51 protein-coding genes and 1 rRNA gene (1 of these 52 running past the window's edge) are annotated in these 55,551 nt (G+C 45.3%); 22 read left to right on the forward strand and 30 right to left on the reverse strand.

Annotation, left to right across the window (positions count from 1 at the left end; all coding sequences use genetic code 11):
• The 3 genes from HF322_RS06035 to HF322_RS06045 form a co-directional block, all read right to left on the reverse strand.
• Positions 1 to 624: the 5' portion of an alpha/beta hydrolase gene (locus HF322_RS06035; RefSeq protein WP_169392503.1), read on the reverse strand. The gene continues 396 nt to the left of window position 1, outside the view; the window shows 624 of its 1,020 coding nt (coding positions 1-624); it begins with the start codon at positions 622 to 624; its stop codon lies beyond the left edge, outside the window.
• A 134-nt stretch (positions 625 to 758) separates the two neighbouring features.
• Positions 759 to 1,544, reverse strand: coding sequence for a BON domain-containing protein (locus HF322_RS06040; RefSeq protein WP_169392504.1), 786 nt, complete (start codon positions 1,542 to 1,544; stop codon positions 759 to 761).
• Positions 1,545 to 1,763: 219 nt separating this feature from the next.
• Complete coding sequence (locus tag HF322_RS06045) at positions 1,764 to 2,249, reverse strand: YraN family protein (RefSeq protein ID WP_223193192.1); 486 nt, start codon at positions 2,247 to 2,249, stop codon at positions 1,764 to 1,766.
• Positions 2,250 to 2,343: 94 nt separating this feature from the next.
• Here HF322_RS06045 and rsmI point away from each other — a divergent pair, with 94 nt between their 5' ends.
• Both rsmI and HF322_RS06055 read left to right on the forward strand, forming a co-directional pair.
• The gene (rsmI, locus tag HF322_RS06050) at positions 2,344 to 3,258 is read left to right on the forward strand and encodes a 16S rRNA (cytidine(1402)-2'-O)-methyltransferase (RefSeq protein ID WP_169392505.1); all 915 of its coding nucleotides are present in this window, start codon (positions 2,344 to 2,346) and stop codon (positions 3,256 to 3,258) included.
• A gap of 49 nt (positions 3,259 to 3,307) precedes the next feature.
• On the forward strand, positions 3,308 to 4,333 hold the full coding sequence (locus tag HF322_RS06055; protein WP_169392506.1) for an adenosine kinase: 1,026 nt from the start codon (positions 3,308 to 3,310) through the stop codon (positions 4,331 to 4,333).
• 105 nt (positions 4,334 to 4,438) lie between these two features.
• Here HF322_RS06055 and HF322_RS06060 read toward each other — a convergent pair whose 3' ends face one another.
• Positions 4,439 to 5,728 carry an O-acetylhomoserine aminocarboxypropyltransferase/cysteine synthase family protein gene (locus HF322_RS06060; protein WP_169392561.1) on the reverse strand — a complete coding sequence of 430 codons (1,290 nt, stop codon included), beginning with the start codon at positions 5,726 to 5,728 and terminating at the stop codon, positions 4,439 to 4,441.
• A gap of 195 nt (positions 5,729 to 5,923) precedes the next feature.
• A complete protein-coding gene (gene nfuA / locus HF322_RS06065; protein ID WP_169392507.1) occupies positions 5,924 to 6,586 on the reverse strand; it encodes a Fe-S biogenesis protein NfuA in 663 nt (220 codons plus the stop codon).
• Positions 6,587 to 6,864: 278 nt separating this feature from the next.
• Between nfuA and HF322_RS06070 the strand changes: the two genes are divergently transcribed.
• Entirely contained in the window at positions 6,865 to 7,914 is a 1,050-nt protein-coding gene (locus HF322_RS06070) for a bifunctional nicotinamide-nucleotide adenylyltransferase/Nudix hydroxylase (RefSeq protein WP_169392508.1), read from the forward strand.
• 2 nt (positions 7,915 to 7,916) lie between these two features.
• Positions 7,917 to 8,681 (forward strand): SGNH/GDSL hydrolase family protein, encoded by a 765-nt coding sequence (locus HF322_RS06075; protein ID WP_169392509.1) that lies wholly within the window; start codon positions 7,917 to 7,919, stop codon positions 8,679 to 8,681.
• A gap of 156 nt (positions 8,682 to 8,837) precedes the next feature.
• Here the strand turns inward: HF322_RS06075 and HF322_RS06080 are convergent, their stop codons facing one another.
• Together HF322_RS06080 and HF322_RS06085 are read right to left on the reverse strand one after the other, a co-directional pair.
• Positions 8,838 to 9,224 (reverse strand): hypothetical protein, encoded by a 387-nt coding sequence (locus tag HF322_RS06080; protein WP_169392510.1) that lies wholly within the window; start codon positions 9,222 to 9,224, stop codon positions 8,838 to 8,840.
• A 459-nt stretch (positions 9,225 to 9,683) separates the two neighbouring features.
• The gene (locus HF322_RS06085; protein WP_169392511.1) at positions 9,684 to 9,953 is read right to left on the reverse strand and encodes a type B 50S ribosomal protein L31; all 270 of its coding nucleotides are present in this window, start codon (positions 9,951 to 9,953) and stop codon (positions 9,684 to 9,686) included.
• Positions 9,954 to 10,339: 386 nt separating this feature from the next.
• Here HF322_RS06085 and HF322_RS06090 point away from each other — a divergent pair, with 386 nt between their 5' ends.
• Positions 10,340 to 10,939, forward strand: a complete 600-nt coding sequence (locus tag HF322_RS06090) for a YceI family protein (RefSeq protein ID WP_169392512.1) — start codon at positions 10,340 to 10,342, stop codon at positions 10,937 to 10,939.
• 107 nt (positions 10,940 to 11,046) lie between these two features.
• Here HF322_RS06090 and HF322_RS06095 read toward each other — a convergent pair whose 3' ends face one another.
• Positions 11,047 to 11,481 (reverse strand): hypothetical protein, encoded by a 435-nt coding sequence (locus tag HF322_RS06095; RefSeq protein ID WP_169392513.1) that lies wholly within the window; start codon positions 11,479 to 11,481, stop codon positions 11,047 to 11,049.
• A gap of 573 nt (positions 11,482 to 12,054) precedes the next feature.
• Between HF322_RS06095 and HF322_RS06100 the strand changes: the two genes are divergently transcribed.
• A complete protein-coding gene (locus HF322_RS06100; protein WP_219848181.1) occupies positions 12,055 to 13,647 on the forward strand; it encodes an FAD-dependent oxidoreductase in 1,593 nt (530 codons plus the stop codon).
• A 95-nt stretch (positions 13,648 to 13,742) separates the two neighbouring features.
• Here HF322_RS06100 and HF322_RS06105 read toward each other — a convergent pair whose 3' ends face one another.
• The 4 genes from HF322_RS06105 to dtd all read right to left on the reverse strand — a co-directional run bounded on the left by HF322_RS06105 (position 13,743) and on the right by dtd (position 17,390).
• On the reverse strand, positions 13,743 to 14,420 hold the full coding sequence (locus HF322_RS06105; RefSeq protein ID WP_169392514.1) for a TIGR00730 family Rossman fold protein: 678 nt from the start codon (positions 14,418 to 14,420) through the stop codon (positions 13,743 to 13,745).
• Between the two features lie 320 nt (positions 14,421 to 14,740).
• The gene (gene phoR / locus HF322_RS06110; RefSeq protein WP_223193194.1) at positions 14,741 to 16,141 is read right to left on the reverse strand and encodes a phosphate regulon sensor histidine kinase PhoR; all 1,401 of its coding nucleotides are present in this window, start codon (positions 16,139 to 16,141) and stop codon (positions 14,741 to 14,743) included.
• Between the two features lie 3 nt (positions 16,142 to 16,144).
• Positions 16,145 to 16,840, reverse strand: a complete 696-nt coding sequence (gene phoB / locus HF322_RS06115) for a phosphate regulon transcriptional regulator PhoB (protein ID WP_169392515.1) — start codon at positions 16,838 to 16,840, stop codon at positions 16,145 to 16,147.
• 94 nt (positions 16,841 to 16,934) lie between these two features.
• Positions 16,935 to 17,390, reverse strand: a complete 456-nt coding sequence (gene dtd, locus HF322_RS06120) for a D-aminoacyl-tRNA deacylase (RefSeq protein ID WP_169392516.1) — start codon at positions 17,388 to 17,390, stop codon at positions 16,935 to 16,937.
• A gap of 179 nt (positions 17,391 to 17,569) precedes the next feature.
• Between dtd and asd the strand changes: the two genes are divergently transcribed.
• Positions 17,570 to 18,406, forward strand: coding sequence for an archaetidylserine decarboxylase (asd, locus tag HF322_RS06125; RefSeq protein ID WP_169392517.1), 837 nt, complete (start codon positions 17,570 to 17,572; stop codon positions 18,404 to 18,406).
• Between the two features lie 92 nt (positions 18,407 to 18,498).
• On the opposite strand, the gene HF322_RS06130 is transcribed toward asd, so the two are convergent.
• The 3 genes from HF322_RS06130 to fadB form a co-directional block, all read right to left on the reverse strand.
• Positions 18,499 to 19,074, reverse strand: a complete 576-nt coding sequence (locus HF322_RS06130; protein WP_169392518.1) for an isochorismatase family protein — start codon at positions 19,072 to 19,074, stop codon at positions 18,499 to 18,501.
• Between the two features lie 260 nt (positions 19,075 to 19,334).
• On the reverse strand, positions 19,335 to 20,507 hold the full coding sequence (fadA, locus tag HF322_RS06135) for an acetyl-CoA C-acyltransferase FadA (protein WP_169392519.1): 1,173 nt from the start codon (positions 20,505 to 20,507) through the stop codon (positions 19,335 to 19,337).
• Positions 20,508 to 20,632: 125 nt separating this feature from the next.
• Positions 20,633 to 22,792, reverse strand: a complete 2,160-nt coding sequence (gene fadB / locus HF322_RS06140; protein WP_169392520.1) for a fatty acid oxidation complex subunit alpha FadB — start codon at positions 22,790 to 22,792, stop codon at positions 20,633 to 20,635.
• 428 nt (positions 22,793 to 23,220) lie between these two features.
• Here fadB and HF322_RS06145 point away from each other — a divergent pair, with 428 nt between their 5' ends.
• From HF322_RS06145 to HF322_RS06155, 3 genes are all read left to right on the forward strand, one after another.
• Positions 23,221 to 24,261, forward strand: coding sequence for a polyprenyl synthetase family protein (locus tag HF322_RS06145; protein WP_169392521.1), 1,041 nt, complete (start codon positions 23,221 to 23,223; stop codon positions 24,259 to 24,261).
• A gap of 93 nt (positions 24,262 to 24,354) precedes the next feature.
• Complete coding sequence (locus HF322_RS06150; protein WP_169392522.1) at positions 24,355 to 25,173, forward strand: DUF72 domain-containing protein; 819 nt, start codon at positions 24,355 to 24,357, stop codon at positions 25,171 to 25,173.
• 47 nt (positions 25,174 to 25,220) lie between these two features.
• Entirely contained in the window at positions 25,221 to 26,258 is a 1,038-nt protein-coding gene (locus HF322_RS06155) for a DUF2971 domain-containing protein (protein WP_169392523.1), read from the forward strand.
• A 117-nt stretch (positions 26,259 to 26,375) separates the two neighbouring features.
• Here HF322_RS06155 and HF322_RS06160 read toward each other — a convergent pair whose 3' ends face one another.
• Positions 26,376 to 27,005, reverse strand: coding sequence for a superoxide dismutase (locus HF322_RS06160; RefSeq protein ID WP_169392524.1), 630 nt, complete (start codon positions 27,003 to 27,005; stop codon positions 26,376 to 26,378).
• A 344-nt stretch (positions 27,006 to 27,349) separates the two neighbouring features.
• Here HF322_RS06160 and rdgB point away from each other — a divergent pair, with 344 nt between their 5' ends.
• The 5 genes from rdgB to HF322_RS06185 all read left to right on the forward strand — a co-directional run bounded on the left by rdgB (position 27,350) and on the right by HF322_RS06185 (position 33,358).
• On the forward strand, positions 27,350 to 28,012 hold the full coding sequence (gene rdgB / locus HF322_RS06165) for an RdgB/HAM1 family non-canonical purine NTP pyrophosphatase (RefSeq protein ID WP_169392525.1): 663 nt from the start codon (positions 27,350 to 27,352) through the stop codon (positions 28,010 to 28,012).
• A gap of 186 nt (positions 28,013 to 28,198) precedes the next feature.
• Entirely contained in the window at positions 28,199 to 29,533 is a 1,335-nt protein-coding gene (gene tig, locus HF322_RS06170) for a trigger factor (RefSeq protein WP_169392526.1), read from the forward strand.
• Positions 29,534 to 29,776: 243 nt separating this feature from the next.
• Positions 29,777 to 30,439 (forward strand): ATP-dependent Clp endopeptidase proteolytic subunit ClpP, encoded by a 663-nt coding sequence (clpP, locus tag HF322_RS06175; protein WP_169392527.1) that lies wholly within the window; start codon positions 29,777 to 29,779, stop codon positions 30,437 to 30,439.
• Positions 30,440 to 30,583: 144 nt separating this feature from the next.
• On the forward strand, positions 30,584 to 31,861 hold the full coding sequence (clpX, locus tag HF322_RS06180) for an ATP-dependent protease ATP-binding subunit ClpX (RefSeq protein ID WP_169392528.1): 1,278 nt from the start codon (positions 30,584 to 30,586) through the stop codon (positions 31,859 to 31,861).
• 513 nt (positions 31,862 to 32,374) lie between these two features.
• Positions 32,375 to 33,358, forward strand: coding sequence for a c-type cytochrome (locus HF322_RS06185; protein ID WP_169392529.1), 984 nt, complete (start codon positions 32,375 to 32,377; stop codon positions 33,356 to 33,358).
• 77 nt (positions 33,359 to 33,435) lie between these two features.
• On the opposite strand, the gene HF322_RS06190 is transcribed toward HF322_RS06185, so the two are convergent.
• The 3 genes from HF322_RS06190 to argS form a co-directional block, all read right to left on the reverse strand.
• Positions 33,436 to 34,527, reverse strand: a complete 1,092-nt coding sequence (locus HF322_RS06190) for a PTS transporter subunit IIC (RefSeq protein ID WP_169392530.1) — start codon at positions 34,525 to 34,527, stop codon at positions 33,436 to 33,438.
• Positions 34,528 to 34,666: 139 nt separating this feature from the next.
• A complete protein-coding gene (locus HF322_RS06195) occupies positions 34,667 to 35,485 on the reverse strand; it encodes an SPOR domain-containing protein (RefSeq protein ID WP_169392531.1) in 819 nt (272 codons plus the stop codon).
• A gap of 170 nt (positions 35,486 to 35,655) precedes the next feature.
• A complete protein-coding gene (argS, locus tag HF322_RS06200) occupies positions 35,656 to 37,485 on the reverse strand; it encodes an arginine--tRNA ligase (RefSeq protein WP_169392532.1) in 1,830 nt (609 codons plus the stop codon).
• A 278-nt stretch (positions 37,486 to 37,763) separates the two neighbouring features.
• On the opposite strand from argS, the gene HF322_RS06205 reads away from it, so the two are divergent.
• Positions 37,764 to 37,982: a DUF2788 domain-containing protein gene (locus HF322_RS06205; protein ID WP_169392533.1), complete on the forward strand. Its 219-nt coding sequence runs from the start codon at positions 37,764 to 37,766 to the stop codon at positions 37,980 to 37,982.
• Positions 37,983 to 38,082: 100 nt separating this feature from the next.
• Here the strand turns inward: HF322_RS06205 and cmoB are convergent, their stop codons facing one another.
• Entirely contained in the window at positions 38,083 to 39,102 is a 1,020-nt protein-coding gene (cmoB, locus tag HF322_RS06210) for a tRNA 5-methoxyuridine(34)/uridine 5-oxyacetic acid(34) synthase CmoB (protein WP_169392534.1), read from the reverse strand.
• 58 nt (positions 39,103 to 39,160) lie between these two features.
• The gene (cmoA, locus tag HF322_RS06215; protein WP_169392535.1) at positions 39,161 to 39,934 is read right to left on the reverse strand and encodes a carboxy-S-adenosyl-L-methionine synthase CmoA; all 774 of its coding nucleotides are present in this window, start codon (positions 39,932 to 39,934) and stop codon (positions 39,161 to 39,163) included.
• Positions 39,935 to 40,127: 193 nt separating this feature from the next.
• Here cmoA and msrA point away from each other — a divergent pair, with 193 nt between their 5' ends.
• The 3 genes from msrA (at position 40,128) to HF322_RS06230 (ending at position 43,208) form a co-directional block, all read left to right on the forward strand.
• Entirely contained in the window at positions 40,128 to 40,649 is a 522-nt protein-coding gene (gene msrA / locus HF322_RS06220) for a peptide-methionine (S)-S-oxide reductase MsrA (protein WP_169392536.1), read from the forward strand.
• Between the two features lie 246 nt (positions 40,650 to 40,895).
• Positions 40,896 to 41,564, forward strand: a complete 669-nt coding sequence (tmpT, locus tag HF322_RS06225; protein WP_169392537.1) for a thiopurine S-methyltransferase — start codon at positions 40,896 to 40,898, stop codon at positions 41,562 to 41,564.
• Positions 41,565 to 41,777: 213 nt separating this feature from the next.
• Complete coding sequence (locus HF322_RS06230; RefSeq protein ID WP_169392564.1) at positions 41,778 to 43,208, forward strand: lytic murein transglycosylase; 1,431 nt, start codon at positions 41,778 to 41,780, stop codon at positions 43,206 to 43,208.
• A gap of 83 nt (positions 43,209 to 43,291) precedes the next feature.
• Here the strand turns inward: HF322_RS06230 and HF322_RS06235 are convergent, their stop codons facing one another.
• The 5 genes from HF322_RS06235 to HF322_RS11670 form a co-directional block, all read right to left on the reverse strand.
• A complete protein-coding gene (locus HF322_RS06235) occupies positions 43,292 to 43,588 on the reverse strand; it encodes a hypothetical protein (protein ID WP_169392538.1) in 297 nt (98 codons plus the stop codon).
• A 200-nt stretch (positions 43,589 to 43,788) separates the two neighbouring features.
• On the reverse strand, positions 43,789 to 44,850 hold the full coding sequence (locus HF322_RS06240; RefSeq protein ID WP_169392539.1) for a DUF4062 domain-containing protein: 1,062 nt from the start codon (positions 44,848 to 44,850) through the stop codon (positions 43,789 to 43,791).
• A gap of 227 nt (positions 44,851 to 45,077) precedes the next feature.
• Positions 45,078 to 45,998 carry a glutamate racemase gene (gene murI, locus HF322_RS06245; RefSeq protein WP_223193195.1) on the reverse strand — a complete coding sequence of 307 codons (921 nt, stop codon included), beginning with the start codon at positions 45,996 to 45,998 and terminating at the stop codon, positions 45,078 to 45,080.
• Between the two features lie 45 nt (positions 45,999 to 46,043).
• A complete protein-coding gene (locus HF322_RS06250) occupies positions 46,044 to 46,790 on the reverse strand; it encodes a DUF1285 domain-containing protein (protein WP_223193196.1) in 747 nt (248 codons plus the stop codon).
• Between the two features lie 260 nt (positions 46,791 to 47,050).
• Positions 47,051 to 47,173, reverse strand: a complete 123-nt coding sequence (locus HF322_RS11670; RefSeq protein WP_258192793.1) for a hypothetical protein — start codon at positions 47,171 to 47,173, stop codon at positions 47,051 to 47,053.
• A gap of 359 nt (positions 47,174 to 47,532) precedes the next feature.
• On the opposite strand from HF322_RS11670, the gene HF322_RS06255 reads away from it, so the two are divergent.
• Positions 47,533 to 49,170: an electron transfer flavoprotein-ubiquinone oxidoreductase gene (locus HF322_RS06255; protein WP_169392567.1), complete on the forward strand. Its 1,638-nt coding sequence runs from the start codon at positions 47,533 to 47,535 to the stop codon at positions 49,168 to 49,170.
• Between the two features lie 64 nt (positions 49,171 to 49,234).
• Here the strand turns inward: HF322_RS06255 and HF322_RS06260 are convergent, their stop codons facing one another.
• Positions 49,235 to 50,713: an alanine/glycine:cation symporter family protein gene (locus HF322_RS06260; protein ID WP_375138531.1), complete on the reverse strand. Its 1,479-nt coding sequence runs from the start codon at positions 50,711 to 50,713 to the stop codon at positions 49,235 to 49,237.
• A gap of 740 nt (positions 50,714 to 51,453) precedes the next feature.
• Here HF322_RS06260 and HF322_RS06265 point away from each other — a divergent pair.
• Entirely contained in the window at positions 51,454 to 51,786 is a 333-nt protein-coding gene (locus HF322_RS06265; protein ID WP_169392541.1) for a DUF485 domain-containing protein, read from the forward strand.
• 1 nt (position 51,787) lies between these two features.
• On the forward strand, positions 51,788 to 53,503 hold the full coding sequence (locus HF322_RS06270) for a cation acetate symporter (protein WP_169392542.1): 1,716 nt from the start codon (positions 51,788 to 51,790) through the stop codon (positions 53,501 to 53,503).
• Between the two features lie 79 nt (positions 53,504 to 53,582).
• Here HF322_RS06270 and HF322_RS06275 read toward each other — a convergent pair whose 3' ends face one another.
• The 3 genes from HF322_RS06275 to rrf all read right to left on the reverse strand — a co-directional run bounded on the left by HF322_RS06275 (position 53,583) and on the right by rrf (position 55,550).
• The gene (locus HF322_RS06275) at positions 53,583 to 54,113 is read right to left on the reverse strand and encodes a rhomboid family intramembrane serine protease (protein WP_223193197.1); all 531 of its coding nucleotides are present in this window, start codon (positions 54,111 to 54,113) and stop codon (positions 53,583 to 53,585) included.
• Between the two features lie 109 nt (positions 54,114 to 54,222).
• A complete protein-coding gene (locus HF322_RS06280; protein ID WP_169392544.1) occupies positions 54,223 to 55,281 on the reverse strand; it encodes a 5'-nucleotidase in 1,059 nt (352 codons plus the stop codon).
• Positions 55,282 to 55,436: 155 nt separating this feature from the next.
• Positions 55,437 to 55,550 (reverse strand): 5S ribosomal RNA (gene rrf / locus HF322_RS06285).
• Between the last annotated feature and the right edge of the window lies 1 nt (position 55,551).

The raw sequence follows: 55,551 nt of genomic DNA on the forward strand, positions 1-55,551 counted from the left end.
CGCGGCCATCATATTAAACGCGCCCGCTGAGTGCCCCATCACCGCCATTTTGTTAGGATTGGCAAAAAAGCTTGGGGCGTTATGATAGCTCCAAGCAATGGCTTTTGCCGTATCGTTCACATAATCAGGATAAACGTGCTCAGGCGCTTTTCTATAATTGATGACCGCCGTGACATAACCGGCTTTGGCAAGGCTTTGACCCACAAACGCATAATCGTCTTTACTGCCATTTTTCCAAGAGCCACCGTGAACAAAGATCACCAAAGGGTACGTGGTGGTTATTGCCGATTGGTGGTTGAGCTGATCGGTCAATGGTTTTGGAAAATATAAGTCCAAATCTTGCAGCGGCTCATCCCCATACAGGATGTCCTTTTGAACGCTAACGCCGCCTGACGAGCTGATGCGATTGACTGCATTTAGCGCCGAAAACGCTTTGGCTTCTTGCGTAACCCATGTCGTCATGCCAACCAACACTGCCATGGCAATTCCAAATCGCGCCGCCTTACTTAGGGCTGATCCTTGTTGCGGAAGCGTTTGTTTTAGCTCAGAAATCAGGTCACGATCTGAATACTCTGCCCAAGTGGTGATATTCCGCTCAGCGCTGCTAATTTTTGTCTTTTCCATGACGATCCGCCTTGTTATTCGCTGTTTTAGCACTCTATTGTAAAACGAGCGTCAGCAATTTCTAGGCAAATCGTGTTATGGTTTTTTAGGCAATCTTTATCGCGATAGCCGCTAAAAAAGTTATTGCTAAAAAATTATTGCGCAAAATCTGCCTCATCAATGACAATCACCGGCGTTGGGCTTGAGCCTTCAGGCACTTGTTGATAGTCCGTTTGCGAATTGACCACGGGAGCCGGCGCGTTTGATAGCGCGCTTTTACTTTCAGACATAATGTCATTGTCATTGACAGGCATTCCAGAATCATCGACCAACGTGGTCATGAGTACAAGCTCGATCACCCCAGCGGTTTTGTTTGCCAAATCAATCAATTGGCTTTGCTGAGTGGGGGTTAATCGCCCCATAATGTAAACCACGCCATCATTGGTCACGACTTTGATTTGCGAGGATTTCATGGCATTACCCGCAGCAACTTTGGTCATAATTTTGGAGCTGATATAACCATCATGAACCGTGGCACTAGCGCCGCGAGCCACGCCGACTTTTAGCTCATTATAAACGCGGCGAACGTCCGGCATGGAGGCAACCACTTTGCCGATTTGGTCTTTGAGCGCCTCAGTGGGCACTTCCCCTGAAAGCAGCACTTCGCTATTAAAGCTGTCAATACTCATTCGGCTGCTTTGCTGCAAGTTTTGCTCAAGACCATAAATGTTAACTTTGGCGGTGTGCTCGATGCTGCGATCAAGCAAGCGCTGTGGGATGGTGCGCTCCGTTGCCGGAACACCATAAGTGCCTTTGGTGCTGTTGGTCAAATAATTGGTCGCACAACCGCTGGCAAGAAGGGTGCTTGCAATTAAAGCTCCCACCAGCACGCGGCGAGAATTTAAAGCGCTGTGGCGAAAAAAAGAAAGGTTCTGGGTCATGGGATACCTCATGATAGCTCAGGCAAAGTCTTAAAAATAGGCGGCAATCGTGGCGCTTACTTTACTTAATTTTTGCCAAATTGGGTTAGCATTTTGGTAACGTTAACTTGTTGGTAACTGTCTTAACCACCAACAAAGGTCAAATTAAAAAACTAATGTCGTTAAATTTCAAACTATTCAAGCTTTTCAACCCCTAATCTTAAAGCTTGGCGCTTATTTTTACCAAGCTTCTGCCAAAAATGCGCCGATCATCCAATCGGGCGTTAAACTTTGACCATCAAATGTCACCACATCAAATCGGCAATCGCAATCGGCAAACTTAGGATGCTGCTGTAAAAAATACTGCGCCGTTTTAATAAGCTTTTTTTGTTTAGCGAAGCTGACGCTCATGGCGGCATTACCAAAATTTGAGGCTCGGCGTTTGCGAACTTCAATAAACACTAGCGTTGCCAAGTCATCATTATCACGTTGTGCCATCATGATGAGGTCAATTTCGCCCACTTTATGTTGCTGCCAGTTTTGCGCAATCAGCGTCAAGCCATGATCTTGTAAAAACTGGCAAGCAAGGGCTTCAAATGCCGCCCCCGATTGTTGTGACGGGCTAGTAAGCATCAATGGCTTTTTTAACGTCGGCTTTTTTGACATTGGCTTTTTTGTTAGTGGCGTTGTTGATGAAAAAGGTGGTTTAGGCTGAGAAGCTTTCATCATATTGTCCGCAAATTCTTTTTATCATAGCATATCATGGTAAACTGTTCGGATTTGAGTGCGATTTTAATCCACGCAGCAAATGGTGAAAATTATGGCAAGCAATGATTTGGATAACGCAGCAAGCGCTCAAGCTCGGCTGTATATTGTCGCCACCCCAATTGGCAACTTGCAGGATATGACGCCGCGCGCTATAAGCGTGCTAAAAGAGGTCGCTATCATTGCTTGCGAGGACACGCGAACCTCAAAAAAGCTGCTTGATCATTTTAATATCGCCACCAAACAATTGGCAGACGAGACAGGAAGCGCCCATCAAAAACTTTGGGCGTATCATGAGCACAACAGCGCCGTGCAAACGCCCAAGCTGATTGAAATGATTCAAAATGGTCATTCGGTGGCGCTGATTAGTGATGCCGGAACGCCTCTTGTCAGCGATCCTGGATTTCAGTTGGTTCAAGCAGCTCACGCAGCAGGTGTGACCGTATCACCAATTGTTGGCGCGTCAGCCGCGATTGCCGCGCTGTCAGTGGCAGGATTGCCCTCTGACCGTTTTAGCTTTATTGGTTTTTTACCGGCAAAAGCGCATGGCAGACAAAAGCAGTTAGAAGCGCTTAAATCTCGAACTGAAACGCTCATTTTTTATGAAGCGCCGCACCGAATCGTGGCAAGCCTTGAGGATTTAGCAAGCGTTTTTGGCGAGGCTCGCCCGATTACTTTTTGCCGTGAGTTGACCAAAACTTTTGAAACCGTTCATAAATCAACGCTCAAAGCGCTACTTGAGTTTGTAAAAAATGATAACAATCAACAGCGCGGCGAAATTGTGCTGGTGGTGAGCGGCGCTCAGCAAGAAGACGATAACGCGGACAGTGTCGATAAGCTGCTGATCAGATTGCTTCAAGATTTAAGCGTAAAAAAAGCCGCTGCCCTTGCCGCCGATATGACTGGAATGAAAAAAAACAGCTTGTATCAGCGCTTGCTTGAGCTACAAGAAAAAGACCAAAACTTGTAACGTATTTATTTTAATTTAACTTTTATTTCACTTATTTTAGGAGACGGTCATGTTTGATGTGATGGCGATTGGCAATGCGTTAGTGGACCATGAGTTTGTGTTAAGCGATGCTGAACTTGAGGAAACTGAACTGACGCGCGGCAACATGACCCTTGCCAATTTTGAGGAGCAGCAACAGCTTTTGGCGTATTTTCAACTCGCCAATATCGCGCCATCTAAGCAAGCGGGCGGCGGTTCGGCGGCAAATACCATGTTTGCCTTTGCAAGCTTGGGCGGAAAGCCGTTTTATGCTTGCCGCGTTGGCGATGACGCTCAAGGTCAGTTTTATCTCAATGATTTAAACCAAGCCGGCGTTGCCACTTCCGAAAAATCCATTCATCAAGGCGGCGTGACTGGCTCTTGCGTGGTGGCGGTCACCAATGACGGCGAGCGCACGATGCAAACCTATCTTGGCACCTCAAGCGAGATTGGCGCGGATAATGTGGACTTTGACGCGCTTATCCAAGCGGACTGGCTATATTTGGAGGGCTATTTGGCAATGTCTGAAAGCATCCAACCTGCCATGACGCAGCTTCGTCAGCAAGCAGGGCTTCACGGCACCAAAATTGCGCTCAGCTTTGCTGACCCTGCGGTAGTCAAGTTTGCCAAAGACGGACTGCTCAATATGCTTGGCAATACCGTTGAAGTGATTTTTTGCAACAGCGAAGAAGCGCGATTATTTACCAATGAACAGCCGCTCAAAGCTGCCGCAAGCGCGCTGCTTGAGTATTGCAATATTGCCGTTATCACTGATGGCGCAAATGGCGCATTGATTGCGCAAAAATCGGCTCAAAATGCAGACCTTGAACCCAACTTTTTTGACATTCCAACACCTGTCGTTAATCATGTCATCGATACCAACGGCGCAGGCGACAATTATGCTGGCGCCTTTTTATTCGGCTTATCACAGCATTACAGCCTTCATGAATGCGGTCGCCTTGCCAGCGAAGTTGCTGCACAAGTGATTGGGCAATTTGGTCCCCGACTTGACTCAAGCGACTATCAAGACATTTCGCGCCGTGTTTTGGTCGCTTAACGACTTTTAGATCAGCTTTAAAACTGCTTTTTAATCCTTTATAAAAACAATAAAAAAACCCATCGCCATGATGGGTTTTTTTACTATGAGCTTGATAAAGCAAAGTTAAGCAGCGGCGAGCGCTTGCTCCAAATCAGCTTTGATATCATCAATATGTTCAATGCCAATCGACAAGCGAACCATATCTTCGCTGACCCCTGCCTGCTCAAGCTCTTGACCATTGAGCTGACGGTGCGTCGTCGTTGCCGGATGACAAGCCAACGATTTGGCATCACCAATATTCACCAAGCGGGTGATCAATTTGAGCGCATCAATAAAGCGACCACCTGCTTCGCGACCACTGCCCTCACCGCTGCTTTTAACACCAAACGTTAAAATCGCAGACGGCGTGCCTTTCATATATTTTTGCGCAAGCTCAAAGTCTGGATGATCGGGAAGTCCGGCGTATTTCACCCAAGCCACTTTGTCATGACCTTTTAAATATTCGGCAACCGCTTGCGCGTTTTCAACGTGGCGCTCCATTCGCAGGCTTAACGTTTCAATCCCTTGTAAAATGCTAAAGGCGTTTAATGGACTCAGTGCGGCGCCCATATTTCGCAAAGGCGCAACGCGAGCGCGAGCAATGAATGCTGCCGCGCCAATATCTTTGACAAAATTTACCCCATGATAACTGGCATCCGGCGTATTTAGCAGCGCAAATCGCTCCGGATAATTGCCCCAAGCAAAGTTACCACTGTCTACAATCGCGCCACCAATTGACGTCCCCGTTCCGCTCATATATTTGGTCAGCGAGTGAACCACGATGTCCGCGCCAAAGTCAAACGGTCGGCAAAGCGCAGGCGTCGCTACCGTATTATCAATCACCACCGGAACGCCAAACTCATGAGCAATATTGCTTAGCGCTTGAATATCAATGATATTACCAAGCGGGTTGCCGATACTTTCGGCAAATATCAGCTTGGTCTTATCATCGATCAAATCGCGGATGGCTTCAGGATTTTGATAATCAAAAAAGCGCACCTCAATGCCTTGTCGCGGCAATGCATGGGCAAATAAATTATACGTGCCACCATAAAGCGTTGATACGGCAACGATATTGTCGCCCGCCTCGCAAATGGTTTGGATGGTATAGGTGATTGCCGCCATTCCGGAAGCAACGGCAAGCGCGCCAATGCCGCCTTCAAGCGCTGCCACGCGCTCCTCAAGTACTGCATTGGTTGGGTTCATAATTCGGGTATAAATGTTGCCTTGAACCTTTAAATCAAACAAATCTGCGCCATGCTGAGTGTTATCAAACGCATACGAGCTGGTGTGATAAATGGGCACAGCAACGGCTTTGGTGGTGACTTCCGGCGTGTAGCCCGCGTGGATGGCAAGCGTTTCTAAATGCTGCATTTGGGCTGGGTTGTCAGGTTGTCCGTTACTCATTATGTTGTCCTTAAAAAATGATTGATAGTATGCAGTTAAAATTTTGTTATAAAAAAAAGCTGAAGTTATCATACCCCAGCTTCTTTATGATTAAAACCGCTATTCAATGCCGATTTTATGCCAAATCAAACTAACGCTTATTGACCAACGCTCAGTTATAGCTTATTTATAATACGCGTTTTCCGTCCGTGTGTGATCGGTTTCATCAACCACTTGGGTCAACTCAGGAATTTGCTGTTTTAATTGTACCTCAACACCTTGACGAAGCGTCATATCGACCGCCGAGCAGCCTTGACAGCCGCCGCCAAATTTAAGCACCGCCGTCAGCCCAATGCCGTCCTCTTCAATCAGCTCTAACAGCTCGACCATCCCGCCATGAGCCGCCAAGTTTGGATTGATTTCCGATTGCAGCACATAATTGATGCGCTCCTCAACGCTGGCGTCCGCGCCGACTTTTGGCACTTTAGAATTGGGCGCGCGAAAGGTCAGCTGACCCCCAAAGCGGTCTTTGTTATAATCAATCACCGCATCTTCCAAATACGGCACCGAGGGCGCGTCAATAAACGCTGAAAAGTGATCATAATCCAAGCGCAAATCGGCAGTATCTTCCTCGCCTGGCTGATTGTACGCCATGCAGCACTCAGCTCGCGGTGTTCCAGCGTTTTCAACAAAAATACGAACGCCAATACCATCGGTATTTTGCTTGGCGAGCAGATCGGCAAGATAGCCTTGCGCCGATTCGGTGATGGTGATGTTGCTTTTAATGTCGCTTTGCTCTAAATCAAGCGCAGAAACCGCGTCGTCAGGTTGGGCATGGTCGGTCATTTTGAATCCTTGGTAATTCATTGATAACTGACAGCCAACAGCTGCGTTATCAAGCAAAATAAGGGTAAAGTAAGCAAATTGCGCTTACTTTCTTTATCAATATTATAAGGGCTATTTTTGCGCAATCAAGATACAATTCCGACCTTGCTACTGTGAATTTAACTAACGCGTTCTTATTAACACCGCGCTAAGCAGTTACGCAATTGCAAAAATGACAGAAAACTTGCCGCCGCCAAGCGCTTTAAAAATAATAACAGCCCAATAAAAAGGATCATGCCATGACCAAATCCAGCAAAATGTCTGCAAAACCTTACCGCTATTTGGTCTTTATTGGGCGCTTTCAGCCATTTCATTTGGGTCACAAAGCGGTCATTGATGCGGCGCTTGAAAAGGCTGATGAGGTGATCGTACTCATCGGATCAGCAAACGAGCCGCGAAGCTTTCGCAATCCGTTTACCACTTGCGAGCGTGAGCAAATGATTTTGGGCGCGTATTCAGAAACAGACGTCAAGCGCATTCATTGCGTACCCTTAGCTGACGCGCTTTATAACGACACGCGCTGGCTAAAAAACGTCCAAACGACAGTGCTGAGCGTCACTGAGGATTTAAACAACAATATCGGCATCATTGGCTATTTAAAAGACCGCTCCTCGTATTATTTGGCGCTGTTTCCGCATTGGGGCGCAGAGTCGGTTGCCAACTACCAAAACCTATCAGCAACCCCACTTCGCAAAGCGTATTTGTTGGGTCAAAAATCTATCGATGACTTAAACAATGAGCCAATCCCAGATTCCACATGCAAGTTTTTAACAGAATTTGCAACAACCGACGACTTTAAAACCCTAAATGATGAAGCAAACTTTGTTGCCGATTACAAAAGCCAATGGCAAGCGGCGCCCTACCCGCCAATTTTTGCAACGGTTGACGCGGTTGTCGTTCAGTCGGGTCATATCTTGCTTGTTGAGCGCGGCGGCGACTTAGGCAAGGGTCAGTGGGCGCTTCCGGGTGGTTTTCTCAATCCTAACGAGGCGCTGATTGACGCTTGTCTTCGCGAGCTGATTGAGGAGACGCAAATTGAGGTCTCCAAAAACGAGCTCAAGCAAGCTTATCAGCGCCAGTTGACCTTTGATGACCCTGACCGCTCACCACTTGGTCGCGTCATTACCCAAGCGTTTTATTTTGAATTAGCCAGTAAAGAAAAAGGCTTACCGAAAATCAAAGGCAGTGATGATGCCGCACGCGCTTTTTGGCTGCCGCTTGCTAAGCTTGACTCAAAAAGAATATTTCAAGACCATTTAGCCATTATTCAAAAACTGCTTGGGATTTAATCATGGCAAAATCTTTGACTCTGCTAAAACACACCGCCCTTGCGCCCATTTATCTATACCAAGCAAAGCAGGTCAAAAAATCAGCCCTTCGCTTGCCTGAACCCAAAGGCGAGCGGCAAGGAACGCTTATTATTGATAGCAGCTTGCCAACTGTGCAAATGCTAAATCTTATGATTGTCGGTGATTCGTCAGCGGCGGGCGTGGGCTGTGAGTTGCAAACTGAAGGCTTAGCGCAAAATTTAGCGAACAATCTACAAGCCCTTTTTTTTGACCATGCCACCACCAATTATAGCGCCATCCATTGGTCGCTTAATGCCAAATCGGGCGACAGTAGCTTTGATTTACTTAAGCGGTTGTTTGTTATGCCTAAGCAGTCGGTTGAGGTGATGGTCATTTGCATTGGCGTGAACGATGTCACCAAAAATATCAGCAAGCTTCAGTGGCAAAAAAATATCGCTGAGATTATCGCCATAAGTCAGCGCAAATTTGGCGCGCGCTTTATTATTTTTTCAAGTTTACCGCCAATGAGCGACATGCCTGCCTTGCCATCACCGTTAAATCAGCTGTTGGAAAATAAAGCTCAGCAACTTGATACTGAATTACAGCAGATTTGCGAAAGTAAAAAAGGCGTCTATTATTTCGCGCCAACGCTGACTGATAAGCAAGCATTAAGCACGATGTTTGCAACTGATGGTTTTCACCCAAGTCCAAAAGCTTATGGCGTTTGGGCAGGCCAGCTTGCTGATTATATAGTGAATTTTGTATAAACCTAATATAGGGATGCTAGGATGAATTTTTTGCCGCCTCTGTGAGCTTGGCAGCAGCGAGCGAGAAAAATTCATACTAGGGCGTCGAAAAAAGCGTATCTGTTTTGTTTAGAATTTACTATATAGCTTTCTTGGACTCAACATTTTTAATTGATCTCATAACAACCATTCTGGTTCATCGTCCCAAAATTGTTTAGGAGTTGCATATCCCTCATTTTCAATAAATGGAAGCCAACCATGGTCATTAAAGAATAAATTCAATGATAAAACCTTATAGTTTGTTTTATCAATATATTTGATCGATATAAGCCCATATTGATAGTAAGTATACTCCCCTCCTGCACCAGATGGCGCTCTATCATTCAAAGCATTTATTGACCAGTTCTTTAATGTACCTTCTATTTTAGTATGAGTAGTGACGAACTCTACAAGGAATTTATCTCCTCGAACTTTGCACAAGCAAGGAATATCACTAATTTCTTTGAAAGGAATAGGTTCGTCAATACAAATAACTTCTCGTGAAAAGTCTACCTTTAAAATCATTTTACTTACTCCTAATGATTTATGCTTCGCTACCTGTCCTAAATAAACTAAGCTGAAGAAGCGAACTTAACTTAATAGCTGTTAATTAGACAAGGCAATAATAACAACTTATAGTTGCATAATAAAATTGGACATCATGTAAGGGCTACAATAAATTCATGAAAATGCCAAAGCGACTATTGAGAGTATTGGTAACACTTATAGCTTTATGAATTCAGGCAACGGCAGCTTTTCTGAATTCTTGATTTGGCGAGAAGACTTTGACGAAAGAATTAAAAAAAATGAAGTATTAATGACATTAAGAAATAAAATAACCAGTTTGATAGCAAGTGTTGATGATAATTGATTCAATAGTTTTAAGCATTCAGTCTCAAAAGTATGGCTAAAACCAAAAAAATCTAGCCAAAAAAAAGCCACTGACATTTCAGCGGCTTTTTTAGCAATAAGGTAAAAGCCAGCTTATTCAGCGGCTTTTTTCTTACGGCTACCAAACGCGCCAAAGCGTTTGTTGAAGCTTGCCACACGACCTTCGGTTGATGCTTTACGCTGCTCACCGGTGTAAAATGGGTGCGATGCGCTTGAGATATCAAGAGGATAATATGGGTATTCTTTGCCTTCATATTCACGAGTGGCTTTGGTTTTAACCGTTGAACGAGTCAAAAAGTAAACGTCAGCGTTGGTGTCGTGAAATAAAACGTCGTGGTAATCAGGATGGATATCGTTGCGCATAATACACTCTCTTAAGTCCGGTGAGCTTGGCTCAAACTGAGGCACTAAGGACATTGTCAATCTAGCAAAAAAGTCACCAAACAATTTTGGCACTCACCACCACATTGATGCACGCTTAGCCTTCCCCAGCGGGAAAAATAAATCGCGATTTTAACGGTTTTAGAAAAAAGTTGCAAGAAATTTGCGTCTGATAAAACTCTATTGTTAAGAATATCACATAAATAAACAGACATTATTAAGTATTTATAGTATAAATTTGATAATTTACTGCCGCTGTTTTAACCGCTATATTGTTAAATAGGCATTGTTGTTAAAACAAGCATTAACTTATGATTCGATTAATTCATTATTCTGTCTTTTTCCCTCAAACTTTTAAGGATGCCATCATGAAATTAATGAGCAAACCCTTTCTTAACACCTTAGCAGGCGTAAGCTTACTGCTGGCAACCGCTGCCAATGCCGCGCTACCCACCCAATGGCAGCTTGACAACTCGCACACGCGCGTGGGCTTTTCGGTGGAGCATTTAGGATTTTCGACCACCATGGGGCATTTTGATAAAGTTAGCGGAACGCTTAACTACAACATCAAAACCCCCAATAAAACGTCGATGAACTTTGTCATTGACACGGGTAGCATCAACACCGCTTTTGAAGCTCGCGACAATCATTTGCGCTCAGAAGAGTTTTTTAACGTTAAAAAATACCCAACGATGACCTTTAAATCCACCAAGGTTAATTTTTATAACCCACAGCAAGCTAAAGTTACGGGCGATTTGACTTTACTTGGGGTGACCAAACCAGTAACGCTTGATGTGACCTTGAAAAAAATTGCCAACAGCCCGATGACCAAAAAGCCGGTCATTGGCTTTCGTGCCACGGGCATAATTGATCGCACTGCTTTTGGAATGAAAGCCTTTGCTGATGGCATCACCACCAAAGTACCCATTCAAATCGATGGCGAATTGGTCGAAAAAACAGGAAAATAAGCCACTCGGCGATTTTTAAGCAAAGTGGGTGATCGTTAAATCAAATAAAAAACAGCACTCTAAGTTGCTGTTTTTTTTTGCTAAGTCTAAATGTTTAGCGCTAAATCTTAGCGAATTGGAACAATGTGCCAAACATCAAGCTTATTGTCGCCATTTTTATCGCCAGCGTTTTTGTCATTGGCATAAAAGTAGAGCGGTTTGCCATTCATTGCCCATTGGTATTTGCCATCTTCGCGTTTAAAGGCAGCAAACTGCCCTGACGCTTTGGCATTACTTGGCGCTAAAAATGCCGGCCAAAGGGTCAGACACGCCGAGCCGCATTCTGATTTGTTCATTGAGTCTTTATCAAAAGTATAAAGGGTCATATGGTTTTTAGAATCGACCAACATGCCATTTTTACTGGTGACAGGAGCGGTCATTGAGGTGGTGCTGTGAACCTCATGCATCCCTGAATTGTCCTCGCCAACCACGTTTTTGAGCGTTGAACATCCCGATACTGCTAAAACACCCACCAATGCTGAAAGTAAAATCGTGTTTTTCATAATAATATCCTTATAATTGTAATAAAAAACAATTGTAATAAAAAGTAAACTTGACCTGCTTTATATCTTTTAATTGATGTTAAAAAACCAATCGCAATTTAGTTATCCTCGTTTTGCTTGTCCTCGTTTTAGCGATTTTTACTATATCATTGCTGTTTTAAAAACGGGAGATGCTGTTAAGCTATCGCTACAATACTATTGTTCAGTTACATAATAAATAACGAACTATGATGAATCCTTACTTTTAAAGGTAAACAAAGTTTTATATATAAATTTAGCGGTAGATTTTCTTTTCTAATTTTGATTTAACCAACTTCTGATTTGACAAATGGTCGCATGTTATCTGTTATCGAAATTTAGCATTCATTGACAAAACTTACCTAACCACTTACGTATCTATAGCGATAATGTGGCGCAGTTTTTGTAAACTAGCCTTATCTAATCACTGACGCCAAATTTTTGATATTCCAACTCCCAAAAGGGTGATCGCGTTTTAAAATCATAATAAGAATGAGAGCGCCCTACTGGCTGAATTATCAAATCAGCTTGCCAACAAAGGACAGTAACCAACCAATGATCCCGTTGACCCAAACTTCTAAATCAGATCACGCCAAAGCTTCAACGCCTCAATCAAGGCTCAGCGTTGCCAATAACGCCAAAACCGCATCGCGAGTGGGAATTTTAGGCGGGGGAACGGCAGGGTCGACCATTGCCATTCGTTTGGCAGCGCTTGGGGTTGAGACGTTTTTATTTGAACAAAAGGCGTCACTGATTGACGGTCCGCCGATGTGTCATTTGCATGCCGGCGGCAACTTGTACCGCGAAATTCCTGATGAGGACTGCGTGGCGCTGCTTGAGCAGTGCATTGATATTGTCAGGCTTTATCCTTATACCATCGATATTCGCCCAACGGTATTTGCCGTTCCCAACCGCGATGAGGGCGCGCCAGAAGATTTATTGCCAAGGCTTGAGACGTTGCAAAAGGCGTATCAAGCCCTTGTCGATCATGATGTGAATAATAAAGCCTTGGGCGAGCCAAGCGATTATTATCAGTTATATTCTCATGAGCGCTTGCTTGAGTTGGCAAAACTGCCTCAGGTGGAAGTGCCCTCAACGCTTGATGACTGGATGATTCCGGTTGCCAAATATTTGGACTTAAATAAGGTCAAATTTCCACTCATTGCCGTTCAAGAATACGGCTGGAATATTTTTCGATTAGCAGCATCGGCAAAGCTTGCGCTTGAGCAATACCCTAACGCTCATGTATTGACCAACACGATCGTGAACAACGTTGCCCCGCTTGATTGTGAAAACTGCACCAACGCGGATCATCATGTGAGCAAATGGCGCATTGATTATCAACGCCAAAATGAACAAGTTCAGTCGGTTGAAGTCGATTTTTTAATCAATGCGGCAGGGTTTCGAACCGGCGTCATTGATGATTTGGTCGGCGTTTCGGTAACGCGGATGGTGGAGTTTAAGTCGTCTTATGTGACCCATTGGGACAACGCAGGCGGTCAAATCCCGGAAATTATCATTTACGGTGATCGTGGGACACCTGAGGGCATGGCGCAGTTAACGCCCTATCCGGATGGCTACTTTCAAATTCATGGCATGAGCAAATTTATCACTTTATTTAATGATGGCTTGGTCGCTTCAAGTGAGGATAGCGCTCAGCCGCCGCTTCCTAAAAAATACGTCGATTATATTGATAAGGGCTGGGACAAATCAGCGCTACAATCCCGCGCTCAGCAAGCCATTGAATATGTGGCGGAGTTTGTCCCAACCTTTAATAGCGCCCGAACGACCCAAAATGCGCTGTTTGGCGCTCAGCAAATTCCAGGGGTTGATGACACGCTTCGGGTTGCGGATGTCAGCCTTTACCCTAACTTGCATTATGCTCGCGCCGAAAATGTCAAAGCGTCCTCAACGTTGATCGCGGCGGATGAGATTGTCGGTCAACTGACAGCGCTTAATATGGTTGATGAGACGCCCTATCAGCACTGCCGTCAGCAGCATGAATGGCAATATTTGGCTTATTTTGATGGCTCGCATATCGATGCCGTGGCTCGTGATTTGGCAATTGATCGCGGCTTTCCTGCATCAATGGCGCGGGTCAATCATGGTATCCGCGAGGTGGTGCTCAATAGCTTAACGCCAATATGATGACCGATGAAAATTTTAACTAAAAATAAATAAAAAAGAGGCGGAATTGATGCCGCCTTTTTGTTTTTCCTGATTGCAATATTACTTTAAAATGGCTAGCTTCCTGCCATTTTATCGGTATCCACCGGCTCATCAATTTTGACCAACACATGAAGTAAATCAATGGCTTCATCAATGGTGTTACAAACCACCAAGCGCTCAAGGTCGTCTTTTTTCATAAATCCTTGCTCAGCGGTAAATGCCAAATGCTCAACCAATCGATCATAAAAGCCATTAATATTTAAAATAATCATCGGCTTTTCATGCTGATACAGCTGGCGCCACGTGGCGATTTCCATAATTTCCTCAAGCGTTCCCAAACCACCCGGTAAGGTGATAAACGCATCGGCGTATTCTGCCATCACGGTTTTGCGCGTGTGCATGGTGTCGGTCAAATGCAGCCGCGTTAAGGCATCATGAGCGATTTCATGCTTGAGCATAAAGGTTGGAATCACCCCAACGGCTTGCGCGCCGCCTTTGATGATCTCGTCCGCAACAGCGCCCATAAGACCAATGCTTGCGCCGCCATAAACCAGCCCCATGCCATTTTGTGAAAGCTTTTGACCAAGCTCGCGCGCGGCTTGCTCATAAACGGCATCGTTGCCAAGTCGTGAGCCGCAATAAACGGCAACCAGTGGCATCTCAAGTGTGGATTTGTCGATCGCCGCTTCAATATGAGCGATATCGCGACCCGTTAGTACGTTATAATTGTGGTTATTAATGGTCATTTGCATAAAATCTCCTTCAATATTTGTTTTTGGCTCATCATTATTATGATTATTAGATTAGTTTTGACCCTCTCAAATAACTTCAAACTTTCAGCCCATTGGTTTTCATATCAACTTACTTTTTTATCTTAATTTTTTATCACTGTTTCACTGATCTGTTATTGCAACTTTATCTTAGCATACGCTAAAAGTGGTCTTGGTTACCACAGTTTATTGCTGCGTAATGGATATGTTGTTCTTAACTTTTTAGTAAGAAAGTAAGGATTTAAATTGCGATGACTAAAGCTAAATTTGATGGGGAAAATCTAAAAAAATGAGCGCAAAAGCTAAAAGCAATTGCGGCGATTGGCAAAAACAATGCGGAAAATGGAGCCTTCATTCTCGATTGAATCAATTTGCAGCCGAGCATCATGCTGATAAAGGACGTGTTTGACGATGGCAAGACCAAGCCCTGTGCCGCCAGCATCACGGTTGCGACCGCTATCGACGCGGTAAAAACGCTCGGTCAAGCGCTCGATATGTTGGGGCGCAATTCCGATACCATTATCGGTCACCAAGAACTCCATTCCCGATGTACCTTCGCACCAAGTGATGATGATGTTGCCACCTTTTGGGGTGTATTTGATGGCGTTGACGACCAAGTTTTGCAGGGCGCTGGTGAGATAATGCACCGCGCCATAAATATGCTGCTGGCTTTGGATATCAAGGCTAATCTTATGACCAAAGTCTTTGTTATACGTTTTAGCTTCTTCAAAAATTTGGGTGATGAGCGCAGGCATATCGATGCAAGTTTGGTCGGGCGCTTCGTCATTTTCAAGGCGTGAGAGCAGCAGCAAATCGTTCACGATGTTATTCATGCGAACGGTTTGCTGGGTCATCAATTCAAAGCCGCGGCGCCAGTTTGGCGCGATATCCGGCTGGTCAGAAAAGGTTTCCAAATAACCCATTAAAACGGTCAGCGGCGTTCGCAGCTCGTGCGAGACATTGGCAACAAAGTCGCGGCGCATGTGCTCTAAATGCTGCAAGCGCGTGACATCATAAATCATGAGCAGCTTTTCACTGCCAAAATGGGTGACTTCACATTTCAAATAACGGTTGGGATTTTGCCAAAATACCAAATGAATGCCGTTGTTAGGCGTTGCTGCGGTTTTGTAATAATGATGAAACTCGCTCACCGGAATCAGGTTTAAAATGCTGTTATTTTTATCGGCAGAGGTGAGCGATAATAGCTTTTCGGCGGCTTGGTTCCACCATTCAACCCCATCGTGGTCGTTGAGCAAAATCACAGCATTTTGTAAAGACAACAAGGAGCTCCTGATTTTTTTACTCAATCCCAAAAGTTGCAATTGCGCTTGCCGTTCTTGTTTGCGCCGCTCATAAAGGTGGGTTGCCACCGCGCCAAGCGTTCCTGCCATGTCAGGCGGCGGGTTGTTGGTAGGCTCGGCAATCCAAGCCAAAAAGCGCTGAGTGTGATACAGCCGCCAAAGCCCATAGCCAATAAAGGCAACAAAAAATCCCAGCCCCCAATAGTGACTATAAGCACCAACAACTACCGCAACCACAAGCCATAGCATAAAAATGCGCGCATCCGCCCAAACCGACGGCGCTTGAAAGTTGGCATTATGATCGGGCGCTTCGGGCGCGCTCATGGGCAATAAAGCATCCTTTGGTTCAGGATTGGCAGGTTGCAAAGCGCTTGCGGCTGGGTCGAGGTTTTCTGTTGGCATGGATTAGTCTTGAATGGAAAAACGATAGCCAATGCCGCGAACGGTTTGGATGGCTTTTGAGCAGCCGTAAGGCTCAAGCAGCTTTCGCAGCCGCCTGATATAAACATCAATGGTGCGATCTTCAATATAAACGGTGCTGCCCCAAACTTGATCAAGCAGCTGATCGCGAGAATAAGCGCGCTCAGGATGGCTCATAAAAAATGCGAGCAGGCGATACTCGGTCGGACAAAGCTCTAAATGCTGACCGGAGGCGCTGATCCGGCGGCTGCTATGATCAAGGCAAAGCGCGCCGGCCTCAATCCGCTTATCCGCAGTGATCCCTTGAGCTCGGCGCAGCACCGCATTGATCCGCGACACCAGCTCGCGCGTTGAAAAGGGCTTGGTGATGTAATCATCAGCTCCAGCGTCCAAGCCTTGAACCTTATGATCCTCCTCGCCTTTTGCCGTGAGCATAATGACCGGAATCTCACAAAGCAGCGCGTCTTTTTTAAGCATCCGGCAAAAATCAATGCCGCTTTGGTTGTTCGGTAGCATCCAATCGAGCAAAATTAATGCTGGGCGATGATCAACCACCAATTGATGCGCCTCAGCAACCTCCGCCGCTTGCAAACAGTCAAACCCCGCCAATTCAAGCGTCATCACGATCATCTCGCGGATGGCGGCTTCATCTTCAACAATTAAAATTGGCTTTTGACTCATTGATCTGCTCTCTCCCATAACTGTGCCAACCTATTAAACCGGAAAATTATGACAACTTGATGACAATGATGGTCTGGTTCATGATCACCCTTAATTATTGCACTTCTAATAAAAAGGTCAATGGACCATCATTACTATTATCAACCTGCATATTTGCGCCAAACTGCCCCGTTTCAACACTTGCAAAACTGGCTTTGGCGTAAGTGACAACCTCATCAAATAGCGCCTTTGCCAAATCCGGTCGCATCGCCCCGCCAAAATCCGGACGGCGACCGCTGTTTGTATTTGCCATCAAGGTAAATTGCGGCACAAGTAACAAACCGCCGCCCACTTGCGCCACATTTAAATCAAGCTTTCCAGCTTTTTGTGCATCGTCTTGATTTTCAAAAATGCGGTAAGTCAGTATTTTATCAATTAATTTTTTGCCCGTTTCAATATCATCGTCATGACCGATGCCAATATATGCCAAAATACCGTGGTCGATGGCGCCGACAGTTTCGCCATCAACGCGAACACAAGCGCGGCTGACCCGCTGAATGACCGCTTTCATAACGCTCCTTTATTGATATGATCGACCAATTTTACTCAAAGCTTTGCTAAACATAGTATCAAAACCAAGCCATTACTTTTCCATTACAAATGATCGCAAGGCTTGCCGGCATGATACCATAAGGCAATTTTTACCCACTTATACTAAGTTTTATTTTTAGCAAATTTTTGGACAGTATTATGACCTTATTTACCTCACTTCAGCAAATCGTCCCGCAGCAAAAGCTCAGCCTGCTTGCAGGTCGCCTCGCCGAAAGCCGCCATCCGTTTGTCAAGCGCGCCATCATCCGAAGCTTTGCCAAAGCTTACGGCATCACCCTTGACGATTATGAGCGCGAAAGCTTGAACGCTTATGACAGCTTTAACGACTTTTTTACCCGCGAATTAAAAAATGACGCGCGTCAACTAGACACCACCGAAAATGGCATTTTAAGTCCGGCGGATGGCGTCATCTCGCAGCTTGGCGGCATTGACAAACAAAAACTGCTACAAGCTAAAGGTCGCTATTATGAGATTGGTCAGCTGCTTGCTGATCGTGATGATGGCAACGATTTTATTGATGGCAGCTTTGCGACCGTTTATTTGGCGCCAAGCAACTATCACCGCGTTCATATGCCCTTTGATGGCACGCTCGTGCAGACGCGCTACGTTCCAGGGTCACTGTTTTCGGTCAACACCGTGACGGCGGCAAATATTCCTGATTTATTTGCTCGAAATGAGCGCTTGGTTTGTCTGTTTGATACGGACTTTGGTCGCGCAGCGGTGGTGATGGTCGGCGCCATGATCGTTGCTGGCATTGAAACGGTCGCCACGGGCAAAATTGAGCGATCGCCAAACATTCAGCAGCAATCACACAATTTAAGCTTAAATAAAGGCGATGAGCTTGGCAGATTTTATCTTGGGTCAACGGCAATTGTGGTGTTGCCAAAAGCGGCGAAAACTGCTTGGCAAACTGACTTGAGTGCCGGAAGCAGCGTTCAAATGGGGCAACTGCTTGGGGTTAATCAAAAAACTTAATCAGAAACCGCTAAAGCAGTTATAAAAATTAACGCTTTAGCGGTTCGGTTGTTCATCTTTTATTTAATTGAGCGTTAAACCGCCTTCAAAAGCTATTTAATCAAATTGCTGATCGTTTTAAAGGCAGGGTCTTGGCTTGATCGGCAAAGCTCAAATAAAATAGTTTCAACGGTAGTAATCACACCACCTGCTCGGCGAATCCGGCGCAGGGCAAGCTTTTTGTCGTAGGCAAATCGCGAGCCGACCGCGTCCCCAATGATGACCGGCTGCATACCATTATCGAGTAAATCAAGCGCCGTCTGCAAAATACAAACGTGAGTTTCAACGCCGCAAAGCAAGACGGTGCTGCGGTTTTGCTGAGCTAAATAATGCCAAGATTCATCGGTATCACAGGCGCTAAAGGTAACTTTTTCAAAGCTTTTGGCGTTGTCAGCCGTCAGCAACTCACGGATTTCGGGCAAGGTATCGCCAAGACCTTTTTTATATTGCTCGTTAAGCATAATTGGAATATCAAGCGCTTGTAAGCCTTTGACCAAAGTGACGATTTTTTTGACGACGGCTTCATGATCGTCGATGTGCGGGGTTAAGCGTTCTTGAACGTCAATCACCATTGCTTGGGTATTTTCGCGGGAAATTCGGTAGGTTTTGTCAGAAAACATGGTCGACATAGTACGCTCCTTGTCGGCGGCAAAATTGGTGCGCCAAAATTAGTCATCGTTTCTTGTTATTTTGCCTCTCTTATTTAGTCATATTTTGTCGACATCGTCAATGAGGATAACTTTCGGTAACAACTTATTTCAGATCATCTATTTTTATTTTATATGTCATAAGTTTGATCCTTACCCTTTTCCATAAAAAAACCCCTTTTAAAAAAAGAGGTTTTTCTGCATTTATTTAAACTAGTTTTGCTTAAATCATTAAGCTATCGTTAAACCCGCTCAATCACCGTAGCAATACCTTGACCCAAACCAATACACATGGTGGCAAGACCGATTTCGGTATCCATTTGCTCCATCGCGTTCAAAAGCGTGACGGTGATTCGAGCGCCTGAGCAGCCAAGCGGATGACCAAGGGCGATCGCGCCGCCATTAACGTTGATGATGTCTTGTTTGTCGCTTAGCCCCATGGATTTAATCACGGCAAGGCTTTGCGCGGCAAAGGCTTCATTTAATTCAATGGTTTGGATGTCATCCAAGCTCATGCCCGCGCGTTTCAGCGCTTTTTGGGTGGCAGGAACAGGACCGTAGCCCATAATCGCGGCATCACAACCGGCAATCGCCATGCTGCGGATTCGCGCTCGTGGTTTCAGTCCTAACTCTTGCGCTTTTTTGGCACTCATGACGAGCATAGCAGATGCGCCATCAGATAATGCGGATGATGTTGCTGCGGTGACCGTACCATTTTTCGGGTCAAAAGCAGGTCGCAATTTTTGCATTTGCTCAATAGTCGCATCAGGACGGATGACCTCATCAACGGTGCAAAGCTGTAAGCGACCGCTTTCGTCGTGACCTTCAATGCCGACGATTTCATTTTTAAAGCGACCATTGGTGGTGGCATCCCAAGCTCGGCGGTGCGACTCAAGACCAAAGGCATCTTGCTCTTCGCGGCTGATATTGTTCATGCGACCAAGCATCTCGGCAGTCAGCCCCATCATGTTGGAGGCGCGGGCGTAATGCTTTGAGGCTTCAGGGTTCAAATCAATGCCATGCATCATGCCCACGTGACCCATGTGCTCAACGCCGCCGATGATAAAAACTTCACCTTGACCCGTCATGATTTGCGCAGCTGCGGTGTGCAAAGCTTGCATAGAGGAGCCGCAAAGTCGGTTTACCGTTTGACCACCCGACGTTTTTGGGATGTCGGCAAGCAGCCCAATATTGCGACCAATGTTCATGCCCTGCTCAAGCGTTTGGTTGACGCAGCCCCAAATGATATCTTCCACTTCGCGGGTGTCAAAGTCGTTGCGTTTTGTCAGCGCTCGCACCAGTTCCGCCGACATGCTATCTGCGCGAACGTAGCGAAACATGCCGTTTTTTGATTTTCCCATGGCGGTACGAACGCCATCAACGATGACCACATCTTTTGGACTAAGCGTTGTCATAACATTATCCTTTTTAATTTGGTTTGGGCAAAGCATGCGGATTGTTATTGTCTTTTTAATCTTGTCTTTTCAATCCAAGCTTTGCCGCTAAATTTTGAGTTAAAAAAATTTTTATTTAAGGCAAATTAAGCCACTGGATAAAAGGTTTCGCCGTTGGCTGCCATCTCGCGGATTTTTTGCGGCGCTTCATAAGCTTTGCCCAAATGCGCGTATTTTTCGCAAAGCTCGAGGTAGTTTTTGACGCCCATTTGATCGATATAGCGGCAAGGACCCCCACGGAACGGCGGGAATCCCACCCCCATAATCATTGCCATATCGGCTTCGGCAGGCGTTGCGACAATATTGTCTTCAAGGCAGCGAACCGTTTCGTTACAGAACGCTAGCATCATCCGGTCAATGATGGTTTGGTCATCAAACGCTTGTTTATCGCTGTCGGTAGTTGCTTTTAGCAGCTCATAAGTGGCGTCATCGGCAAGTTTGCTTGGCTTACCGCGCTTGTCGGTTTCATATTTATAAAAGCCCACGCCATTTTTTTGACCCAAGCGGTTGTTTTCAAACAGTTCTTGAATCGCGCCTTTATAATCCGGCTTCATTCGGTCAGGATAGCCCTCTGCCATGACTTGTGCGCCATGAACGCCGGTATCAAGACCAACGACGTCAATCAAATACGCAGGTCCCATTGGCCAGCCGAATTTTTCCATAATTTTGTCAACGTGAACAAAGTCCGCGCCTTGTTTGAGCAGCAAATCAAACGCGCCAAAGTACGGGAACAATACGCGGTTCACTAAAAACCCAGGGCAGTCGTTCACGACAACGGGAACTTTACCCATTTTGGTGGCAAGGGCAACGGTAGTGGCAACCGCTTCTTCAGAGGATTTTTCACCGCGAATGACTTCAACGAGTGGCATTTTATGAACGGGGTTAAAAAAGTGCATGCCCACAAAGTTTTCAGGGCGCTGCAAAACTTCGGCTAAATACGTGATGGAAATGGTTGAGGTGTTCGATGCCAAAATGCAGTTGTCTTTCACCAAGCCTTCGACTTCTTTTAACACCGCGTGTTTGACTTTTGGGTTTTCAACGACCGCTTCAATCACAATGTCGGTATCGCCAAAATCGCCATAATTCAGCGTTGGGCGGATGTGGCTAAGCGTTTGCCCCATTTGGGTAGCGTTGATTTTACCGCGGTCAACGAGTTTACCAAGCAGTTTACTGGCTTCGTTCATTCCCAAATCAAGCTGCTCAGCTTTGATGTCTTTCATGATAATCGGCAAGCCTTTGCTCGCCGCTTGATAGGCAATGCCGCCGCCCATGATTCCCGCGCCTAAAACGGCCGCTTCGTTAATGTCATGAGCTTGCTTGCTGTGTTTTTTAGCCAATTTTTTAACCAGTTGGTCATTTAAAAATAAGCCAACCAAGCTTTCGGCTTGTGGGGTTTTCGCGGCTTTGGCAAATCCTGCGGCTTCAACGGCAATGGCTTTATCACGTGGCAGGTTGACGTGCTTTTCCATCGCTTCTATTGCTAAGGCAGGCGCAGGGTATTGTTTTGGATTGGCTTTAGCAAAAATCATGCCTTTAGCACTATTAAATGCCATGGCTTGCTCAAGCGGATTGAGTTTCACTGGATTGATTTTTTCATCGTGGCGCGATTGCCAATCAAGCTCGCCTGAGATGCATTTTTTGACCAAATCAATGGCGGCATCTTGCAAGTCATCATTTGGAACGGTGGCGTCAACCAAGCCAAGCTTTAACGCATCTAGCGGCTTTTTGGGCGTTCCAGTGGCAATGAGTTCAAGCGCGTTATCAATGCCAATCAGTCGCGTGGTGCGAACCGTTCCGCCAAAGCCGGGGAAAATCCCAAGCTGAGTCTCCGGCAGTCCAATGATTGCCTTGTCGCCCATCACGCGGTAATCACAAACAAGGGTCATTTCACAACCGCCGCCAAGCGCTGCGCCATTAATCGCGGCAACTTTTGGAAACGGCAAATCTTCAAAGCGGTTAAAGCTGTCATTGATTGCAATCAGCCAGTTTTTAATATCGTCTTCTGGCTGCTTAAATGAGGCGACAAATTCGGTAATGTCCGCGCCTGCGATAAACACGCTTTTTCCTGAGGTGACAATCAGCCCTTTGACCGCATCACTTTTTTCAAGGGCGCTGACCGCCTCGCTAAATTGCTTATTGGTCTCTTTATCAAACTTATTGACGCTCTCGCCTTGTGCGTCGTAATGCATGTTGGCAATGCCATCCTCCAGCATGCTGACGGTGATGCGGTTTCCTTGATAAATCATGTCCGGCTCCTTGATTTTTAAAATTTTTATAAAAGATAATGTGATTAAATCTTGACCGCTAAGCAACAATTAACGCCAATTACCAAACGGTTTTGCGCAATTAGTGTAGAAGATTGCGCTGCCTGCTGTCATAAGCCAATCCAAACTCATAAGTCATGACTGAATAGTCATTTTCTGAAAAAGTTAATTTGTGGCAAAAAAGCAAAATTTTGCTCAGCAATTATCAAATCATAATCAACGCATAAGTTAAACCGCCAATACGTAACCAAATCCTAAGGCGTATTAATGAGCGCCCAAAATCACCGAGAAACAACCGATTGTCACGCGCCATAAACCAAGCTGAGCCTTGCCGCGCGCTATCATGCTACAATTAACGGTGATAAGTTATGACCTATTTTTAAGCTTTTATTTGTAAGGTTGACCCCTTTATGAGCGCTTTAGCTGCCCCGCGATTTGCCCCGTTCACCTCATTTTTAGACTTTCAACGTCAGCTGCAACTGCAAATTGCGGCGGATTTGGACGCCCTTTTTGCCGCCACTGACTTGCCAAGACCGCTAATTGACGCTTGCCGCTACGTGATGAGCAACCAAGGTAAATTGGTGCGACCGCTTTTAGTTGCCGCCGCTTTTGTCAGCACCAGTCACGAGGACAGCTTTGATGCGCCAACCCTTAGCGCTGACCAAGCAGAGGACAAAAATGATGCTGAAACTGAGCTATTAAACCAAGTCAATGCACAGTTAGAAGTGCAAAGCCACTTTGATATGTGCCGCCGCGCAGCCCTTGCCGTTGAGCTGCTCCACACCTACTCTCTTGTTCATGACGACTTGCCGTGTATGGACGATGACGCATTGCGCCGTGGTCAGCCGACCGCTCATGTCGCGTTTGACGAGGCAACGGCGCTGCTGGCAGGCGATGTGCTGCAAACGCTTGCTTTTGAAGTGTTGACCATTAAGCTGCCCAATTTTGCGCCGTTTAATCCGGTGATAGCGGGCGAGCTTTTAGCCGTTTTTGCCCCGCGAGCGCGGCGAATGGTGGCAGGTCAAATGCTGGATTTAAATGCCGAAGCCAAAGCGAATATCAGCCAAAACGAGCTTGAAGCCATCCATTGCGACAAAACCGGCGCACTTATTGAAGCTGCCATGCTCATGGGCGCGATTTGTGGAAACGCCACCGCCCCTGAACGAATCGCCCTGCAAGATTGCGCTCAACATATCGGGCTTGCCTTTCAAGTCCAAGATGACATTTTGGACGTCACCATGAGCACCGACGCGCTTGGCAAACCTGCCGGAAGCGATGAAAAACTGGACAAATCCACTTACGTAAAACTCATGGGAATTGAGGCGGCAAGCCATTACGCGCAAAGCCTATTTGACCAAGGTCGCCAAGCCATTACCACCACTTTAAAAGACAATCCCAATCATAAAGCGCTGCTTGAACTTATCGATTGGCTTTGGGCGCGGCAAAAATAAGTAGTAAGCTAATTTTGAAAGTAAGTTTTGAAAGCTATTAAAAAAAGAATCATAAAAAACTAACGTGGAATAAGAAAAAACCAAGGATGAGCCATGACCGACAATCAAAATCCCACCGTTTATCTTGGCACGGGCGGCTACAGCGACACCGATTTATTAGGAACGCTGTATCCGACCGGAACGAAAAAAACGGACTTTTTAAAAGAGTACGCCAAGCATTACGGCGCGGTTGAAGTGAACAGCACCTTTTACGCGCCCATCGGTCAAAAAGCCTTTGCTGGAATGATTGACAAAGCGCATAACCAAGCCGGAAGTCAGCTTAAATTTGCCGTAAAACTGCACCAAGATTTCACCCACGCCCGCAAAGGTACAGCAGCGCACGCCGAAGCTTTTTTAAAGGCGCTTTCGCCGCTTGTGGACGCCGATGCCTTAGCGCCGCTACTTTTACAGTTTCCGCACGGCTTTGACCGCAACCAAGCCAACCGCTTGTATCTGAGCGAGCTGGTAAGCTGGTTTTCAGGCTATCCGCTCGCCATTGAGTTTCGTCATAACAGTTGGCACACGCCGCAAGTGGTGGACAGCTTTGTCAAGCAAGGGCTGATTTGGTGCAGTGTGGATTATCCTGACGTATCAGGGCTGCCGCCCTCACGGCTGATTTTCACCAGCCGGACGGGCTATTTGCGGATGCATGGCAACAATCTAAACTGGTGGGATGCCATGAGCGCGAGCGATCGCCACGACTATCGCTACACCGAGGCAGAAATGCAGGACTGGGCGCAAGCGATTGACAATCAGCGGCAGCACTTTGATACGCTTTTCGTGTTTTTTCAAAATACGGTGAACGCGCATTCGTATTATAATATTAAGATGCTCAAAGCAGCGCTTGAGGGGTTAGAATTTAACGTACTTTAGTGCTAGGTTATTGTTGATAGCTATATACATATAGGATAGAAGAACCTATGAAAGTCTTTAAATATAGAGGTGGAAATGACTATATCTTTAAGAGAGATTTAGAATCTATTGAAAATAATACTTTTTGGGCACCAACTAGAGAAGTATTAAATGACCCGTGTGAGGGTTTGGTGTCATCAGAGACTCTTTTAAATCAAATCAACTTAATGAAAAATATCATAGGAAAAAATAATAAAGCAATCAATAACTCTTCTAGCTCCTTTGAACAAGATCTTGAAAGACTTATTAATATGAAAGATTCAGTGGGAATTTACTCCCTTAGCAAAAACTGCACTGATGAACTATTATGGGCACATTATGCAGATAATCATCAAGGCTTTTGTATTGAATATGACTTAGAAACTTTGATTTCTTTTCAACGTAATTATTACTATAAGTTTGATATAGAATATAGCAGTTTTCCACCAAAACTAAATCTTAATGACATAATTAAAAGCGAAGAAAATATTAGATTTATTAGAAAGCTAATTGGTTTTAAGTCTATAAGGTGGGCTTACGAGCAAGAAGTAAGGCTAATTACACCTAAATCTGGGTTACAGGATTATGACTATAGAGCATTAAAGGCTATTTATTTTGGTATAAGAATGCCAAAAGAACGCAAACTAAAAGTAATGAAAAGGCTCTGTGGGAGAGGTATCAAATATTATAATATTAAATTTAAAAATAATTCTTATAAATTTACTTTTGAACCAATTGAAGACTCATACCCAACAGATAAAAAATATATGTATTCGATAGCGCCTATAGATGAATATGCAATTGACCCGCATAATTTAGATAAAAAATGGGTCAAATTTTCTTCATATCTTTATAAAATGGCTGAAATTACGAGACGCGAACCATACTGTAATATTGTTAGACATGTTGACGTGAGCGTCAATAAGAGTAAGCTGGGTAAACCAGTATTTTTTGGTCAATACGAAATATCTAATTTTAGATATGAAAATTTATATCTTACACTAGAAGAAATTGATGAAAGATACTCGCATATTCATGACTTAGATGTTAATTTCGAAAATACATAACAACTGCTTATAAAGATTTTAAATATTTAATGTACTAGATAAAGTATTGATATCAATCAAAACCAAAAAAAAGACGCCTCTCAGCGTCTTTTTTAAATCAATGACAAAGCTTAAAGATTACTCTTCAACGCCTGCGTCTTGACCTTTGTATTTTGCGTTCGCGTAGTCCCAGTTCACAAGCTTATCAAGGAACGTGTCCACATAGTCAGGGCGACGGTTGCGATAGTCGATATAGTATGCGTGTTCCCAAACGTCACAAGTCAATACGGCAACTTTACCATGCGCCATTGGGGTGTCAGCGTTAGCAGTTTTCATGATAGACAATTTGCCGCCTTCAGTGTCAGCCGCAAGCCAAGCCCAACCTGAACCAAACTGAGAAACCGCTGCGGTTTTGAACTCATCGCGGAATTTGTCGTAGCTGCCAAAGGCTTCTTCGATTTTGCCTTTTAAGTCGCCTGTAGGCTCGCCGCCGCCGTTGTTTGGCGTCATGCAGTTCCAATAAAACGTGTGGTTCCAAACTTGAGCGGCTTGGTTAAAGATGTTTTGGGTGCTGTCATCTTTTGCGGTAGCTTTGATGATTTCAGGCAACGTTTTGCCTTCAAGACCTGATCCTGGAAGCAATTCGTTCAATTTGTTCACATAAGCAGCGTGGTGCTTGTCGTGATGATATTCAAGCGTCTCAGCGCTGATGTTTGGCTCTAAAGCGTCCTTGGCGTAAGGCAAATCTGGCAGTTTAATCTGTGACATATTATTATATCCTTTGCTGGTTTAGCCGATTGAATTGCAAAGTGCAATCCTCACCGCAGCAACCTTTTTATGACCGTAGTGCATCAAAATTTGCTGGGCTAAAGTGGCTGGGGTTTTGAGAAATAGCGGGTGATCATCCCGTAGCGATTTTGGTCATCCGTTGAAGTTAACGATATTTAACTTTTTATTGATAACCAATAAGCACTCGTTCACTATAAGCTTGCAGCATATTATAGCAAATACTCCCCTATCATATCCGTTACGGTATGTTATAGCCAGTATTTATGACGAAAATCCGATTTTTTACCCCCTTATTTTTGACCCCAATTATTTTGAGATAAGTTATGAGTTTAATCACCAGCGAAAAGCATCGTATTCAAAAAGCCCACCCTGATACCACGCAATGGGTGCTTGCCAGCAACAATAACGGCAAGTTAAAGGAGTTTCAGCGCTTATTTGCAGCAGCCAACCTAAACGTTGAGATCATCCCGCAAGGCAAGCTTGGCATTAGTGATGCCATCGAGGACGGACTAAGCTTTGTTGAAAATGCCATTATCAAAGCCCGTCACGCCAGCCGTGAAAGTGGACTTCCCGCCATTGCCGACGACTCGGGGCTTTGCGTTCCCGTATTAGGAAATGCACCGGGGATTTATTCGGCGCGATTTGCAGGCGAGCACGGTAATGACGCCAAAAACAACGCCAAATTGCTTGATGAGCTTGCCCCACTTCGCAAGCAAACTGATACCCCTATTAAAGGTATGTTTGTTTGCGTATTAGCCATGGTTCAACACGCCGACGATCCACTACCGATTATCGCCGAAGGGCTTTGGCAGGGGGAAATTTTGGATGCGCCTTTTGGCAAGGGCGGCTTTGGTTATGACCCACTGTTTTGGTTGCCAGGCTTACAGCAAAGCGCGGCAAGCCTTAGCATGGCGGACAAAAACCAAATCAGCCATCGCGGTCAAGCGATTGCACGATTGCTTGAGCAACTAAATTCGCGAGTTTAAGCGCTTCCTTTTAAGCATCAGCCTACGCGCAATTTTGCAGGGATTAGTTTTTACTTTGATTAGTAGATAGATTATACTGACCTACTTTTAAATTTTTATTACGATACGGGTTTTCTTACCCCAAATTTACCATCCCAAAACTGGCATCCGCGAATGCCAACCATTGATATGAAAGGTGCAACCAACATGGCAACAGATTTACAAGTGACGACCAACAAGCTGAATAATAAAGAAACTCAGCTGACCGTTAAAGTCCCTGTCGAAAAAATCCAAAAACAAGTGGAAAGCCGCATCAGCCAAGTGGCAAAAACGGCAAAAATCGACGGTTTTCGTAAAGGCAAAGTGCCCATGTCGCACATCCGCGCTCAATATGGCGCTGGCATCCAGCAAGAAGTCATTAATGACGTGATCCGCGACACCGTTTTTGAAGCCATCAAAGAAGAAGACATCCGCGCCGTTGGCATGCCAAATATCGATGATGTGAAACTTGAAGACGACTTTTTGGTGTATCAAGCCACCGTTGAAATCTTCCCAGAAATCGACGTTCAAGGCGTCAGCGACATCGAAGTTGAGCGTCAAAGCGCTAAGGTGAGCGACGAAGACGTGGACACCATGATTGAAAATCTTCAAAAGCAGCGTCAAGAGTTTGCTGAAAAAGACGGCGCGGCGGATGAAGGCGACCAAGTCATTTTTGACTTTGAAGGCTCAATCGACGGCGAAAAATTTGAAGGCGGCAGCGCGGAAGACTTCAAACTTGTCCTTGGTAGCAATCAGATGATCCCAGGATTTGAAGATGGCATCAAAGGCATGAAAGCCGGCGATGAAAAAACCATCGATGTGACCTTCCCTGAAGATTACCAAGCAGAAAACTTAGCGGGCAAACAAGCGCAATTTAAAATCAACGTGAAAAAAGTTGAAGCCTCAAAATTGCCAGAAATCAACGATGAGTTTTTAGAACTGTTTGGCGTAAAAGAGGGCGGCGTTGACAAACTCAAAGCCGACGTTCGCAAAAACATGGAACGCGAAATCAAAAACGCTGCTCGCAACCAAGTTAAGCAAGCCGCATTTGACGCATTGCTTGAAAAAAATGAATTTGATGTTCCAAGCGCGATGCTTGAGCAAGAAATCGACCGTCAACGCAACATGATGATGCAGCGTTTTGCCCAGCAATTTGGTGCTGCTGCCGACAGCTTTAACAAAGACATGCTACCAAACGAGCTGTTTGAAGATCAAGCCCTTCGCGCCGCTCGCCTTGGCATTATTGTCGCGCGCCTTATCGATACCAACAACTTTGAAGTGGATCAAGACCGCGTTGAAGCCTTCATCAAAGAAGCCGCTGAAAACTACGAAGACCCAGAAGAAGTCATCGAATATTACACCAATGACAAGCAGCAACGCGCGAACATTGAGTCAGTCGTATTAGAAGACCAAGTGGTTGATTATTTGATTGCTCAAGGCAAAGTCACTGACAAAGAAGTCAGCTACCAAGACCTGCTTGCCGCTCAACAGCAAGCCATGTAATCAAAGCTGGTTTTAAAAAATGCCCTAACAACTCGTTGGGGCATTTTTCTTGAGGCAGTTAAAAATAAGGTCGGCGCTTGGCGAAAATTGTAGCGAAATTGCTAATTTTGCCGCTCAATTACGCTTGAAGTCTTGATAATTCATACCAAACGCCTTATTAATAGGGCACTTAATTTTTATTTTGGCGCGTTATTCTACAATTTTTATTATTCTCAGTTTTATCTGATTTTTTAGGATATTTTTATGACCGATTATGATCGCATCACGGCAAATCCGCATTTTGAGACTGTTCTTAGTGCCCTTCCTACCAAAAATGCGTTAGTTCCGATGGTGGTTGAGCAGTCCTCACGCGGCGAGCGCTCGTTTGATATTTTCTCACGCCTTCTTCGCGAGCGTGTCATCTTTTTGACCGGCGAAGTTGAAGACAACATGGCAAATTTAATTGTCGCGCAATTATTATTTTTGGAAGCTGAAAACCCTGACAAAGACATTCATTTGTACATCAACTCCCCTGGCGGCGTGGTGACAGCGGGCATGGCAATTTACGACACCATGAACTTTATCAAGCCTGACGTGTCGACCATTTGCTTAGGTCAAGCCGCCTCAATGGGGTCGTTTTTGTTATCGGCAGGCGCAAAAGGCAAGCGTTATGCCCTTGCCAACTCACGCGTGATGATTCACCAGCCGTTAGGCGGCTTTCGCGGTCAAGCGTCCGATATCGAAATTCACGCCCGCGAAATTATTGAATTAAAAGCTAAGCTGAACCGCTTGCTTGCTGAGCATACTGGTCAACCCATTGAGCGCTTAGAAAAAGATACCGACCGCGACAACTTTATGAGTGCTGCTGCCGCTAAGGCTTATGGTCTGGTTGATGAAGTGCTTGAGCGCCGACCTGAAGGGTTGTAATCCTTTAACCCTAGCGATGCTAAATTTAATCGCGATTAAAAACCCTAAAACAGAGCATCAAAGTTTGGTAATGTCCTGCTTTGATGCGCCTTATTGACCACCCATTAAGCGTAAACCCTGCGTGAATATTTAGGAGCGCCTTTTATGGCCGATGACAACAATCCCCACTGCTCGTTTTGCGGCAAGGCCAAAAATGAGGTCAAACAATTAATTGCCGCAGATGACGCCAATATCTGTAACGAATGTATCGAGCTTTGCACCGATTTGATCGCTGACAGCGACCGCGATGGCGATATTCTTGATGACGATCTCGACACCTCTTGGGTCAATAAAAAACTGCCGACGCCAAAAGAGCTTCGCGCCCATTTGGATGACTACGTGATCGGTCAAGATGCCGCCAAAAAAGCGCTTGCCGTTGCCGTTTATAACCATTATAAGCGCTTAAAAGTCAGCCAAACGCTTGCTCAAGACAGCAAAAAAGCCAAAATCGGCGCGGATGACGCCATGGTTGAATTGGCAAAAAGTAATATCTTGCTGATTGGTCCGACAGGGTCAGGAAAAACGCTATTGGCGCAAACCCTTGCCCGACTTTTAGATGTGCCGTTTGCCATGGCAGATGCGACAACGCTCACCGAAGCCGGTTACGTGGGCGAAGACGTTGAAAACATCGTCCAAAAGCTCTTGCAAGCATCTGATTATGACGTGAGTCGTGCCGAGCAAGGCATCATTTATATTGATGAAATCGATAAAATCAGCAAAAAAGGCGACAATCCCTCGATTACCCGTGACGTATCAGGCGAAGGCGTTCAGCAAGCATTGCTAAAACTCATCGAAGGTACGGTTGCTGCCATTCCGCCACACGGCGGTCGCAAGCACCCGCAGCAAGAGTTGATTCAGGTGGATACCAGCAATATCTTGATCATCGTTGGTGGCGCATTTGCAGGACTGGATAAAATCATTCAGCAGCGCACCGAAAAAACGGGAATCGGCTTTAACGCTGCCGTCAGCTCAAAAGACGACAGCCGCAAAAGCTCGGACTTATTTAAAGAAGTTGAGCCGGAAGACTTAATCAAATTTGGCTTAATTCCTGAGCTGATCGGTCGATTGCCAGTGATTGCCGCTTTAGAAGAACTTGATGAAGCGGCGCTGATGCAGATTTTAACCGAGCCAAAAAACGCGTTGGTCAAACAATACCGCTACTTGTTTGAGATGGAAGGCGCAGCGATTGACTTCACTGAAGATGCGCTCAAAGCCATTGCTAAACGTGCCATGGCACGAAAAACCGGCGCTCGTGGACTTCGCTCCATCGTTGAAAATGCCCTGCTTGAAACCATGTATGAGCTGCCCTCTATGGAAGGCATCACTACAGTGACGGTTGATGAAGCAGTCATCAACGATGGCAAAACGCCTAAAATTGCCTAATAATTGTGTTACAATTCTAAATTGAGCGTTTGAATTACTAATCTCTTAAACGCTCACCTACAGTTTTTTAATTCGCTAGCGCCTTATGATTCGCATTCGGGGCGCTCGGCGTTTATTTTTTTTAATTACTGGCATGACTTTTTTTCTCTTAAAAAAAAGTTAGGGTACTTATCCCTTTAGTTTTTCGTTACGTGAATTAATACTTCATGGCAGATTTACAACAGTTTGCCAGTTTTGGGTTGCTATAATTTAACGAAAAGAGCGTTTTAGGCACTTATTAAGCAATTAAAAGTAAAAAAACTGCTCAATTTTGAAGATAGCTATAAAAATTGAACGACTATAAGTTTTAATTACCTAACTTATGATTTTTGAGATTGAATGATTTTTTTATTTTAGCCGCTGATGTGTTTGAAAGTTTATTAGAGGTTTAAAAGTTAGATTTGCGCACAATGCCACTAAATTATCATAATACTTTGTTTTTTACATATTATTTTTCATTATAAGGATATGCTTATGAAAACTTTTTTATCAGCCAAACCGGCACTTAGCGTTGCGGTGTTGGTGGCACTAAGCGCTGCTGGGATGGCAGGCTGTAGCAGCGATAAGGGCGTCAAAGCTACTGATCGGGTAGCAGAAGCTGAAGCCATCGCTCGAGTTCAAGATTTAGAAGCGCGAGCGGAGCAATTAGAAGGCAATGCCCCTGCTGCCGGAAGCACGCCCGCAGCCGCTCCTGCAACTGCGGGTGCAGCGACTACTGCGACGGTAAAAATGCCAGATGAATCTACCATCCCTGATGATGAAACCGGTGAGGCAATTCGCCGCGGGATGCAGATTGTCAATCATACTTATAAAGAAATGCCGAACAACGTTGGCAACCAGCTGAACTGTACCAGCTGTCACTTAGGAAATGGCTCGGAAGCTTATGCGTCGCCTTGGAACGGCTTGTCTAGTATTTATCCCATCTATCGCTCGCGCGCTGGTCGCGTCAACTCTTTGCAAGAGCGGATTAACGGTTGTTTTCAGCGTTCCATGAATGGCAAGCCGCTTGATTTGGCATCCGATGATATGAATGCGATCGTCGCTTATATGAACTGGCTGTCGCAAGGCATCCCAATGGGCGTCTCTCCTGAAGGTCGCGGTTTTGCAAAAATTGACAAAACGCTTGAGCCAAACGCGGACAATGGCAAAAAGCTATTTGCTGAAAAATGCTCGACCTGTCACGGCGAAAATGGCGAAGGTCAATATAATGACGATGGCACTTACGTTTATCCTGCGGTTGCCGGCGACAAATCCTTTAACGATGGCGCGGGAATGGCGCGAACCTATACGGCAGCTGCCTTTATTAAAGGTAAAATGCCCTTTGGTCAAGGCAATTCGCTCAGTGACCAAGAAGCGGTGGATATTGCTCAGTACTTTACCCACTTACCAAGACCAGTCAAAGCCAATAAAGACAAAGACTGGCCAAACGGTGATGCGCCAAAAGATGCCCGTAAATAATTTGTCAGCTTTAAAAAAATCCCAGCATGGACTGGGATTTTTTTGGACAATTTGAAACGTGAACAGATTAAAATAAGCTAAGGCAATTTCATATCGCCATCAACAATCAGCCCCATCCGGCGCATCATAAACGCCACCCCCCAAGCAATGATTGCTGGCAAAACAAACATCAGCAAAATAATCGCGGACCAAAGCTGCAAAGGACTCATGATGTCTTTTGAGGCGTCAATCACCCCAAAGACCCCGACCAATCCTGCTGTTCCCATGCCAGCGCCCGTTGCCGTACAAGCCAATTGAAAGCCAACCGTGGCAATAGGTCCTACAATGGCGCTGGCTATTACCGCGGGCAGTAAAATGATCGGCTTTTTAAACACGTTGGGGATTTGCAGCATGCTCGTTCCCAAACCTTGCGAGATGACGCCACTAACCCCATTGTCTTTAAAACTTGCCGCCGCAAAGCCGACCATGTGAGCGGCGCAGCCAACCACTGCTGCCCCACCTGCCAAACCGCTAAGACCGATGGCAATGCAAATTGCCGCGCTTGAGGTCGGCAACGTTAACAACAGCCCAACCACCACCGCAATAACCACTCCCATAAGTAGCGGCTGCAACGCCGTTGCTGCTTGAATCCCATGACCGATCGCATCAATAGCCGCAACGACGGGCGGATTTAAAACGGCACAAACGCCAAGCGCTACCACGCAAACGGTTAGTGGAATCAGTAAAATATCCAGTTTGGTTTTTCCTGCCACCAAAGTTCCGGCGCGATAAGCAAAAACTGCCGCCAAATATGCGCCAATAGGATTTCCTGGAACCGCAGCAAACGTTGTCACGCCTGAATCTTGAGTCATAAATAGCGATCCTGCCAACAGCGCTTCAGAATGAGCGCCGAGCATTCCTGCCACTAGCCCACTTAAAATCACAAGCGTCGGCGCTTTTAAATAATACGCAATCCCCGCGCCAATCCCTGCGCCCATCAAGACCGATGCCAGCTTGCCGACCGCAATTAAGATAGGCAACCCAAGCCAGCTGCCAATTTGCGAGATGATCAATCCGGCAATCAAGGTGACAAACAGCCCAAGCGCCATTCCGGTAAAGGCATCGATCAAGTATTTTTGAAAAAAGGCTTTTGGGCTAAAGTAAGTTGGTGCTTTGGCAAGTTGACTCATGATGTCCGCTCACAAAAAGGAAGGTGAAATGAAGTGACAGTGATCAAATTAAAACAAGTATTCAGCGGGCAATTTTTAAACTTATGACGTTATGTTAAAAAAGCGCCATAAATGACGCTTTTAAATTAACTATCCATCATCAGCGGCGCTGCTCGACAATAATAGAATCAATGCCATTATTTTGTAGTCGCTGCTGAGCGCCTGAAACTGCTTTTCGATTGTCCATGGGTCGTGAAATCACTTGGTAAATAGGAGCGCCATTTGCGGTATTATTTTTTACCACTTTGGCATCAACACCTGCCATCAATACCTGAGCGCGGCGGCGATCGGCTTCATCGGCACTGCCAAAGCTGTTAATTTGCAGGATATACGTCGTTGCAGGAGCGCTTCGTTGAACGCTTGCGCTGGTGCTTCGGTTTTGGTTTTGCGCGGTTGGCGATGCGTCTTGGCTGCCCGTATTGCTTGAGTTACTTGAGTTAGGAGTACTCTCATAAGTGCTATTTTCTTCGATGATGACAATATCATCATTCCCACTTACCGCTGAATCATTAGGGTGATTGCTGTCATCCGAGCCGCTTTGATTGTCTGAGTTGGCGCCATCATTGCTGGCAGTATCAGATTTTGGCTGAACGACCACCACATCTGGTTCAAACGCAGTGTTGGCTGGCGTTTGGCTTGGCTCTAAAATATTTTCATCAGGAATGGTTGCCATCTCTTGATTGGGCAAAATGTCATAAAACTCGTAATCGTCCTCATTGGCGTTGGTATTGACGCGCGGCTGAACTTGCCGATCCGATTCCGTTGAGGTTTTGGCAGGGGTAAAATCAAACAGTGGCGATAAATATAAAAATACCCCAATCATTAAGGTTAAAACCGCACCAACAAACATCCATAACAATCCTGATGCGCTACTTGATTGGCGTTTTGCCGTGGCACCTTTAGGTTTTTTGGCTAACATGGATGGCAGTCTCCTTAGCAAAGTCAGGATATTTTTGGAAAAAACAGCGCCAATTTTTACGCTGTTTTTTCCAAGAGGTCAATAGGATCATGGTAAATGATAGCAAGATCATATCAAGCTGCGATCGCTTAAATCGTAAGCTATCGTAATTATCACCTTTCTGCCCTGACCTACATGGCAGTTGGGGCGCTAAGCCCTAATAATTGTAATCCATTGGCAAGCACTTGCGACACCGCTTTTGATAAGCGCAGGCGAGCTTGCATCAATTTTAACTCCTCATCGCTTGGCGTCTCATTTTGGCTCAGCGCCATCGGCAAAATGCGGTTGCTGTCGTACCAACCGTGAAATAGCGCGGCAAGCTCTTTTAAATAGTTGGTTAAAATATGCGGCTCATAGCCCGTTGCCGCGCGGCGAATGGTGGCAGGATAAGCGGCAAGCAATTTGATAAGCGCCTCTTCATTGGCAGCGGTCAATCGCGACTCCTCAGCTTTGCCAAGCTCATCATTAGCACTTAACCCAAAACTTGCAAGCTTTTCAAGCAATCGGCAAACGCGGGCGTGAGCGTACTGGATATAGTAAACCAAGTTGTCTTTACTTTGTGATTTTGCCAATTCCAAATCAAAATCAACATGAACTTCCGGTTTTCTTGCCACATAATAAAAGCGCGCGGCATCGTTGCCAACTTCCTCACGCAATTCGCGCAAAGTAACAAAACTTCCTGATCGCGACGACATTTGCACCTTTTGCTCACCACGCCAAAGGGCAACAAACTGAACCAACACCACATCCAAGCGCGCCTCATCAATGCCAAGGGCACTTAAAGCCGCTTTGACGCGCGGCACATAGCCATGATGATCAGCACCCCAAACGTTGATCACTTTATCAAAACCGCGATCAAACTTGTCTTTATGATAAGCAATATCGGAGGCAAAATAGGTCGTCTGACCGTTAGCACGGCGAACCACGCGGTCTTTTTCATCACCAAATGCGGTTGATTTAAACCACGTATTGCCATCTTTTTCGTACAAATAGCCATTGGCATCAAGCTTGGCAAGAACCGGCGCGATTTTATCTTCAATCGATTTTTCGCTAAACCAGCGCTCATAATGAACCCCAAATTCGCCCAAATCGTCTTTAATGTCCGCCAAAATACTGGTCAGCGCTGCATTTAAAAATAGCGCATAGCCCTCGCCCAACAGCGCTTTGCTATTGGCAATCAAGCCATCAATGTGAGCTTCTTTATCGCCCGACAATAGCACCTTATCGCCGGTCACGGTCACTTCAAATACCGCATCATCGGCAACGTCTTTAGCCACTTGCGCAAACGGATGAACGTAGCGGTCACCGTGCTGATTTTTTACGGTTTCGGCAATCTCAGTGACATAATCGCCTTGATAGCAGTTAACTGGGAAGGTGACGTCCTCGCCATTTAATTGTAAATAGCGCAAATAGGTGCTGGTTGCCAAAATATCCATCTGCCGACCGGCATCGTTGACGTAATATTCGCGCGTCACCTCATAGCCAATGGCCTCAAGCAAATTGGCAACGCTCATGCCAATTGCGGCGCCGCGACCGTGACCGACGTGAAGGCTTGACGTTGGGTTGGCGGACACAAACTCAACCTGAATGCTTTTGCCTGCAAATTCATGACTTAATCCAAACTGCGCTTTTTTCGCAAAAATATCGTCAAGCACCGCAAATTTGGCATCAGCGTTTAAAAACACGTTGATAAACCCAGGTCCTGCAATTTCAACTTGGCGAATGTCACTGTTTTCAGGCAACGCGTCAACGATTTTTTGTGCAAGCGCTCGCGGATTGCTTTTGGCAGCTTTTGCCGCCACAAGCGCGATGTTGCTGGCAAAATCCCCATGACTTGCGTCCCGAGTTCGGGTGATTTGGCTGTTATTTTCAAACGCTTCAGGCAATTCGCCGGTCGCTTGTAAGGTTTGAATTGCTTGTTGAAATAGTGACGCTAAAGTGTCAATTTGGGCTTGTGACATACAGGTTAAACTCAATCAGTAAAAAAAAGAAATAACAAATAAATATAGCAAGCTTTAGCCGCTATTGCACCTGTTACGCCAAAATTGAGCATAAAAAAAGTCAAAGTTGGCGGCTCATTGTAGCAATTGGGTTGTGCAAACGATTTGCTCGTTTATCGACGGGCGGCTTCAGCGTATAATAAAAAGTAAATGAATAGTGATTCAAGCATCAATTGATAATCATTTCGATGAGCGCTATCAATTTTTTATCTCAATTTTGCTCACTTTAAGGAAAAGGTATGTTTGCCATTGCAGCAAGTACAGTGACCAGCTGGGGGCTTTATGTGTTATTGCCCATTTTTATTGCGTTTTTATTTTTCATCATTTGGGATTTGTCCAAAAAATCTGAAGCCGGTCGCGCCGGAACGTTTTGGATGTTTTTGGCATTGGGCGCAGGCTTCGTCGGTTTTATTTTAAAAATCCTTATTGAAGAGGGCTTTAAGCGCTGGTTTATTTAAAAATGCTGAGCGGTTTTTTGAAATTATGAGACATTAAAGTTTAATATCAGTCATTAAACCGCTTTTTTTGATCAGGGTAAATTTTTTGCAGCCATATGGCTTATTTTTTTGCAATAAAAGTGGCGCGTTTGGGCGCAGGATAGCCTTCGATGGTTTTGCTCACGTCATTTGGGTCTAAAAAATCTTGCAAGGAATGATACGTCATCCAGTCCGTAGCGCGCTGCTCATCAAAAAGGGTCACCGCCACATCCACGCAGCGAACCTCAGTAAATCCTGCCTTTTTAAGCCAAAGAGTGAGGGCTGCAATGGATGGCAAAAAATAAACGTTGTTCATCTGTGCATAACGCTCACTTGGCACCAAAACGGTGGTCGCATCCCCATCAACCACGAGCGTCTCTAAAACCAACTCGCCGCCTTTAACCAGCTGACCTTTGAGCTGCTGCAAATGCTCAAACGGTGAGGCGCGGTGATACAAAACGCCCATGCTAAACACGGTATCAAACAGCTGACTTTGGACAGGCAACGCTTCAAGCGGCACAGGAATATAATGGGTTCGAAAGTCATCAAGCTCGCCCACAAAATGCCGAATCGCCATAAACTGATGATAAAACAAGCACGACGGGTCAATCACAATGACCGTTTTGGCGCCAAGCCCTGCCATTCGCCAACCGTGATAGCCTGAGCCGCCGCCCACATCCAAAATGCGCCTGCCTGCTAGATTGGATAAATGCGCTGCCACGCGCTGCCATTTCAAATCGCTGCGCCATTCGGTATCGATAAAAATTTGCTTCTCATCAGAACCGATTAAAAAAGGACCTTTTCGCCATGGCGCCAGTTTTTGGAGCAGCGCCTCGGTTTGCTTAAACTGCGCTTGAGTAAAGCTTACCTCGATATGAAGATTGTCCGAATCAAGCGCGACATTTTTGGCAGAAAGTTTTGGCAGTTTATTAATGATCGCTTGATATTCAGGGGCATGGGCGTAGTTGGTTTTATCTTTGATGGCGCCGAGCCACTCAGGAAGCAAGGTTAGCCACTCAAAAGCTTTGGGGTGATGTTTTGCTAAATTTAGCAGCGTTAAATAAAGCTCGCGCTCAGCGCTTGCAATGGTATCAGAACTCATAAAAAACCGTGATTTTTTGAACTGTTAAAAATAATAAATGATAAAAGGCAAGCTTGGTTTAAGCTTTAAAAGCAATCATTGAGGCAAAGTTTAAAAACTGAAACCACGTTAGCTGCCGCTCAAATCCTGCCTCGCCTAAGCGCTTATGATGCTCATCGATGGTATCTGTGATTAATACATTCTCTAAAGCGTTGCGTTTGCCGCTGATTTCCATTTCGCTGTAGCCATTAGCGCGTTTAAAATCATAATAGCGCTCAATCAGCCAAGCATCAAACTGCTCATCTAAGGCGTGCGTTTTTTCAGTTAAAATTAAAATCCCGCCTGAAGCAAGCGCTTGATAAATTTTGGTCAATAGCGCTAAACGATCTTCTTTTGGCAAAAACTGCAAGGTTAAATTTAAAATTACCACATCGCAAGGTTCAAACTCAATCTTACGAACATCTTGGGTGATCACCTCAATATCATGCTGCGCAAAATGCTCATTTAAAACCGCTTTGGCGCGGCAGGTCATGGCAGGAGAAATATCCACCGCTTTGATTTGCAAATCCTCAGGAGCAAACTCTCCTGCCAGCGCCATACTTGCTGCCCCAAGCGAGCAGCCCAAATCATAAACGCGGCTGATTTTTAAACCCTCGGCATTTTGCTGGCGAAACTTGGCATGACGGCGCACAAAAATAGGCAGCATCGCCAACACCTGACCGTAACCGGGGACGCTTCGGCGGATCATGTCCGGAAAGCACGCCACCACCTGCTCATCAAATGAAAACCGCGCCGCTTTATCAAGGGGGGTGGTAAATAAGGTATCCAATCCTGAACGATCAGCTGTGGTCATGAAAGCACCTATCAAACTTAGCAAAAGCGCATTATAACATTACTGTTTGTTACTTATGAGGATTTGCGCGGCTGATAAGCTAATCAAAGTAAAAAGAGTAATCGCGCAGTAAGTTTAAGCCAACAAAAAACTTTTAAGCCAACAAAAATTTAAACCATTTAAATCAAACCACCCATTAAAATAAGGACAACTTATGCAAACCATCATCTTAGGCGGCGGCTGCTTTTGGTGCACCGAGTCGGTATTTTTAAGCCTTAAAGGCGTTGATTCCGTCGTTTCAGGTTACATGGGAGGCGAGGCAGCAACGGCAAATTATCAAGCCGTTTGCGGCGGCGATACCGGTCATATCGAAGTGATTAAAGTTAGCTTTGATGACAAGGTGATCCCCCTTGAAATTATCCTTGATGCGTTTTTTACCACCCACGATCCTACCACTAAAGATCGCCAAGGCAACGATGTTGGCAGTCAGTACCGAAGCGTGGTGTTTTATACCGATGACGATCAAAAGCCCACCGTTGATCGCGTGATTAACGAGCTTCGCGATGGCGGCGTGAACGTGGTAACCGAAGTGCATCCTGCAAGCGAATTTTATGAAGCTGAAGACTACCACCAAGACTTTTTTAATAAAAATCCGGCTCAGGCGTATTGTAACTTTGCCATTCCGCCAAAGCTTGCCAAACTGCGTCAGTCTTTGAGTCAATATATGACCAGTTAACCTTTGGCAATAACGATTAAAAGCGGCTAGATTTTGTCAAAAGACGATCCCTAAATGCTATCGTCTTTTGCTTATTTTTATCTGGAGTTACTTTTATTTGTCAAGGCTTTTAGCTGTCAAGGCTTTTGGTTGTCAAGATGGCGCGTCAAGTTTAAGATAGCTTTTCGCTACAGCAAAGCTAGGTAATAAAAGCTAGTCAATAATAGCAAACGATGACAACGATCGACAAAAAAATAAGGCGACATTATGAATCCTGAATTTTGGCAATCGCGCTGGCAAAGCGGTCGCATTGGCTTTAACCAAGACGCGGCAAACCCGTTATTAACGGCGTATTTTTCAGCGCTAAAATTAAGCGTTGGTAGCCGAGTTTTCGTGCCGTTTTGTGGTAAGTCGGTAGATATGATTTGGCTTGCCAATCAAGGCTATCACGTCGTTGGCGCCGAATTGGTTGAAGAAGCGGCTTTGGCATTTTTTAAGGAAAATGACCTTGATTTTACGGTGATGCCGCACTTAAATCACGCCGGAATTCGCTTTTATCACAGCAAATTGAACAAACAAACCATCACCATCATCACCGGCGATATGTTTGCGTTAACTGCCAAAGATTTGGGCGAGATTGACGGCGTTTATGACCGAGCCGCCCTCATTGCCATGCCAAAAGAGATGCGAGCGACGTATAGCGCTCAAGTCCAAGCGCTTTGCCAAACCGCGCCGCAGCTGATTATCACGATCAATTATGACCAAAGCGCTTGGCAGGGACCGCCGTTTTCAGTGACGCCCAATCAAGTTTTGGACTATTATCAAGACCGCTATGTCATCACCCAGCTTTTAAATACGACATCCGTATTAAATGCTGCGCCTACACTAAGTGTCACTGAGCAAGTCTGGTTGTTGATTCCAAAGTCAAAATTGTGATAGCGGTTTTATTTCATTAAAACCTGCCAGCGTTTATCTTACGATAAGCTAATTTTGCGTAAGCTTATCGTAAGTTTGCGTTGGTGTGTCTTTTCTTTATTCGAGATATTGGTTACTCTGCTAAACGAATTGTTTGAAGAAACAAATTTTTTCAGGAAACAAATTTTTGAAGAAAAGAATTTTCATGGCTTTTGAGGATAACCAATGAAACCAATGACCCTTTGTTCAAGTTTGCTGGCAGTAGCAGGCTTGAGTTTCGCCGCAACCGCTCAAGCAGCAGACGCGCCCAATTTATCCAACAGTGAGTTTCAGCAGTGCTTAAATACGCTCAAAAACTCTGCCCAATTTCGCGGTATTAGTGACTCAACCTTTGAGCGCTATCGCCCAAGCGCTCCTGACCCAAGCGTGATTCAATCGCTCAACTATCAGCCAGAGTTCCAAAAGGACGTTTGGGATTATTTATCCTCGCTTGTGGATAAAGAGCGCGTTGAAGACGGTATTCGCGCCAAGCAGCAATGGTCTGGCGTATTGCGTCAAATTAACTCGCGCTATGGTGTCAAGCCTGAACACATTTTGGGCGTTTGGGGCGTTGAATCTAACTTTGGGCAAACCTTAGGTAAAAAGCCGCTGTTTGAGTCGTTAGCTACCCTATCTTGCTTTGATCGCCGTCAAAGCTACTTTCGCGGTGAGTTTGCTAACGCGTTAAAAATCGTCCAAAACGGCGATATCAATGCCAGTGACATGACTGGATCTTGGGCAGGAGCATTTGGTCAAACGCAGTTTATGCCGAGCACCTTTTTAGAATTGGCGGTTGATTTTGATGGCGATGGTCGCCGCGATTTGGTCAATAGCGTTCCTGATGCGCTTGCCTCCACTGCCAACTTTTTAGCAAAACGCGGTTATAAATCGGGCGAGCCTTGGGGCTATGAGGTCAAATTGCCAAGCGGCTATTGGGCAGCCTCCAACCGAAAAGACAAAAAATCAATGAGCCATTGGCGCGATCAAGGCTTAACGCTTGCCAATGGTAGCCCATTGCCTTATGACTTGAGCAGCGCCGGATTGTTACTGCCTGCTGGCAAAGATGGTCCTGCATTTTTGGTTGGTAAAAACTTTGATACGTTTTACTCGTATAATGCCTCAGAAAGCTACGCCTTAGCCATCGCGCACCTATCTGATTTGATCACTCGCGAGGACAGCTCAAAAACCGACTTTATCACTGCTTGGCCAACCGATGATCCAGGAATCAGCCGCCAAGAATCCAAAGACATCCAGCAAGCCCTTCTCAACGCGGGCTACGATATTGGCGCGGTCGATGGCATCATTGGTGATAATACGCGAAATGCCATCAAGGACTATCAATCAAGCCATGGCATTTTCCCTGCCGATGGTCGCGCCGGCAAAAAGTTTTATAATCAAATCGTTGGTCAAAATAAACCCGTTGCCTCAACTACTAATGACAGAATCGGGCAATTGATTCAGCAGCAATCACCAAAAGCGAATGCAACACAAAGCTATCCAAGCACCACTTACCCAAGCCGCTCACAAATCACGCAGCCAGCAGCAAAAGTCGGTAACGTCCGTTATCGCCGCGAGGCAGGTGCTGACGGTGTTGTGCGCTTAGTTCGTGTTGATGAAGGTCAATAATCAATGTTTTAGCAAAATAAAAACCACGTTTAATGAACGTGGTTTTTTATTTGATAGCGCTGACTTGATTGCTTGATTACCTACTATATCACTGGCGGTGGATTGGGCTTGCCATTTTCACCATCCCAATTTTCGCGAGCATTGTCATCTAAATCGGCTGGGGTTTTGCGCTCCCATTTGCCATTTTCGCGCCACGTGGCATCGCCCCAATCCTCTTCTTCTTTGGCATCCCAATCGTTATAAGTTTTACTAGGATCAAGACCGCGGCGTTTCATATCCGCCACTTGTTCCTCTAAGGTGTGAAATTGCTCGGTGTCGTGCATGGCATTTTCAAGCGCATCAAGCTCGTTGCTCAGCCGTTGTTTGTCATCCTGCGTCATAAATTGCTCCTTTAATCATTTGAACTGATATTATTGATGACGGTTGTTATTGATTTTTATGGGTCATCACAGCTTTATTATTATCAAAAGCGCGCAAGTTAACAGTATGCTTTATATTACAAATCGTAGCTTGGATTGATATTTAGTTAACTCAAGGTATTGTTAAAAACTCATCGATCATCAAACTTGACTTAAGCTCATCAAGCTTGATTTAAATAGTTTTCAAACAAATTTTTAGCATAAAAGGTGAGCTTCCAAAGTTCTTGCGATGAGCGCCCCCCTGAGGCGGTCAGTTGAATCCAATTGGCAGCAACGAGCAGTTTTTGCAGGCGAATGACATCTTTTTGGTGAATTTGGCAGCGGGATACGGCATGAACATTGGGCATGATCTTTTTGATGTCGCGCTCAGCTTTGGTAACAATTAGGCGATTGATGCAGCTTTGCAGCCCATAGCTTGAAAAGGCGGCGGGGATTTTGATCAGTGCTTGCAAAATTTCGCTCCAAGAGAAGCTTAGCGTCATGGTCACATCGCTTAAATTGCCGCCCTCATAAGCTTGAGCGTTATATTGAAAGCTAAAGCTGTCGTCTAAATTTAATTGCGTGGTGAGGTTGTCATCATGCTGGGTATCCTGATCGCGATCATTGCTTGGTGTGCTTAGCGACTGCGCTTTATCGGAAAATAAGCGATTGGGCGAAAACAGCCGATTAGGAGAGGTGGTATTGATCGAGGGTAGTGCGGCAGCAGGAATCCCACTTGCTGTTTTGGAAGTTGAGGTTAAAGGCGGCTTGACTGTTTCGGCGCGAACCCAGCCTATGGCAGAATAACGCTCAAGCAAATCATTAAACGCATAGCTTAGCAGCTGATTGATGTCTGTGCTGTCACTATAGTAATACACATGGCTTGCCTGCTGCTCGACCGTCCGCGTGAAGTCTTGCAGCTGACGGGTAATGACGGTGCCCTCAGGAAGCGTTTTGATCAAAATAAGCATGGGTTTGAGCTTGGCTTTGGCGCTCAAATAACTCAAATGCAGCTGACTGACGCCATTTTTATGCGTTGCGCCATATGTTTCGCCAATAACCACCAAGCTAAAATCGCAAGCATCAATACATTGCCTGCCATAAAACGCCGCTTGTGGCAGCTGGCTTGACACATCATAAGTCAAAAACGCAAGCGACTGAAAAAAGATCGCTAAGCGATCTAAAACCAGCAACTGATCGTTTGCCGCGCAAATGACATGAATATGATAACGACGATTGGGCACAATAACCTCGATAACTTCTCGATATGACGATAAGACAGGTAATTTCGCTCATAATCCTAACATAATCTGCAGGTGCTGACCGCAAATTTCCGACCAGCAGCGGACTATAACCTTACTCAAAGTAGGGATAAATTAACGCTTATTGGGGCAGATCGCAACCTAAAACTGAGTATAAAAAAACCATTCAATATCAAAGCTTAGTCTGCTTTACAACGATTCAGCATCGCCTAAGCCATAACTTCAATCGCAAGCGGCGAACCGATCAGCCGCTGAACGGTCGCCAATAAAGCACTGTGCGGTCGGCTGGCATAAAACTTGAGCGCGGTGGGCACCGCTGAACTTAAGGTCATCGGCGCTAAAAGATTTTTGCTGGACAAAACGTTTTGAACGCGAGCGGCAATGGCTTGACCTGAATCAACAATTTGAATTGCCAGTTGTTTTTTGGCAATCTCTTCGCTCAAAAACGCTTTAAAAAATGGATAATGGGTGCAGCCAAGTACCAACTGATCAATATTTTGATCGGCAAAATAGTCCAGCTGCTGACAAAGGCTGGTTGCCGTTATTGAGTCAATGGGCATTCCTGCTTCCACCCAAGGCACTAAATTTGGGTCAAAGTATTTGGTCACTTGAGTGTGATTGGGTTTTGCTACTTCATCGATGACTTGGTTTAAAAGCGTGCCATTGAGCGTCGCTTTGGTCGCAAGGACGGCAACATGATGCGACTTGCTGGCTAAGACTGCAGGCTTTAACGCAGGAACCAACCCTACGATCGGCAGATTAGGATAGTTTAGCCGAGCAGTGGTTAGCGCGTAAGCTGAAGCGCTATTGCAAGCAATGACGATCAGCTTACAACCTTGCTGACAAAGCCAATCCACCGCATTTAAAGTGAGCGCTTCAATCTCTATACTGTCACGATTGCCATACGGGACATTTTGCGTGTCAGCAAAATAAACAAAGCGCTCATTGGGCAGCGCTTTTGCCAAATGCTTATAAACCGATAAGCCGCCGACTCCTGAATCAAATAGCCCTATGGGCGATTGGGGATTTAACAGGGTTAAAGGCTTTGCTGGTTGGGAAGTTGCTTGGGCGGTAGCAAGGCTTTTGGCTAAGCTTGTCATGCTGGTCATCGTTTGCGGCATCATTTTCATCGTCAACCCAATTAGGACGGCAAAAGTGCTAGTTTAGCACTAATTTTAGTAAAAGTTTTTATCAAGCTTTGGCATGACTAGTCGATAGTTTTTGCCGCCACTGGTCAATAACAAACTGCTTTGCCCACCAACCTCGACCAGCTCACCGATGTCAATTAAATGATAAAAAGTATTGCGGTTGATGAGCGCCGTTAACTGATCGCGAACCAAAATATAAGGTCGAATATCCGGATCGTTTATTAGCGTTTTTTGCGCTAGGGATGGCGGATAAAATGGTCGCAAGCCAATCGGATGCTCCGCATCTAAGCGAAAAACATCGCCTGTAGTCGTGCTAAATTCTAAAAATGAAACGTCTTTATCCATCACCACCGCCACGTCATTGACCAAAAGCGGCGCGTCCTCAACATGGATTTTTAGCTTTTGTACCGGCGTTTTTAAAAAGTACGTTATTTTGCCATCGATGACTTCTTGCCATAACACGCTTGCAAATAAGCGCACCAAGCTTTTTCGAGCTATCGGGCGACCTTCATGCCACCAATCGCCATTGGCTTTGATAACGATATCAATCTTGCCAATTTGGGTTGGATGCCAGTCCTTGAGCGGTGGAATTTGCAAACTTTGTTGTTGCTCAGTTGCCGATTTTAAATATTGGCTCAGATGCGCCATTGCCGAATCAAGCGGATCAGTGTCGCTTTGGCTGTTTTGATCAAAATTTGAAGTTTGATCAGGAGTTGAAGTTTGATCCGATTGAGGATTTTGAAAGTCATTTTGCGGCTTGGTTGAGTCATTCATGATCGTTTTCCAAGAGTTGTCATAACTAGGCGTAAAATAGGTAAAAAACCTTTTGCCTTTTACCATAAGGTTGCGTTAAAGTTTGCGATCATCTGCAAATAATGTCGTTTTAGTTTCAGTTTTGGTCATATTGCGGTATGATATCCCAAATCTTTCATTCGGTTTTGATGATATAAATCAAAATAGCGCAACAAGGATCCTTTTTGCGTATCGTGATTGTAAGACGTTTCTTTTATAATGAAGTACTTTAATCAACGAAGTCACTTAATTAAAATGGTCTCATGAGTGTCCGTTTTAATCACCCCTTCACGTTGTGTCTTGATATCATGCCAAGGCTGTGGTCTTGGCGGATCAATCATCGTGACATTGAGTTGTGATGCCATCAATGTGACGATAAGGCAGCTTGTGTCTGAGGTAGTTGTTGGCGGCGCTGTGATTGCCGCGCCCCTCTTGCCGCAGAGAAGCCACGAAGAATTTAGGAGTAGGTATGCAAGAACAAGACAACCCACCCGCCCGCGTCGATATGGACATTGACCATCCTAATTCGACTATCCATGAGCAAGCGGTGCAAGCTGAAGTCCCGCCAACTGCCGATGCGGCAGTGGCTAACAATACGGCGATTGATGAGACTTTGGTCAATCAAGAGCCGGTCGAGATCATCGAGGATTCGGCAGCGCCTGAAGTCATTCCAGCAGCGGTGGTTGAGCCTGAAACGACGGCGCCTGTCATTGAGCGCGAGTCGATGGGATTTGATGTCATCGTCGTCGGCGGTGGTCCTGCCGGATTGTCCGCTGCCATTCGCTTGCGTCAGTTGGCGCTTGCAGCTGGCAATGATGAGTTTAGCGTTTGTGTCGTTGAAAAAGGCTCAGAGTTTGGCGCTCATATTTTATCAGGCGCAGTGATTGAGCCGCGAGCGCTTGATGAGCTGATCCCTGACTGGAAAGAAAAAGGCGCGCCATTAAACGTTCGGGCGACCCAAGACCGCGTTTATATGCTCAGTTCTGCCAAGCGCGGCTCGCAGCTTTTGCACTCGGTCGTCCCTGAAAGCATGCACAATACAGGCAACTATATCGTCTCTCTTGGCAACGTGGTGCGCTGGCTTGCCCAACAAGCCGAAGCGCTTGAAGTGATGATGTTCCCAGGATTTTCCGCCGCGGACATTCTTTACAATGACGATGGCTCGGTAAAAGGTATTTTAACTGGCGATATGGGTGTTGCCGCCGATGGCACGCCAAAATCAAGCTTTGAGCCGGGTTATGAGCTGCTTGCAAAATATACCATTTTTGCTGAAGGCAGCCGTGGTCATTTAGGAAAGCGCCTTATCAGCCGCTTTAGCCTTGATAAAGACAGCGATCCGCAGCATTATGGCATCGGTCTTAAAGAGCTTTGGGAAATTGATCCTGCTAAACATGAAGAAGGCGTGGTGATGCACGGCTCAGGCTGGCCATTGAATGAAACAGGATCATCGGGCGGCTGGTGGTTGTATTTTGCCGAAAACAACCAAGTCAGCTTTGGTCTTGTGATCGATTTGTCCTACTCAAACCCTTATATGTCACCGTTTGATGAATTGCAGCGCTTAAAATTGCATCCTCTCATTCGCAACATTTTAGAGGGCGGCAAGCGTCTTTCTTATGGAGCGCGGGCATTAACCAAAGGCGGATTAAACTCCCTACCAAAGCTGACCTTCCCAGGTGGCGTATTGGTTGGTGATGATGCTGGATTTTTAAACCCTGCCAAAATCAAAGGCACGCATACAGCGATGAAATCAGGAATGCTTGCTGCTGAAGCCATCTTTGAGGCAATCAGCGACAACCGCTTCCATGATGAAGCCACCGCTTATACCGCCAAATTTAAAGATTCTTGGTTGTTTGAAGACAATTTTGCGGCGCGAAACTTCTCCCCTGCCATGCACCGGATGGGTCAATGGATGGGCGGCGCTTACAACTATATCGAGCAAAACTTGATGGGCGGTCAGTCGTTCTTGACGATTCATGACACCCTTCGCGATTATGACCAGCTTGATCGCGCGGATCATGCGTTTGCCCCTGATTATCCGCGCCCTGATGGCAAGCTGACTTTTGATAAATTGTCCTCGGTGTTTATTTCTAACACCAACCACGCCGAAAATCAGCCAGTTCATTTAAAATTGACTGACCCAACCGTTCCGGTTGCCATCAATTTGCCATTATATGCCGAACCTGCAAGGCTTTATTGTCCCGCCGGCGTTTATGAAGTGGTTCAAGAAAATGATGGCGCCAAATTTGTGATCAACGCGCAAAACTGCGTTCATTGCAAAACTTGTGACATCAAAGACCCTTCACAAAACATCACTTGGGTGACTCCTGAAGGCGGCGGTGGTCCTAACTATCCAAATATGTAATTTCAAATTTGTTATAAAAAACGCGCCCGTAATTGAGCGCGTTTTTTTATTATTCAGCAACTGATCAGTCCCGCCAAGCATCGCGGTTGGCTTCATTTTTTAGCTTTTTAAACTGATCAGGGTCAAATTTGATTTGATCGGCAGATTTGCCCTCGCGAAGTTGGCGCTCATAATCTCTAAGCACCCGCAGTGCCACCGGCGATAAAATCACAATCGCAATAAGGTTGGTCAATGCCATCAGTCCCATTGATAAGTCCGCAAAGTTCCAAATCGCAGGAAGGCTTGCAATCGCGCCCACAAACACCATCCCCAACACCAAAAACCGAAAAATCATGATCATCACATTGGCTTTTTTACTTCCAGAGATAAATTCAAGATTGGATTCGCCATAGCTATAATTGGCAATGATGGAGGTGAATGAAAAAAAGAAAATCGCCACAGCAACAAAGGTCACGCCCCAATTGCCCACAAACTGCGACAACGCCAACTGAGTCAACTGAATGCCTTCTTGCTCAACATTTGGATTGACCACGCCCGATAAAATGATGATGGCAGCGGTCGCCGAACAAATCACCAACGTGTCAATAAATACCCCAAGCATTTGCATAAATCCTTGAACTGCCGGATGATCAGGATAGCTTTTTGCGGTGGCGGCGGCATTTGGTGCTGACCCCATTCCCGCCTCATTGGAAAATAAGCCGCGCTTGATGCCGTTGACCATGGCTTGTGCAATACCATAGCCAATCACGCCACCTGCCGCTTGCTCAAAGCCAAATGCGGACTTGACGATCAACGCAATCGCCGCTGGAAATTGCGATAAATTGCTGAAAATCACAAACAGTGCCAACAAGATATATAAAATTGCCATGGCAGGAACGATTTTACCGGCAAGTCTTGCTACCGATCGCAGCCCACCAAACACCACCGGCGCGGTAATTGCCACCAAAAACAGCCCCGTCAGCCACGTAGGAATCCCAAAAGCTTGCAAATTGGCTTGGGCAATTGTATTCGACTGAACGCCATTAAATGCCAGTCCAAACGCAATCAGCAAACAAACGGAAAAAAACACCGCCATCCAGCGCTGACCTAAGCCTTTTTCAATATAGTAAGCAGGACCTCCGCGATAGACATTATCCGAATGCGGCACTTTATAAGCTTGTGCCAACGTTGACTCGATGAAACTTGTGGACATCCCAACAATCGCTGTCATCCACATCCAAAATACGGCGCCAGGACCGCCTAGATAAATGGCAATGGCAACCCCCGCCAAATTTCCCGTGCCAACCCTTGCGGCAAGCGAGGTCATCAGCGCCTCAAACGAGCTGATGCCGCCCTCTTTTTTACCTTGACCTGAGACTTTCAACAACCACCACATATGCCCAAAATGGCGAATCTGAATAAAGCGAGTCACTATCGTAAAATAAACCCCCGCCCCAATCAGTACAAACATTAATAACCCATACCAAGGATTACTGGCAATCAGCCACTCATTATTGCCCCAAATGATGCTGACCCCAAAATTTACGATGCGGTTAAACCACATCGTCAAGCTCTCGCCCATGTTACTTACCTCAATTTCGCCCAAATTACCGTGGTTACTCAGACAATATTTTAGCGAAAAATGACCTAAAGAACTGTTTATGAATTTTATTAAACCAAATTTTAGTAAAAATCCTGTAACTTTTTAAAGGCTCAGTAATTGTGGAGTAAAGCACGTTATTTAGATTTAAATTATAAACCTTCCTTATTTTTTATATAAATAGCTAAAACGATTCATTATGATTACACTATTAATTAAATAGTGAAAACCTTTCTTAAAATAGGGTTTTGCTCTGAACCATAAAATTTCTTATAAGTTTCTAATGAATAAAGCTTAAGTTACTTAAAGTAATTTAAAATTAATTATTGTTATATCGATAGATTTTGTATATATTCCTAATAAGTTTACATTGATTGAGCCTCAAATTTTGAGATTGAATCAAAAAAGTGATTGATGTTTTTGTGATTGCTAAAGCGATTTGTCAGGATGACAAGAGCCAAAAAGACAACGGAAAGTCCTGTAACGCTACCTTTCCTTGTCCATGGTCATCATTATCAACAATTTTTGTTACAAAAGTTTGATACTGCTTGAGCTCTTAGATCATCAATAAAATTTTTAAGCATTGTTTGTTATTAATACATTAGCGCCCAACGACAAATTTAGCCCAAGTTTTCTTATAAAAACCATAAAGCGCCCTACTGCATAAGCCGTCCAAGGCTGGACACAACAATAAGGAGTTGATTATGGATGATTCACAGGTCGAGCGAATTCTCAATAATCCAAAATTTCAAGAAATGGTCAGCAGAAAGCGCAAGCTTAGCTGGACATTAACCGCAATCATGCTGGTGATTTACGTAGGCTTCATGCTACTCGTCGGCTACAACAAAGCTTTTTTGTCAAGTTCAGTGAGTGGCGGCGTCACCACTTGGGGGATTCCTTTAGGATTGGGAATTATTGTGCTGTCGTTTGTGCTTTGTGCGGTGTACTCGTATATCGCCAACCATAAGCTTGATCCGCTTAATGAAGACACCCTCAGAGAAGTTGAGGCCATCGCACATGAAAAAGGAATGCACTAAGATGAAAGGGATATCTCTTAACGCACTATTTCTCGCCATCATAGGGTTTTTTGCCTCAGGATTGGCAATGGCTGCTCCTGATTTGGGAGTAGCTGAGCAACAAGCGACCAACTGGCATGCGATCATCATGTTTATGATTTTCGTAGGCTTTACCTTAGTTATTACCAAATGGGCGGCAAAACAAACCCAATCTACCGAAGACTTTTATACGGCAGGTGGCGGCATCAGCGGCTTTCAAAACGGTTTGGCGATTGCAGGCGACTATATGTCGGCGGCGTCATTTTTGGGAATTTCAGCGCTGGTTTTCAGCTCAGGATTTGACGGTCTGCTCTACTCGCTAGGCTTTATGGTCGGCTGGCCAATCGTCCTATTTTTGGTCGCTGAGCGCCTTCGTAACCTTGGGCGTTTTAACTTATCGGATGTAGTGTCTTTTCGCTTAGAAGAAAAACCAGTTCGAACCCTTGCGGCTTTTAGCTCGCTTGTTGTTGTGGCATTTTACTTGATCGCTCAGATGGTCGGCGCAGGTCAGCTGATCAAGTTGCTGTTTGGTTTGAACTACAACATCGCGGTGATCGTGGTTGGTCTTTTGATGACCGCTTACGTATTGTTTGGTGGCATGCTTGCGACCACTTGGGTACAGATCATTAAAGCGGTCTTGCTACTAAGTGGTGCGACCTTTATGGCATTCATGGTCATGAAAGCGGTTGACTTTAGCTTTAGCAACATGTTTACCGAATCCATTGGCGTTTACAGTGAAGCTCATAAAATTAGCTTGAGCGAGGCGACCAAAATCATGGGACCTGGCAAACTGACCGAAAATCCCATTGACGCGTTGTCGTTGGGGCTGGCTTTGATGTTTGGTACCGCAGGACTTCCTCACATCCTCATGCGCTTTTTCACTGTAAAAGACGCCAAAGAAGCGCGCAAATCGGTCGTCGTTGCTACTGGCTTCATCGGTTATTTTTATCTACTCACCTTTATCATCGGCTTTGGCGCGATCTTATTTGTGTCCAACAACCCGCAATTCCTTGATTTAGCAAAAGCGGCAATGACGGGCAACTTGGAGCTGATCGGCGGCAACAACATGGCGGCGGTTCACTTAAGTGACGCGGTTGGCGGCGACTTGTTCATGGGCTTTATTTCAGCGGTGGCATTTGCGACCATTCTTGCGGTTGTTGCAGGATTGACGCTGTCAGGCGTTTCTGCCATCTCGCATGACCTTTATGCCAACGTCTTTAAAAAAGGTCAAACAACGCCAGCATCAGAGCTTAGAATGTCACGAATTGCCACCATTGGTCTTGCTATTTTTGCCATCATTTTGGGCGTATTGTTTGAAAAGCAAAACGTTGCCTTCATGGTGGGTCTTGCGTTCTCCGTTGCTGCTTGTGCCAACTTCCCAGTGCTTGTTTTATCAATGTTCTGGAAAGGTTTGACCACTCGCGGTGCGGTGATTGGCGGCGTGGTGGGCTTGGTTGGTGCAGTAATCTTGATTGTCTTATCAAAAGCCGTCTGGGTAGATACGCTTGCTATTTCAGAAACTGCACCAAACCCATTTAATGGTCCTGCCCTCTTTGCTATGCCATTATCGTTCCTTTGCTGCTGGTTTTTCTCAATCACAGACAAAACTGCCCGCGCTGAAGCTGAGCGTAAAGCCTTTGATGCGCAGTTTGTTCGCTCGCAAACCGGAATTGGCATCTCAGGAGCTTCTGACCATTAATCGTTAATCGCCAGTGAATATAAAAAAGCCCTCAGCAATTGAGGGCTTTTTATTATTTTGAATACCCTGACCAGCGTTTTTATTTCAGTAATTTTTGCTGTGAGTTATAAGTCAGCGTGAGCGATGGTTTAGACGTTGCACCAATCAGCAATCCGGCAAAAAGTCCTCCAAAATGCGCAGCGAATGAAATCCCAGATTGCGGCATCAAGCCCTCTTTAATGACCAACCAATACCCTGCTCCCATCACTAAGCAAGCCAACAAATAGCCCCAGCGCCGAGCAAATAGCGCCCCTCCAATCATAAAGCCGATCATCGCAAAGCAAAGTCCTGAGGCGCCAATATGGATCGATAAAGGCGATCCTAACAGCCAAGTCATCAGCCCTGAAGCCACAATCAAAGTTAAAATCGTACGATAAGCATAGCGCTCAAACAAGCCAAATAAAAATAAAATTTGCAATAATAAAAAGCTATTTCCCATCAAATGGGTCAAATCAGCATGCATCGTCCAAGATGCAAAAATGCCTACCAAACTGCGCAAATCAACCGTTCTTGGGACAATACCAAAAATATTCCAAAGCCCAAACAATAGGGTTTTATTAACAAAAAACATGCTCCACATTGGTATAAATACAAACGCATAAATACCGACCACTTGCCGTAGCCGGAGACCCAATAAGTAAAGTAATCGTTGCCAGTTCATGTGCTTTTAAAATGATAAGTTATCGATGTTTTATTTGCGAACGCGGTACTGATAAATTTGGAACAAAACGCAGAGTTTTGGAATCTAATACCGCGTCAGAATGAGAATAGCGATTTAATAGCGAGGTCGACTGATAAGGCACCAGCGCCGTTGGGACAAAGTTTTTTGCCGCGTTAATATGATTGATTGAGTCATCAAAAAAGATATGCGGCGCAAAGGTCTTTAATACTGCCGTTTTATCCAATCCGCCTAAAAAAAATGCCATATCCACATCAACGCCCCAATTGCGAAGCGTTTTAATCGCTCGCAGGTCTGCGGGCGCATTACGAGCCGTCACCAACGCAATACTTATTGGGCGCTCGGTCGGGCTTGCCGGAAGGCGCTCTTGCAATTTAGACAGCTTAATAAGTAGCTCGGCATAAGGACCTTTTTCAATCGGTAAATCGCGCATTTGAGCTTCACGATCATGAAACGCTTTGAGCCCTTTTTGCTGATATAACAGCTCTCCTGAATCATCAAAAAGTACAGCATCGCCATCAAAAGCAATCCTCAATTGATGGGTATCAAGCTGGTAGGTATTCACCGGAGTTGCATCCAAAATAGCACAAGCGCAAACGCCTGCATCGGCGACTTGCTGGGCATCCTCACGATTGGTCGTTAAAAACAAATCAACTTTGAAATCTTCCATATAAGGTGCGACCGGACTGCCAGAAATAAATGCTGATCGTGAAATAGTTAAGCCATAATCGCGAATGGCGTTTAATACTTGAATTCCGGTGTCAGGGCTGCTTTTTGAAACGATAACCACCTCAACGAGTGGCGCGATCACCTTGGAATAAGCCGTTAGACAAGTTTCACAATATTTATTTAAATTAAGTAGCGCTTGAATTAACGGAAATCCTGCCCCAATCTCAAGCTTATCGTTTTCACGCAGCGCCATATAATCACGAAATTCTTTAATTGCCGTTTCAGGATTATTTTTTAACAGCTCAAGTAAATGGTTTTCCGATTCGGATAAATCAAAAAGTGCCGTTGCAGAAATTGCCACAATCAAGGTATTCGTAAAATCAACTGCCATACAAAGCTCACAAATTATTATTGTTTTAAAATTGGCAGTTTACCAATTAACAAGGATAGAGTAAGTAGCAATTATTTAAAAGCAATATTAAAGCGCAACGAAACCCCACGCATAAAAAAAGCCCCCTTCTTCTGAAGGGGGCTTTTGGAATAAGGAGCTGACGATGACCTACTCTCACATGAGCGAATCACACTACCATCGGCGCTACGACGTTTCACTTCTGAGTTCGGGAAGGGATCAGGTGGTTCCATCGCGCTGTTGTCGTCAGCA

Source organism: Psychrobacter sp. MF31 (assembly GCF_012847335.1).
Classification (GTDB): Bacteria; Pseudomonadota; Gammaproteobacteria; order Pseudomonadales; family Moraxellaceae; genus Psychrobacter.

Coding starts and splice junctions, on each gene's coding strand:
- HF322_RS06040 (WP_169392504.1), bottom strand. CDS start 1,544: ATGACCCAGAACCTTTCTTTTTTTCGCCACAGCGCTTTAAATTCTCGC.
- HF322_RS06045 (WP_223193192.1), bottom strand. CDS start 2,249: ATGAAAGCTTCTCAGCCTAAACCACCTTTTTCATCAACAACGCCACTA.
- rsmI (WP_169392505.1), top strand. CDS start 2,344: ATGGCAAGCAATGATTTGGATAACGCAGCAAGCGCTCAAGCTCGGCTG.
- HF322_RS06055 (WP_169392506.1), top strand. CDS start 3,308: ATGTTTGATGTGATGGCGATTGGCAATGCGTTAGTGGACCATGAGTTT.
- HF322_RS06060 (WP_169392561.1), bottom strand. CDS start 5,728: ATGCAGCATTTAGAAACGCTTGCCATCCACGCGGGCTACACGCCGGAA.
- nfuA (WP_169392507.1), bottom strand. CDS start 6,586: ATGACCGACCATGCCCAACCTGACGACGCGGTTTCTGCGCTTGATTTA.
- HF322_RS06070 (WP_169392508.1), top strand. CDS start 6,865: ATGACCAAATCCAGCAAAATGTCTGCAAAACCTTACCGCTATTTGGTC.
- HF322_RS06075 (WP_169392509.1), top strand. CDS start 7,917: ATGGCAAAATCTTTGACTCTGCTAAAACACACCGCCCTTGCGCCCATT.
- HF322_RS06080 (WP_169392510.1), bottom strand. CDS start 9,224: ATGATTTTAAAGGTAGACTTTTCACGAGAAGTTATTTGTATTGACGAA.
- HF322_RS06085 (WP_169392511.1), bottom strand. CDS start 9,953: ATGCGCAACGATATCCATCCTGATTACCACGACGTTTTATTTCACGAC.
- HF322_RS06090 (WP_169392512.1), top strand. CDS start 10,340: ATGAAATTAATGAGCAAACCCTTTCTTAACACCTTAGCAGGCGTAAGC.
- HF322_RS06095 (WP_169392513.1), bottom strand. CDS start 11,481: ATGAAAAACACGATTTTACTTTCAGCATTGGTGGGTGTTTTAGCAGTA.
- HF322_RS06100 (WP_219848181.1), top strand. CDS start 12,055: ATGATCCCGTTGACCCAAACTTCTAAATCAGATCACGCCAAAGCTTCA.
- HF322_RS06105 (WP_169392514.1), bottom strand. CDS start 14,420: ATGCAAATGACCATTAATAACCACAATTATAACGTACTAACGGGTCGC.
- phoR (WP_223193194.1), bottom strand. CDS start 16,141: ATGCCAACAGAAAACCTCGACCCAGCCGCAAGCGCTTTGCAACCTGCC.
- phoB (WP_169392515.1), bottom strand. CDS start 16,840: ATGAGTCAAAAGCCAATTTTAATTGTTGAAGATGAAGCCGCCATCCGC.
- dtd (WP_169392516.1), bottom strand. CDS start 17,390: ATGAAAGCGGTCATTCAGCGGGTCAGCCGCGCTTGTGTTCGCGTTGAT.
- asd (WP_169392517.1), top strand. CDS start 17,570: ATGACCTTATTTACCTCACTTCAGCAAATCGTCCCGCAGCAAAAGCTC.
- HF322_RS06130 (WP_169392518.1), bottom strand. CDS start 19,074: ATGTCGACCATGTTTTCTGACAAAACCTACCGAATTTCCCGCGAAAAT.
- fadA (WP_169392519.1), bottom strand. CDS start 20,507: ATGACAACGCTTAGTCCAAAAGATGTGGTCATCGTTGATGGCGTTCGT.
- fadB (WP_169392520.1), bottom strand. CDS start 22,792: ATGATTTATCAAGGAAACCGCATCACCGTCAGCATGCTGGAGGATGGC.
- HF322_RS06145 (WP_169392521.1), top strand. CDS start 23,221: ATGAGCGCTTTAGCTGCCCCGCGATTTGCCCCGTTCACCTCATTTTTA.
- HF322_RS06150 (WP_169392522.1), top strand. CDS start 24,355: ATGACCGACAATCAAAATCCCACCGTTTATCTTGGCACGGGCGGCTAC.
- HF322_RS06155 (WP_169392523.1), top strand. CDS start 25,221: ATGAAAGTCTTTAAATATAGAGGTGGAAATGACTATATCTTTAAGAGA.
- HF322_RS06160 (WP_169392524.1), bottom strand. CDS start 27,005: ATGTCACAGATTAAACTGCCAGATTTGCCTTACGCCAAGGACGCTTTA.
- rdgB (WP_169392525.1), top strand. CDS start 27,350: ATGAGTTTAATCACCAGCGAAAAGCATCGTATTCAAAAAGCCCACCCT.
- tig (WP_169392526.1), top strand. CDS start 28,199: ATGGCAACAGATTTACAAGTGACGACCAACAAGCTGAATAATAAAGAA.
- clpP (WP_169392527.1), top strand. CDS start 29,777: ATGACCGATTATGATCGCATCACGGCAAATCCGCATTTTGAGACTGTT.
- clpX (WP_169392528.1), top strand. CDS start 30,584: ATGGCCGATGACAACAATCCCCACTGCTCGTTTTGCGGCAAGGCCAAA.
- HF322_RS06185 (WP_169392529.1), top strand. CDS start 32,375: ATGAAAACTTTTTTATCAGCCAAACCGGCACTTAGCGTTGCGGTGTTG.
- HF322_RS06190 (WP_169392530.1), bottom strand. CDS start 34,527: ATGAGTCAACTTGCCAAAGCACCAACTTACTTTAGCCCAAAAGCCTTT.
- HF322_RS06195 (WP_169392531.1), bottom strand. CDS start 35,485: ATGTTAGCCAAAAAACCTAAAGGTGCCACGGCAAAACGCCAATCAAGT.
- argS (WP_169392532.1), bottom strand. CDS start 37,485: ATGTCACAAGCCCAAATTGACACTTTAGCGTCACTATTTCAACAAGCA.
- HF322_RS06205 (WP_169392533.1), top strand. CDS start 37,764: ATGTTTGCCATTGCAGCAAGTACAGTGACCAGCTGGGGGCTTTATGTG.
- cmoB (WP_169392534.1), bottom strand. CDS start 39,102: ATGAGTTCTGATACCATTGCAAGCGCTGAGCGCGAGCTTTATTTAACG.
- cmoA (WP_169392535.1), bottom strand. CDS start 39,934: ATGACCACAGCTGATCGTTCAGGATTGGATACCTTATTTACCACCCCC.
- msrA (WP_169392536.1), top strand. CDS start 40,128: ATGCAAACCATCATCTTAGGCGGCGGCTGCTTTTGGTGCACCGAGTCG.
- tmpT (WP_169392537.1), top strand. CDS start 40,896: ATGAATCCTGAATTTTGGCAATCGCGCTGGCAAAGCGGTCGCATTGGC.
- HF322_RS06230 (WP_169392564.1), top strand. CDS start 41,778: ATGACCCTTTGTTCAAGTTTGCTGGCAGTAGCAGGCTTGAGTTTCGCC.
- HF322_RS06235 (WP_169392538.1), bottom strand. CDS start 43,588: ATGACGCAGGATGACAAACAACGGCTGAGCAACGAGCTTGATGCGCTT.
- murI (WP_223193195.1), bottom strand. CDS start 45,998: ATGAAAATGATGCCGCAAACGATGACCAGCATGACAAGCTTAGCCAAA.
- HF322_RS06250 (WP_223193196.1), bottom strand. CDS start 46,790: ATGAATGACTCAACCAAGCCGCAAAATGACTTTCAAAATCCTCAATCG.
- HF322_RS11670 (WP_258192793.1), bottom strand. CDS start 47,173: ATGGCATCACAACTCAATGTCACGATGATTGATCCGCCAAGACCACAG.
- HF322_RS06255 (WP_169392567.1), top strand. CDS start 47,533: ATGGGATTTGATGTCATCGTCGTCGGCGGTGGTCCTGCCGGATTGTCC.
- HF322_RS06260 (WP_375138531.1), bottom strand. CDS start 50,713: ATGTGGTTTAACCGCATCGTAAATTTTGGGGTCAGCATCATTTGGGGC.
- HF322_RS06265 (WP_169392541.1), top strand. CDS start 51,454: ATGGATGATTCACAGGTCGAGCGAATTCTCAATAATCCAAAATTTCAA.
- HF322_RS06270 (WP_169392542.1), top strand. CDS start 51,788: ATGAAAGGGATATCTCTTAACGCACTATTTCTCGCCATCATAGGGTTT.
- HF322_RS06275 (WP_223193197.1), bottom strand. CDS start 54,113: ATGTTTTTTGTTAATAAAACCCTATTGTTTGGGCTTTGGAATATTTTT.
- HF322_RS06280 (WP_169392544.1), bottom strand. CDS start 55,281: ATGGCAGTTGATTTTACGAATACCTTGATTGTGGCAATTTCTGCAACG.